57 protein-coding genes (1 of these 57 only partly in view) are annotated in these 57,477 nt (G+C 55.4%); 20 read left to right on the top strand and 37 right to left on the bottom strand.

Translation table 11 applies throughout. From position 1 onward, the window contains the following. The 6 genes from bamD to DPF_RS02875 all read right to left on the bottom strand — a co-directional run. Positions 1–167 carry the 5' end (the start) of an outer membrane protein assembly factor BamD gene (bamD, locus tag DPF_RS02900; RefSeq protein ID WP_069857372.1) on the bottom strand. The gene continues 565 nt to the left of window position 1, outside the view, so the window shows 167 of its 732 coding nt (coding positions 1–167); the start codon lies at positions 165–167; the stop codon falls past the left edge of the window. Beyond that, positions 160–1,083: an NAD(P)/FAD-dependent oxidoreductase gene (locus DPF_RS02895; RefSeq protein ID WP_069857371.1), complete on the bottom strand. Its 924-nt coding sequence runs from the start codon at positions 1,081–1,083 to the stop codon at positions 160–162. The genes bamD and DPF_RS02895 overlap by 8 nt, the downstream gene beginning before the upstream one ends. Positions 1,084–1,085: 2 nt before the next feature. Further along, positions 1,086–1,406: a thioredoxin gene (trxA, locus tag DPF_RS02890; protein WP_069857370.1), complete on the bottom strand. Its 321-nt coding sequence runs from the start codon at positions 1,404–1,406 to the stop codon at positions 1,086–1,088. A 102-nt stretch (positions 1,407–1,508) separates the two neighbouring features. Further along, on the bottom strand, positions 1,509–2,567 hold the full coding sequence (tsaD, locus tag DPF_RS02885) for a tRNA (adenosine(37)-N6)-threonylcarbamoyltransferase complex transferase subunit TsaD (protein WP_069857369.1): 1,059 nt from the start codon (positions 2,565–2,567) through the stop codon (positions 1,509–1,511). A 2-nt stretch (positions 2,568–2,569) separates the two neighbouring features. Then, positions 2,570–3,592 carry a class 1 fructose-bisphosphatase gene (gene fbp / locus DPF_RS02880; protein WP_069857547.1) on the bottom strand — a complete coding sequence of 341 codons (1,023 nt, stop codon included), beginning with the start codon at positions 3,590–3,592 and terminating at the stop codon, positions 2,570–2,572. Between the two features lie 134 nt (positions 3,593–3,726). Beyond that, entirely contained in the window at positions 3,727–4,473 is a 747-nt protein-coding gene (locus DPF_RS02875) for a hypothetical protein (protein WP_069857368.1), read from the bottom strand. 292 nt (positions 4,474–4,765) lie between these two features. Here DPF_RS02875 and DPF_RS02870 point away from each other — a divergent pair, with 292 nt between their 5' ends. Together DPF_RS02870 and DPF_RS02865 are read left to right on the top strand one after the other, a co-directional pair. Further along, a complete protein-coding gene (locus DPF_RS02870; RefSeq protein ID WP_069857367.1) occupies positions 4,766–5,218 on the top strand; it encodes a hypothetical protein in 453 nt (150 codons plus the stop codon). A gap of 58 nt (positions 5,219–5,276) precedes the next feature. Beyond that, entirely contained in the window at positions 5,277–5,483 is a 207-nt protein-coding gene (locus DPF_RS02865; protein ID WP_069857366.1) for a hypothetical protein, read from the top strand. A gap of 98 nt (positions 5,484–5,581) precedes the next feature. Here the strand turns inward: DPF_RS02865 and DPF_RS02860 are convergent, their stop codons facing one another. From DPF_RS02860 to DPF_RS02810, 11 genes are all read right to left on the bottom strand, one after another. Next, positions 5,582–6,640, bottom strand: coding sequence for a hypothetical protein (locus DPF_RS02860; protein WP_069857365.1), 1,059 nt, complete (start codon positions 6,638–6,640; stop codon positions 5,582–5,584). A 53-nt stretch (positions 6,641–6,693) separates the two neighbouring features. Beyond that, on the bottom strand, positions 6,694–7,008 hold the full coding sequence (locus tag DPF_RS02855) for an FtsB family cell division protein (RefSeq protein ID WP_069857364.1): 315 nt from the start codon (positions 7,006–7,008) through the stop codon (positions 6,694–6,696). 9 nt (positions 7,009–7,017) lie between these two features. Beyond that, positions 7,018–7,293 (bottom strand): hypothetical protein, encoded by a 276-nt coding sequence (locus DPF_RS02850; protein ID WP_069857363.1) that lies wholly within the window; start codon positions 7,291–7,293, stop codon positions 7,018–7,020. Then, the gene (locus tag DPF_RS02845; RefSeq protein WP_069857362.1) at positions 7,293–7,886 is read right to left on the bottom strand and encodes a hypothetical protein; all 594 of its coding nucleotides are present in this window, start codon (positions 7,884–7,886) and stop codon (positions 7,293–7,295) included. Before DPF_RS02845 ends, DPF_RS02850 begins: the two co-directional genes overlap by 1 nt. 75 nt (positions 7,887–7,961) lie before the next feature. Beyond that, positions 7,962–9,128 (bottom strand): type IV pilus twitching motility protein PilT, encoded by a 1,167-nt coding sequence (locus DPF_RS02840; RefSeq protein WP_069857361.1) that lies wholly within the window; start codon positions 9,126–9,128, stop codon positions 7,962–7,964. A gap of 12 nt (positions 9,129–9,140) precedes the next feature. Beyond that, positions 9,141–10,223 (bottom strand): type IV pilus twitching motility protein PilT, encoded by a 1,083-nt coding sequence (locus DPF_RS02835; RefSeq protein ID WP_069857360.1) that lies wholly within the window; start codon positions 10,221–10,223, stop codon positions 9,141–9,143. A gap of 50 nt (positions 10,224–10,273) precedes the next feature. Continuing rightward, positions 10,274–10,813 (bottom strand): CDP-diacylglycerol--glycerol-3-phosphate 3-phosphatidyltransferase, encoded by a 540-nt coding sequence (gene pgsA / locus DPF_RS02830; RefSeq protein ID WP_069857359.1) that lies wholly within the window; start codon positions 10,811–10,813, stop codon positions 10,274–10,276. A gap of 145 nt (positions 10,814–10,958) precedes the next feature. Continuing rightward, positions 10,959–11,534 (bottom strand): lytic transglycosylase domain-containing protein, encoded by a 576-nt coding sequence (locus DPF_RS02825; protein WP_069857358.1) that lies wholly within the window; start codon positions 11,532–11,534, stop codon positions 10,959–10,961. 26 nt (positions 11,535–11,560) lie between these two features. Further along, on the bottom strand, positions 11,561–12,448 hold the full coding sequence (locus DPF_RS02820) for an Mrp/NBP35 family ATP-binding protein (protein ID WP_069857357.1): 888 nt from the start codon (positions 12,446–12,448) through the stop codon (positions 11,561–11,563). A 74-nt stretch (positions 12,449–12,522) separates the two neighbouring features. Then, entirely contained in the window at positions 12,523–13,101 is a 579-nt protein-coding gene (locus DPF_RS02815) for a YqaA family protein (protein ID WP_069857546.1), read from the bottom strand. 18 nt (positions 13,102–13,119) lie between these two features. Next, complete coding sequence (locus tag DPF_RS02810; RefSeq protein WP_069857356.1) at positions 13,120–13,779, bottom strand: protein-L-isoaspartate(D-aspartate) O-methyltransferase; 660 nt, start codon at positions 13,777–13,779, stop codon at positions 13,120–13,122. A 233-nt stretch (positions 13,780–14,012) separates the two neighbouring features. On the opposite strand from DPF_RS02810, the gene DPF_RS02805 reads away from it, so the two are divergent. Next, on the top strand, positions 14,013–14,459 hold the full coding sequence (locus DPF_RS02805) for a CBS domain-containing protein (protein WP_069857355.1): 447 nt from the start codon (positions 14,013–14,015) through the stop codon (positions 14,457–14,459). A gap of 40 nt (positions 14,460–14,499) precedes the next feature. Here the strand turns inward: DPF_RS02805 and mgtE are convergent, their stop codons facing one another. After that, entirely contained in the window at positions 14,500–15,816 is a 1,317-nt protein-coding gene (gene mgtE, locus DPF_RS02800; RefSeq protein WP_069857354.1) for a magnesium transporter, read from the bottom strand. Between the two features lie 144 nt (positions 15,817–15,960). Continuing rightward, the gene (locus DPF_RS02795; protein WP_069857353.1) at positions 15,961–18,861 is read right to left on the bottom strand and encodes an insulinase family protein; all 2,901 of its coding nucleotides are present in this window, start codon (positions 18,859–18,861) and stop codon (positions 15,961–15,963) included. 271 nt (positions 18,862–19,132) lie between these two features. Between DPF_RS02795 and galE the strand changes: the two genes are divergently transcribed. The 7 genes from galE to DPF_RS02760 all read left to right on the top strand — a co-directional run bounded on the left by galE (position 19,133) and on the right by DPF_RS02760 (position 26,729). Continuing rightward, entirely contained in the window at positions 19,133–20,110 is a 978-nt protein-coding gene (galE, locus tag DPF_RS02790) for a UDP-glucose 4-epimerase GalE (RefSeq protein WP_069857545.1), read from the top strand. Between the two features lie 228 nt (positions 20,111–20,338). Then, positions 20,339–23,155 (top strand): isoleucine--tRNA ligase, encoded by a 2,817-nt coding sequence (gene ileS / locus DPF_RS02785; RefSeq protein ID WP_069857352.1) that lies wholly within the window; start codon positions 20,339–20,341, stop codon positions 23,153–23,155. 104 nt (positions 23,156–23,259) lie between these two features. Further along, a complete protein-coding gene (gene lspA, locus DPF_RS02780; protein ID WP_069857351.1) occupies positions 23,260–23,754 on the top strand; it encodes a signal peptidase II in 495 nt (164 codons plus the stop codon). Beyond that, a complete protein-coding gene (lgt, locus tag DPF_RS02775; RefSeq protein ID WP_069857350.1) occupies positions 23,735–24,493 on the top strand; it encodes a prolipoprotein diacylglyceryl transferase in 759 nt (252 codons plus the stop codon). The genes lspA and lgt overlap by 20 nt, the downstream gene beginning before the upstream one ends. 88 nt (positions 24,494–24,581) lie before the next feature. After that, positions 24,582–24,833: a PLDc N-terminal domain-containing protein gene (locus DPF_RS02770; RefSeq protein ID WP_069857349.1), complete on the top strand. Its 252-nt coding sequence runs from the start codon at positions 24,582–24,584 to the stop codon at positions 24,831–24,833. 98 nt (positions 24,834–24,931) lie between these two features. Beyond that, positions 24,932–25,858, top strand: coding sequence for a tol-pal system protein YbgF (ybgF, locus tag DPF_RS02765; protein WP_069857348.1), 927 nt, complete (start codon positions 24,932–24,934; stop codon positions 25,856–25,858). A 127-nt stretch (positions 25,859–25,985) separates the two neighbouring features. Then, on the top strand, positions 25,986–26,729 hold the full coding sequence (locus DPF_RS02760; protein ID WP_069857347.1) for an RNA methyltransferase: 744 nt from the start codon (positions 25,986–25,988) through the stop codon (positions 26,727–26,729). Positions 26,730–26,875: 146 nt separating this feature from the next. Here DPF_RS02760 and DPF_RS02755 read toward each other — a convergent pair whose 3' ends face one another. Then, positions 26,876–27,916 carry a DUF294 nucleotidyltransferase-like domain-containing protein gene (locus DPF_RS02755; RefSeq protein WP_069857346.1) on the bottom strand — a complete coding sequence of 347 codons (1,041 nt, stop codon included), beginning with the start codon at positions 27,914–27,916 and terminating at the stop codon, positions 26,876–26,878. Positions 27,917–28,168: 252 nt separating this feature from the next. Between DPF_RS02755 and DPF_RS02750 the strand changes: the two genes are divergently transcribed. The 4 genes from DPF_RS02750 to DPF_RS02735 all read left to right on the top strand — a co-directional run bounded on the left by DPF_RS02750 (position 28,169) and on the right by DPF_RS02735 (position 32,867). Further along, positions 28,169–28,465 (top strand): DUF485 domain-containing protein, encoded by a 297-nt coding sequence (locus tag DPF_RS02750; RefSeq protein WP_069857544.1) that lies wholly within the window; start codon positions 28,169–28,171, stop codon positions 28,463–28,465. A 4-nt stretch (positions 28,466–28,469) separates the two neighbouring features. After that, complete coding sequence (locus tag DPF_RS02745; RefSeq protein ID WP_069857345.1) at positions 28,470–30,041, top strand: sodium/solute symporter; 1,572 nt, start codon at positions 28,470–28,472, stop codon at positions 30,039–30,041. Positions 30,042–30,222: 181 nt separating this feature from the next. Continuing rightward, the gene (locus DPF_RS02740; protein WP_069857344.1) at positions 30,223–31,005 is read left to right on the top strand and encodes a sugar phosphate isomerase/epimerase family protein; all 783 of its coding nucleotides are present in this window, start codon (positions 30,223–30,225) and stop codon (positions 31,003–31,005) included. A 260-nt stretch (positions 31,006–31,265) separates the two neighbouring features. Then, a complete protein-coding gene (locus DPF_RS02735; RefSeq protein ID WP_088178303.1) occupies positions 31,266–32,867 on the top strand; it encodes a peptide chain release factor 3 in 1,602 nt (533 codons plus the stop codon). A gap of 249 nt (positions 32,868–33,116) precedes the next feature. On the opposite strand, the gene DPF_RS13975 is transcribed toward DPF_RS02735, so the two are convergent. Further along, positions 33,117–33,344 carry a hypothetical protein gene (locus DPF_RS13975; protein WP_176724145.1) on the bottom strand — a complete coding sequence of 76 codons (228 nt, stop codon included), beginning with the start codon at positions 33,342–33,344 and terminating at the stop codon, positions 33,117–33,119. Between the two features lie 112 nt (positions 33,345–33,456). Between DPF_RS13975 and DPF_RS02725 the strand changes: the two genes are divergently transcribed. From DPF_RS02725 to DPF_RS02700, 6 genes are all read left to right on the top strand, one after another. Continuing rightward, positions 33,457–34,815 carry an SH3 domain-containing C40 family peptidase gene (locus tag DPF_RS02725; RefSeq protein ID WP_069857341.1) on the top strand — a complete coding sequence of 453 codons (1,359 nt, stop codon included), beginning with the start codon at positions 33,457–33,459 and terminating at the stop codon, positions 34,813–34,815. 54 nt (positions 34,816–34,869) lie between these two features. Then, positions 34,870–35,100 carry a hypothetical protein gene (locus DPF_RS02720; RefSeq protein ID WP_069857340.1) on the top strand — a complete coding sequence of 77 codons (231 nt, stop codon included), beginning with the start codon at positions 34,870–34,872 and terminating at the stop codon, positions 35,098–35,100. After that, complete coding sequence (locus DPF_RS02715; RefSeq protein ID WP_069857339.1) at positions 35,097–35,528, top strand: DUF3783 domain-containing protein; 432 nt, start codon at positions 35,097–35,099, stop codon at positions 35,526–35,528. The genes DPF_RS02720 and DPF_RS02715 overlap by 4 nt, the downstream gene beginning before the upstream one ends. Positions 35,529–35,632: 104 nt before the next feature. Next, on the top strand, positions 35,633–36,442 hold the full coding sequence (locus DPF_RS02710) for an amino acid ABC transporter permease (protein WP_069857543.1): 810 nt from the start codon (positions 35,633–35,635) through the stop codon (positions 36,440–36,442). 100 nt (positions 36,443–36,542) lie between these two features. Next, positions 36,543–37,373, top strand: a complete 831-nt coding sequence (locus DPF_RS02705; protein WP_069857338.1) for a transporter substrate-binding domain-containing protein — start codon at positions 36,543–36,545, stop codon at positions 37,371–37,373. A 75-nt stretch (positions 37,374–37,448) separates the two neighbouring features. Continuing rightward, positions 37,449–38,342: an amino acid ABC transporter permease gene (locus tag DPF_RS02700; protein WP_069857337.1), complete on the top strand. Its 894-nt coding sequence runs from the start codon at positions 37,449–37,451 to the stop codon at positions 38,340–38,342. 28 nt (positions 38,343–38,370) lie between these two features. Here the strand turns inward: DPF_RS02700 and DPF_RS02695 are convergent, their stop codons facing one another. The 16 genes from DPF_RS02695 to mraZ all read right to left on the bottom strand — a co-directional run bounded on the left by DPF_RS02695 (position 38,371) and on the right by mraZ (position 57,129). Next, a complete protein-coding gene (locus tag DPF_RS02695) occupies positions 38,371–39,966 on the bottom strand; it encodes a radical SAM protein (RefSeq protein ID WP_369689577.1) in 1,596 nt (531 codons plus the stop codon). A 172-nt stretch (positions 39,967–40,138) separates the two neighbouring features. After that, the gene (gene ftsZ / locus DPF_RS02690) at positions 40,139–41,407 is read right to left on the bottom strand and encodes a cell division protein FtsZ (protein WP_069857542.1); all 1,269 of its coding nucleotides are present in this window, start codon (positions 41,405–41,407) and stop codon (positions 40,139–40,141) included. Positions 41,408–41,485: 78 nt separating this feature from the next. Next, positions 41,486–42,712 (bottom strand): cell division protein FtsA, encoded by a 1,227-nt coding sequence (gene ftsA, locus DPF_RS02685; protein WP_069857335.1) that lies wholly within the window; start codon positions 42,710–42,712, stop codon positions 41,486–41,488. A 108-nt stretch (positions 42,713–42,820) separates the two neighbouring features. Then, positions 42,821–43,543, bottom strand: a complete 723-nt coding sequence (locus DPF_RS02680; protein WP_176724144.1) for a cell division protein FtsQ/DivIB — start codon at positions 43,541–43,543, stop codon at positions 42,821–42,823. Between the two features lie 89 nt (positions 43,544–43,632). Next, complete coding sequence (gene murB / locus DPF_RS02675) at positions 43,633–44,517, bottom strand: UDP-N-acetylmuramate dehydrogenase (protein ID WP_069857333.1); 885 nt, start codon at positions 44,515–44,517, stop codon at positions 43,633–43,635. After that, entirely contained in the window at positions 44,514–45,878 is a 1,365-nt protein-coding gene (gene murC / locus DPF_RS02670; RefSeq protein ID WP_069857332.1) for a UDP-N-acetylmuramate--L-alanine ligase, read from the bottom strand. Before murC ends, murB begins: the two co-directional genes overlap by 4 nt. A gap of 48 nt (positions 45,879–45,926) precedes the next feature. Then, entirely contained in the window at positions 45,927–47,027 is a 1,101-nt protein-coding gene (gene murG / locus DPF_RS02665; protein WP_069857331.1) for an undecaprenyldiphospho-muramoylpentapeptide beta-N-acetylglucosaminyltransferase, read from the bottom strand. Positions 47,028–47,083: 56 nt separating this feature from the next. After that, positions 47,084–48,205 (bottom strand): putative lipid II flippase FtsW, encoded by a 1,122-nt coding sequence (ftsW, locus tag DPF_RS02660; RefSeq protein ID WP_088178302.1) that lies wholly within the window; start codon positions 48,203–48,205, stop codon positions 47,084–47,086. Then, positions 48,165–49,490, bottom strand: a complete 1,326-nt coding sequence (murD, locus tag DPF_RS02655; RefSeq protein ID WP_069857330.1) for a UDP-N-acetylmuramoyl-L-alanine--D-glutamate ligase — start codon at positions 49,488–49,490, stop codon at positions 48,165–48,167. The genes ftsW and murD overlap by 41 nt, the downstream gene beginning before the upstream one ends. Positions 49,491–49,505: 15 nt before the next feature. Beyond that, entirely contained in the window at positions 49,506–50,582 is a 1,077-nt protein-coding gene (gene mraY, locus DPF_RS02650) for a phospho-N-acetylmuramoyl-pentapeptide-transferase (RefSeq protein ID WP_069857329.1), read from the bottom strand. Continuing rightward, entirely contained in the window at positions 50,579–51,955 is a 1,377-nt protein-coding gene (locus DPF_RS02645) for a UDP-N-acetylmuramoyl-tripeptide--D-alanyl-D-alanine ligase (RefSeq protein ID WP_069857328.1), read from the bottom strand. Before DPF_RS02645 ends, mraY begins: the two co-directional genes overlap by 4 nt. A 42-nt stretch (positions 51,956–51,997) precedes the next feature. After that, positions 51,998–53,458: a UDP-N-acetylmuramoyl-L-alanyl-D-glutamate--2,6-diaminopimelate ligase gene (locus tag DPF_RS02640; protein WP_069857327.1), complete on the bottom strand. Its 1,461-nt coding sequence runs from the start codon at positions 53,456–53,458 to the stop codon at positions 51,998–52,000. Continuing rightward, positions 53,449–55,410, bottom strand: coding sequence for a penicillin-binding transpeptidase domain-containing protein (locus DPF_RS02635; RefSeq protein WP_176724143.1), 1,962 nt, complete (start codon positions 55,408–55,410; stop codon positions 53,449–53,451). Before DPF_RS02635 ends, DPF_RS02640 begins: the two co-directional genes overlap by 10 nt. 14 nt (positions 55,411–55,424) lie before the next feature. Continuing rightward, a complete protein-coding gene (locus DPF_RS02630; protein WP_069857325.1) occupies positions 55,425–55,709 on the bottom strand; it encodes an FtsB/FtsL family cell division protein in 285 nt (94 codons plus the stop codon). 14 nt (positions 55,710–55,723) lie between these two features. After that, complete coding sequence (gene rsmH / locus DPF_RS02625) at positions 55,724–56,674, bottom strand: 16S rRNA (cytosine(1402)-N(4))-methyltransferase RsmH (protein ID WP_069857324.1); 951 nt, start codon at positions 56,672–56,674, stop codon at positions 55,724–55,726. Continuing rightward, positions 56,674–57,129: a division/cell wall cluster transcriptional repressor MraZ gene (gene mraZ, locus DPF_RS02620; RefSeq protein ID WP_069857323.1), complete on the bottom strand. Its 456-nt coding sequence runs from the start codon at positions 57,127–57,129 to the stop codon at positions 56,674–56,676. The genes rsmH and mraZ overlap by 1 nt, the downstream gene beginning before the upstream one ends. Between the last annotated feature and the right edge of the window lie 348 nt (positions 57,130–57,477).

Raw genomic sequence — 57,477 nt, 5'->3', positions numbered from 1 at the left:
ATTGCCCTGCCATACTCCTTTGCCTGCATGGCCTCATTTCCAAGTTCAGCCAATTCCTGGGCCGTGTCCTCGGGCGGTGACAGGAAAAAATAATCAATCACCCCACAGCCGGAGCACAGCATAAGAAGCAGGCTCAGACCAAGCAACTGCGAACATCTTTTAACCATTGAGTTTTTCCAGATAAAGGCTTGCGCTGTGGGCGGCCGTGGCACCGTCACCCACTGCGGTGGCGACCTGACGACAGGTCTTGGCGCAGATATCCCCGGCCGCGAAAATACCAGGAACACTGGTAGCCATGGACATGTCCGTGACCAGAAATCCGCCTTCGTCGCGTTTGAGCATGGAGGGTAAAAATCCGGTAGCAGGCTCCAGACCGATAAAGATGAACGCGCCGCTCACGGGAAGCGTTCTGGACTTTTTTGTGTGCACATCTTCGATCACCAAACCTGTCAACCCGTCATCCCCTTCAAAGGACCTGGGCACGGAATTCATCACCAGTTCAATCTTGGGATGGGCCAGAACCTTGTCCTGATAGATGCGGTCCCCCCGAAAACATTCCCTGCGATGGACCAAATAGATTTTGTTGACGATCTTGGCCAGGTACAGGGATTCCTCCAGGGCGGTATTGCCCCCGCCGATGCAGGCGACATCCTGACCACGAAAAAAATTGCCGTCACACAGTGCACAATAGGAAATACCCTTGCCGGCCAGCCGTTCTTCGCCCTCAATCCCCAATTTGCGCCATTTGGCACCGGAACAGACAACAATGGTCCGGGCCGCGATCCAGGATTCTCCCACCTTGATCTGATGGTTACCGGGTTCGGGTTTGACCTCGAAGACCTCATCATGCAGCCGGTCCATCTCGTAGCCTTCCAAATGGGCGGCAAACAGATCAGCCAATTCATAGCCCTTGATCCCCTGGGGAAATCCCGGGTAATTGTCGATCACTTCGGTGTTGAGCACCTGACCGCCCGGAGCCAGCTTCTCGATCCAGGCCAGCGAGACCCCGGCTCGGGCAAGATAAAGGGCGGCCGTGACTCCCGCCGGACCGCCCCCGATAACAACAGCGTCATAATGTTTCATGACTAGAAGGCCTTTTCGTCGATCATCTGCTTGAGGCTTGTCTTGGAAACGGCACCGGTGACCTGCTCGACCACTTCACCGCCCTTGAAAAGGATCAGGGTGGGAATGGCCCGGATACCGTACTTGCTCGGAGTGGAAGGATTTTCATCAACATTCATCTTCACGATAGACAGCTTGCCTTCATACTCTTGGGCAAGTTCTTCCACCACAGGACCGATAGCCCGACAGGGCCCGCACCAGGGAGCCCAGAAGTCAACCAAAACCGGCAGATCGTTCTGCAATACTTCCGCTTCAAACGTACTATCCGCTACCTGATTTGCCATATCGTTCTCCTTTGGTATGAGGCCGTCCGCACATGACGGATAACGGCATTTCTGTTTTGTTTATGCATGAATTATTGTGAATAGTGGTCCGCCAACTTCCTGTCAACACCCATAGTCCCAAGGGATAGGCTTGCCACGGGGAACAGCTTCCAGGTCCAGGCCGTGAAACAATCCGGCATTGGCCAGTATTTCCCCGTAAAAGGCGATCATTGCTCCATTGTCCGTGCATAACGAAGGCGATGGAAGCAGCAGCGTTTTGTTCCGCCTTGCGGCAACATCCTCCATGACCTTTCGTACCACGGAATTGGCAGCGGCCCCGCCAGCCACATACAATCCCCTGACGTCAGGATATCGGTCCAAGGCACGCTCGGTCTTCACGCGCAGGGTTTCAGCAACTGTCCAGTTAAAGGACGAACACAAACAGGCCATGGCCGTGGAGGGCTCAAACCCGGGCTGGAGCACCGCATCCATGGACGGCATGACCAACTCGGCATGTTTGTGCACATACTGCAACACAGCAGTCTTCAACCCGCTGAAACTGAAATCCAGATTGTCGTTGTGCAGATAGGGCCGGGGAAAAAGGTTGTGATCAGGCGGCGTCCCCTTGCCCAGACGGTCAATATGCTTGCCCCCGGGATAGGGAAAGTTGAGGAGCTTGGCCACCTTGTCAAAGGCCTCGCCAGCGGCGTCGTCAAGGGTTCTGCCAATCAGCTCCACCTCTACGGGAGACCGCATATGATAAAGGTGGGTATGCCCGCCCGATACCAGCAGGCCAATGGCGGGAAAAACCAGCTTATGCTCCAGGCCCGCGACCAGAAGATGGGCTGGCAGATGGTTCACCCCCACAAGGGGTATTCCCCGGCCATAGGCAAACCCCTTGGCAAATCCCAGCCCCACGAGCAGACTGCCGAGAAGACCGGGCCCCCTGGAAACGGCCACGCATTCAATGGCCGAGACAGCAAGCCCGGCTTCCTGCAAGAGCTCGTCCAGGAGGGGATACAGCCACCGGAGGTGTTCCCTGGAAGCCAGCTCGGGCACCACCCCGCCAAATACCGCATGCATATCCACCTGGGAAGCGATGCGCTCGCCAAGGAGTACGCCGTCGCGAACCAGGGCCATGGCGGTTTCGTCACACGAACTTTCAATTCCGAGACAAAGCATGGCTAGCGAGCGGCCTCGGCATGCCTGGCATAGATTTCCTGCACCTTGAGGACCTCATTTTTGGAGCCGACAATCAAGGGAACCCGTTCATGGATCTCCTGGGGTTCGATATCAAGGATGCGTCGATGGCCGTCAATGGCCATGCCCCCGGCCTGTTCCGCGATCATGGCCATGGGCGCGGCCTCCACCAGGTAGCGGAGCTTGCCGTGCTTTTTCTTGGGATCCCTGTTGTCCCGGGGGTACAAAAATATCCCTCCGTACAGCAAATTCCGATGAAAGTCGGAAACCAGGGACCCAATATAACGCATGGAATAGACTTTCCCGTTATGATTGTTGGGCGACTTGAAATACTGGACAGCCTCCTGGGTGGCCTCGTCCCAAAAATCCCAATAGCCCTCATTGACCGAATAGATTCTTCCCTCCTCGGGAATCCGGATATTGGGGTGTGAGAGCAGGAATTCCCCCACACTAGGATCAAGGGTAAACCCGTTGACCCCGTTGCCTGCCGTATACACGAGCATGGTGGAGGACCCATAGATGACATAACCGGCAGCAACCTGCTCGGCTCCCCGCTGCAAGACCTCGCCCAGGGTCACGCTACGTCCGGTCCCGCCTTTTCTTCTGTATATGCCGAAAATGGTTCCAATACTCACGTTGGCATCAATATTCGCGGATCCATCCAGGGGATCAAAGGCCAGAAAATAGTCGCCAACCGGGAAGGTTTCAGGGATTTCGATAAGATCGGCATTTTCCTCCGAAGCCATGGCGCAAAGGACGCCAGCCCGTTCCAAACGGTGAATAAGCACACGATTGGCGTAATCGTCCATTTTGCGCACCTCTTCACCCTGAATGTTCACCTCGCCGGTCTTGCCCAGAATGTTCAGCAGACCAGCCTTGGTCACATCCCTGGAGATGAGCTTGGCCGAAAGAATGATTTCATTCAGCAAACGGGTGAACCGACCCGTTGCCATATCCGATTCCCGCTGGTGCACAAGAAGATGCTCCGTGACAGTGACCTGACGCATAGACCCTCCCTGTTTTTCCATTCCACTTCCTCGACGTTTTGTTCTCGGCAACGCATCCATCCGGTGTTCTTGTCCACAAGAAACCAGACAGGTCCTTGCTCTCGGGAACGTTGTTCTCAGCAGTCACAGACCTCTTACGAGTCTCTGATCTCTGACATGTAGACCAGCCAACTCCCTGCAAAGGAACGGCCGAGCCAGAAAAAATGCTTTCCTTGCACCTCAATCTCACCACTGACCTGATCGGCAAGGCGATCCTGCCACGGTTGGCCGGTCACCCCGGGCATGAAGTCGCCATACCGTCCAGGCCACAAGACGTTCCCCTGACCGTCCAGGATAATCAGATCATCGGCCGACGGAGCAAACCGCACGACCTTGTCCCAGGCAAACAAGGCCACCAGGCAGCCCTTCCATTTGTTATTCTTGAAAAACGGCATGCTCAATGCGATCATCCTGCCGGACGGGCCAGACACGACATGCGCCTTGGGCAGCCGGTGCTCGATATCTCCATGGCACAGGGGCTCATAGTCGATGCTTTCGTCCATGCCAGCACCAGCAGTCCGGCTGGTCAAAACCTCTCCATGCACATTGACAGCCACAATCTGATCGATCCAGGGATATTTGACCAGAAAGGCATCAAACCATGCATCCTCGGGATATTTATCCTGAGTTGAAAAATCGCGTTCCAGCAGGTTGAGTTTTGTATCAACAGGTACAAAGGACGCAGCAAACCCTTGGGGAGCACTCTGCTCATGGGCTTGCACGGTCAAGTCAACTTTGGGAGTGGGATTGATGTATTCCCTGTACCACCGTTTAGAGGTTTTGAGCATGGAACAGCCCAAACAACAGGCAAGACAACAGGTGACAAGCAGAACCTTGCGCATAGATCAAAAACCTCCAGTGCGTTTTCAAATAATTTGATTATTTGCAAATGGTTTTGTAAGCAGTTTACAAAATGTATGAATAAGGGCGTTTTAAAGTTCACGCCAACCCTTTGGGAAACCATTTCCCCTGGATTTCCACCAACCATGGCCCCAAGGGCGAGCGTGGCACAATGCGTGACATGTCCGTTTAACTCTGTTCACCTTGTTTCCCCGACCCGCAAACGTTCAACCGGGGAATGGTGTATCTACTCGGATCCAGCGCACCACCCTCAACTGCACAGGTAGCCGTAACATGTTTATCCTTTATTCCTGTCTGATCGTTCTGGCCTTTGGTATTGTTGACGCAATCATCTTCAAATACATCCAGACATGGGAATCCCGGAGTCTTGCCAAGATTCGCAACAAGGATGACCAACTGACCAAGACCTATCAGGCCATGGTCAAAGAGACCCAGCAGATCAAGGCAAAAGCCGAAGCGCTCAGGCTTGAACGTCAGGCGAACGAACAGGTGCCATCCAGCAAGGCACCGAGAGCCATTGCACAGCCCCGCCAAAATATCGCCCTTCAGCTTGTACAACAGGGCCTTGTCTCCGGCAAACAGCTCAACAAGGCCAAGCAATATCAAAAAAGCACGGCAACGGGCAAACCACTGGAAGAAATTCTGGTGCTCCTTGGCTCATTGGAACAGGAAACCTTGGACGAATTTCTACGCTCCCAACAGGCTGGAATGGTGAACACAGCCTGATCCCGCAAACTTTTTCGGCCGAACCACCCGGCCTTTACCACTCACCCGAGGAGCGATCATGGAAATGATCATCATCGTGACCATTGTCGCGGCTATGCTGTCCATCTGGGGACTTGGCTACGTATTCATCAGCGCCAGAAACAACATTGGCCGACATCAGGCATGGCACATCAAAAAAAAGCAGGAAATGGACCGTAAGTTGCAGAAGCTCAAAGACATGCAGAACCTGTATGAAACGGAAATTCGCAAGTTTGATCACTCATGAATGATCAAACAAGAACCCATCCTCGGTACCAGGCTCTACCTCACGGTACCGGGACGGGCGATCTGCATGCACAAGGACAGGGCAATGTTTCCTATGGGCTATGACTTGGAGCGTTCATCCAGGCGGTCAGCCAAGGCTGAAAGAGTCTTGACCACTTCGTCCGTTTCCTGCCCTGCCAAGGGATCAGAAGGCACGCTGTCGAGGATGCCTGTCTCTTCGTGCCCCTGCGCCAGCCTTTGCCGAGCCTCGTTCATGGCTTGTTCAAGCTCATGACGATCCTGACCCGGAGGGCATGATTTCCACAACTCTTGGTAAATCTCAAGAGCCTGGCTGTATTCTTCCTGCTTCATGAGTAGGTCGGCCATGGTTTTCGTGCGTACATCCGGATCAATGGAAATGGCCTCGACCTCATCGGCATCCTGATCATTTGCGGGTTCGTCTTTTGCAAAACAAGCCGCAGGATCGCCAGAAGGCTCAGAGTCGACAAGGGAAGTAGCCTCTTCCAAGTCACAAGGTTCCCAATGAGCCGTATCCCCTTCAGAAATGCCTTTTTGACCAGGCACATCAATCTCGCCTTCCACCACCTCTGTATCACGAGCTTCAGCAGGATCATCGGTCAAACCCGGAGAAGCAGGAACTTCCTGTAAACCGTTTTCCTGCGTTGCCCCCTGCAGGCTTTTTCCGGCATCCCGGAAGTCGCGGTCTGAACAGGGATCCTTTTCCCGATCAGGGCCCCCGGCAGCAGCAAGCCCTTGAAGCAACTGGCTGCACCCTCTGTCCAAAATATCCACCCATCGCAAGGGGTTGCCCTGCAATGCACTGCGTACAAACCGCAGAGCAAGAAGCAGATCCCGGTCATTGTCCACCTCAAGAGAGTTCTCCCAGGATGTCCAGAATCCTTGGTATCGCCCCAAAAGGCGAATAATTTTTTGGCCTTGCTGGTTGGCCTCATCACCAAGACCCAGGTGGTGCAGCACGTCAAGCAAAAGCAACCGGGCTTCCATGAATTCAGGATGGGCGTTGAGTCCCTGCTCGAGGACACTTCGGGCATGTTCGTACCTGCCCCCGTCCATCAGCATCTTGGCAAAAGGGAAAAAAAGCTTTGATCCGGGCTCAAGAGCCATCATTTCTTCATAAAAACGGATTTTATCCTGCATGATTCTTCCTCCCGACATACGCTGGTGCCATCGAATCAAACCACCAACCTATCTCAATCATGTGGGGTTCGGGGGTGCTTCGTCTTTGACAAGGGCTCGAACAGATAGAGAATTTCATTCGGTGCAACAAAATTGAACTCAGCCCGGGCCATGCGTTCCACATAGGCCGGGCTTTTCTTGATCAACCGAATTTCTTCACTTAAGGCCATATTCCTGGTGGAAACCGTTTCGATTTGGGCCGCCAAACGATCATGTGTCTGTTTGAGACGCACATACTCCATCCATCCCTTGCTCCCACAAGTCAGTTGCACCGCCAAAGCAATGTCGAGCAGAGCAAAACAACAGAAAAGAACACGCATCCAAGTCATGACACCTCTTTATTGCACGCGAAAAACAGATCCGATCTTTTTGCGCAGGGATAACGGCATCTCGAGCTCACGAAGAAAATCAGCTGTAGCCCGTTCGATGCGCAGCACATCAGCCTCCTTCAAATCCCAGGTATGGGTATGGTTGATAAGGCCCTTGATTTCGTTCAATTCCTCGAGAAGATTGTCTGCCAGCCCGGCCCTATCAAGATCAGACTCCAGGTCCAGGATGGTCTGCAGGCAATTGTACACCCGTGCACGCAATCCACTCACGTTGGAAACGCTCATCAGTCCGACGACTCCATCTCTCTTGCCAATCTCCACGGCAAGAGAAGCAGTTCGTGTTCCTTGAGACACGATGCCAACAAATCCTCTTTACGATCTCCATCCCTGAGGGCCAAACAGGCGTTGACGCCACGGACAAACGCCTGGTCGGACCGGAGACTGTCCACCCCTTCTCCCAGCATGATCACGTTGCGCTGTCTGCGTTCAAGCCCACGCCAGGCATGAATGACCTCCCAAAGGGGTTCACTGTCATCGCCTTCCTGCACAAGGATAACATCGTGGTGCTGCAATTTCAGCTTGAGCCGGGCAATGGCGGACGTTTCAGGGAGCACGCAATAATACCCCTTGCCGGCAAAAAAATTCCTGGCCCCACGCCGCCAGTCTTCATCCGCCACAAAAATCAGGGCGGCCTTGGTCCCGGGATGAATGGCATCGGGTTCGACAGAAGACAGCTCCCCCTGGCCGTTATCCGTCAGGAACGGGTCGACCTGAACCCGATCCCGGCAATACGGGCACACAAAGGAAAAGGGCCCGTCAGGCACCTTTTCCTTCGGGATGGTGATCACCTTGCTGCACGAAGAACATTGTACATCCATGAGCGGATCGCTCCTCTTCCCTTGCATGATGGGGCTACGGGACACACGGTAAAACGGGTGGGAATCCGATTCTGCCTACCAGTTTTGTCCGTATTCGGTATCAAGTTCAAGCCCCTTGATGGTCGTGACCGTTTCTCCCCGTTCCGCCTTGATTCTGTCGAGCATCTGCCCCAGTCGGGATTTATCAGACCCTGAAAGCAGGGCAACCTCCTCGTCAATGAGTCCCTGTTCGTACAGCTTGGCGAGGTATTGATCAAAGGTGACCATCCCAAAGGTCCCACCCTGTTCCAGAATGGAATAAAAGGTCTTGTCCTCTGTTTCCCCGTTGGTGATCACATCCTTGATCCGCAGCGTGTTTCTCAAAATCTCGAACGCGGCCACACGTCCTCCGCCCTTTTTGGGCAGTAACCGCTGGGAAACAACGTATTTCAGACTCGCGCACAATCGGGATCGAACCAGCCGCTCTTCGGAAAGATCGAACATGCCGATGATCCTGTTGAGGGTTTGTCCCGCATCACTGGTATGCAATGTACCCAGGACCAGATGACCCGTTTCGGCCGCCTCAAGGGCGATCTGCACGGTCTCCCTGTCACGAATTTCACCAACCAGAATGACCTTGGGGGCCTGGCGCAGGGCAGCGCGCAGCCCCGAAGCAAAGCTGTCGAAATCAACACCCAGTTCCCGCTGATTGACCGTGCCCTTTTTGTGGGGGTGCACATATTCCACAGGATCTTCAAGGGTAATGATATGTTTGGGAAAATTTTCGTTGATCGTATTGATAAGCGCTGCCAGGGACGTTGACTTGCCGGTACCGGTGCCACCAGTGACCAGAATCAACCCGTATTGTTCCCGGGCCATGTGCTCAAAAATCGCGGGCAGGCCCAACTCTTCCACGGTCGGCACCCTCATGGACAGCTTGCGCATGACAACGGCCAGAGAACCGCGCTGGCCAAGCACATTGACGCGAAACCGAAATCGCCCGGGCAGCTCGTAGGACAGATCGCAGGCCCCTGTTTTCACCTGTTCCCGAAACAGGCGCATGTTCGAACCCATCAGGCACATGGCCACGGATTCAACCTGAAAGGGCTTGAGGGGCCCCAGATCCGGAGTGGTAACGGCATCGATCAGCTCACCGTGCACCTCGGTCTGAATGGCCTTGCCCACCGTGAAAATGATGTCCGAGGTATCTGGTGCGTGGGCCATGATCTGACCCACCAGGTGATCGAGCTGGGAGCGTTGCATGGGGTATTCCCTCTACATTTCCGTGACATCCAGGGGTGGTTCAGCCAAAAGATCCCTGAATTTCGACTTGTTGACGGCCTGGTTATAGGCATCCAGGGGATCAATGATCTGGGCCTCGACCAATTTCATGATGGCGTCGTCCAAAGCCTGCATCCCGAATTTTCTCCCGGTTTCAATGACGGAATTGATCTGAAAATTCTTGTTCTCGCGAATGAGATTGCGCACGGCTGGTGTGGCGATCAGGATTTCCAGGGCCGCCACCCGTCCGGGCATATCAATCCGCTTGAACAGGGTCTGGGCGACAACAGCCCTCAGGGAATCGGCCAGACCGGAACGGATCTGGCCCTGCAGTTCGCCGGGAAAGACCTCGATGATACGGTCAATGGTCTTGGAAGCCGAAATGGTGTGCAGGGTTCCAAAGACAAGATGGCCAGTTTCGGCCGCTTCAAGGGCGAGCTGGATGGTTTCCAGATCGCGCATTTCGCCCACGAGGATGACATCGGGATCTTCGCGCAGGGCACCGCGCAAGGCAGCCTGAAAACTCTTGGTGTCCCGGCCTACTTCCCGCTGATTGATAAGGCAGTTGATGGGTTCATGCACGAACTCGATGGGATCTTCAATGGTCAGGATGTGATCCCTGCGGCTTTTGTTCACGTAATCGATGATCGCTGCCAGAGTGGTTGACTTTCCGCTTCCCGTCGGTCCCGTGACCAGAACGAGCCCCTTGGGAAGCATGGCCAGGCTGCGCAGGATCTCCGGCAGGTTGAGGTCTTCAATGGTCAAAATTTTCTGGGGGATCTCCCTGAACACAGCGCCCACGCCCCGGCGCTGCAAAAAGAAATTGGCCCTGTATCGTGCGATGTGAGGCACTTCATAGGAAAAATCGATGTCCCCTGTTTCCTCGAACTGCTTGATCTTGGCCTCGGGACAAATTTCATAGAGCATGGCCTTGAGTTCCTCATGCTCCATAACCTTGTATTTGATCCGCTGCATGTCACCACGCAATCGGATGATCGGTTGCGATCCCGAGGAAAGATGGAGATCCGAAGCACCGAGATTGTGCATCATCTCGAAAAAGGCATCTATCTGGGCCATGCAATGCTCCTTGTCTGGAAAAAATCAGCGGTCAGTCCATGGGTAGTATATTATTCCATCCAGACCTTGTAGAAATTGCGCAGGTAGTTCGCCCCCGAAAGGATGGTCAGAACAAGGGCAATATACAGGATGAACGTACCCAGGGGAACCGGATCAAAACCGAACCATGGATAGTGGAGGATGAGGGGCCCCAGGGCAAACATCTGGACCAGTGTCTTGGATTTGCCCAGCATGTCCGCGGCAATGACCTTGCCCTGATCAGCGGCAATGGCCCGAAGCCCGGTGACGATAATCTCCCGGCTGATGATGACAATGGCGATCCAGGCCGGCAACCAGTGCAGCTCCGTGAGCATGACCAATACCGCGGCAATGAGGATCTTGTCGGCAATGGGATCCATGAACTTGCCCACGTTGGTCACCAGATTATATTTGCGGGCCACCATCCCGTCCACGTAATCGGTCAGGCAAGCTGCCACAAACAGCAACAGGGCCATCAGGCAACTGATCTTGCCGGGAAAATAGAGGATGAGAACGATCAGGGGGACCGCACAGATCCGGGCCAGTGTCAGGATATTGGCAGCATTGAACATGGTTGACTTCCTGAAACAGCTTAAGGTTGGCGCATCAAGGAGGACAAGGGGACCATCAACGTGCAGGTACCCGCAGGAAAGTGTTTTTGTGACATCCGGGCATGGTTCAGGTCACCAGCATCAACGCGTAACCGCCTCGAATATCCTACTTTCGCTGTTTGCCGGGCTTGAGCTGGGCGTACTTCTCCAAAACATCCCGCACGTATTTCCTGGTCTCGGGAAAGGGGGGCACCCCTTTGTACTTGTCCACCTGGCCAGGTCCTGCATTGTACGCGGCCAGGGCAAGACGGGTATCTCCGAAACGGTCGAGCAGACGCTTGAAATACCGTATACCGGCCTCCACATTGGCCGCCGGATCAAACGGAGCCGTGAGCCCGAGCTCCTGTTGGGTCTTGGGCATGATCTGCATGACGCCCTGAGCACCGGCACGGGACACGGCCATGCAATCATAGCGGGATTCCACATGGGCCAGGGCCTGGATCAGATTTTCATCCACCCCGTACTGGGCCGCGTATTTCCTGATCAGCCTTTTGATGCGTTCCTTGGCCTCACCCGTGGCATTTCCCCAGAAGACAAAGGGCTTGTAATGACGGGTCAGGGGGAGATCCGTGAAATGAAGAACGCCGTCGGGTCCTTCGTAATAGTAAATGACGCCGGCCCTTGGCCCCTCCCCATGTGTCAGGATCACCAGGGTGGCCAGAACGACGAGGATCAGTTTCATGGCATCTCCCAAACCCCGCGCCCAGATCACTTGTGGACGGACGACACCGATTCAAAACACTCAGCAGCACGGGAACTGATGGTATCGGCAAGGGCGAGAAAGGCCTTCTTGGCAGGCACATCCTCATCAAGGAAGACCACGGGCTTGCCCAGATCACCGGCCACCACGGTTGCCGGATCAAGAGGAATGGCTCCCAGGAAATCGAGGCCGTACCTGTCAGCCAGCTCCTTGCCGCCGCCTTTTTTGAACAGGTCGATCTGTTTTTGGCAGTACGGACAAATCAGGCCGCTCATGTTCTCCACCACTCCAAGGATGTTGGCCTGGGCATATTGCAGGAAATTGATCGCCTTGCGTACATCGGCCAAGGATATCTCCTGGGGAGTGGTCACGACCACACTCAAGGCCTCGGGAACGGTCTTCAAAACAGTCATGGGCTCGTCACCTGTTCCCGGAGGCGAATCAATAACCAGAAAATCAAGCTCTCCCCACTCCACGTCGGCAATGAACTGCCGGATGGCGTTGGTTTTCATGGGTCCCCGCCAGAGCACGGCCTGGTCCGGGTCCTTGAGCAGCGATTCCATGGATATGACCGAAAGATTCTCATTATACTGCTTGGGCTTGAGGATGCTCCCCCGGTCAATGTCCAAAAGCCCCTTGATCCCCAAGAGGTGGGGCACACTCGGGCCATGGATGTCCACGTCCAGAAGCCCGACACGAAATCCACGGGAAGACAGGGCTGCGGCCAGGTTGGTCGCCAGGGAACTCTTGCCGACCCCACCCTTGCCGCTCATGATGAACAGTTTGTGACGAATCTTGGAAAGGGTCGAGGAGATCATCTGATCCTGGATCATCTTGGAAGCGTTGGCGCTCCCGCCTCCCTTGCCCGCACTGGGACATGTACCTTGCTCGGCCATTATATGCTTCTCCTGCATGCATGTTTGTATGTTCGATACAAGACCATCCGCGACCTCATCAGCCGCTGATGGTCTCAGACATATTTCAAAACCACAAATCCCAAAATAACGAGGATCAAGGTCACTGTCACCACCAGATTGAACCGCTTTTCCAGAAAGGTCCGGGCGGCTTCCCCAAAAGAACGGATAAGAACGGCAATGACAAAAAAACGTATTCCCCGGCTGATGGCCGAGGCAAGGATAAAAACGGGCCAATTGATGTGAAAGGCTCCGGCGGTGAGGGTACAGAGTTTGTAAGGAATGGGGGTAAGCCCGGCAATGCTCACGGCCCAGGCGCTGTAGGTGTCATACCATACCTGAATCCGGGTGTATTGTTCCTCGAGCCCGTAAAAGCGGATAATGGGATTGCCCACGGCTTCCATGAAATAATACCCGATGCCGTATCCGATCACCCCTCCGGCCAGAGAAAAAAGCAGACAGATCCAGGCCAGCCGAAACACCTTGTCCCGGGCGGCAAGGCCCATGGGAAGCAGCAGAAGATCCGGAGGAACCGGGAAAAAGATGGCCTCGGTAAAGGAAACAGCCATAAGCACACGTTCGGCACCCTTTCGGGCAGCTACCTCCCAAAGCCGGTCGAGCATCTTGTGCATCATCTTCATCTGCAACCCGATTTACCAGCCATGGGTTCCCACCAGATCCACAAAAGCGGCTGAGCCACAATCCTTGCTGGTCACCCGCCCGTCTGCCTTGCAAACCCGTACCATGCGCTGTTTGCGTTTTTCCTCCCCCACCGGCAGAACCATGCACCCGGGATCAGCCAATTGCCTTACCAGGGGCAGGGGGATCTCCGGACCGCCTGCCGTAACGATAATCCGATCAAAAGGAGCCAGTTCGGGCCAGCCGGTTGTTCCGTCGTCCAGCTTGCAATGAATGTTATAGCAATGCATGAACAAAAGACGCTTGCGCGCGGCCACAAAAAGGGGCTTGATCCTCTCCACCGTGTACACCATGGCACCCAGGCGCTCCAGAATCGCAGCCTGATAGCCCGACCCGGTGCCGATTTCCAAGATCTTCATGCCGGGCTCTACGTGCAGCAGACTGGTCATCCTGGCTACGGTATACGGATGGGATATGGTCTGGCCGTGGCCGATGGGCACGGCATGGTCCTCGTAAGACTGAGCCTGCAAGGCCTCTTCCACAAAAAGATGTCTCGGGACCTCCCACATGGCCCGCAGAACATGCTCATCCGTGATGCCCCGGGCCACAAGCTGGTCCCTGATCATCCGTTCCCGGTTTCTCCTGTAGTCGGTCCCAGCGACCATCTTGCGCATGGCGTGTGTTTTCACCGTGATACACAATCCTTTTCAAGCATACTTCGTGCCCGTGGCTGGGCAGAACGTCCTGACAATCGTACGACAACGCACTGCAAACCAGATTTCCCCCTGCAAGTCAATCAGACACGCGGCCACGTAATGGCGCAAGGCCCTTGCCCCAAGGGGAATTTTAGACCATAGTCAAGGCTCGGAATAATCACCCTTGTCAGCCATCAGCCTCAGGAGGATTCATGCTCAAGGTCAAGGACGTCATGTCCACGGAAATCATCACCCTCAAGCCGGAAGATACCCTCAAGACGGCCCGGGGCATCATGCACCTGGCACGCATTCGACACGTGCCCATCGTGGATCACGAAAAACGATTCTGCGGACTGATCACCCACCGGGATATACTTTTGGCAACCGTTTCCAAGCTGGCAGGAATCGACCGGGAAACCCAGCAGGAAATCGACGCAGGCATTCCCATCAAGGAAGTAATGCGCAAGGACGCCCAATGGATCTCCGAGGAAACGGACATCACCCGGGCAGCCGAGATCCTGCTCAAGAACAAGTACGGCTGCCTGCCGGTTGTCAGAAAGGAACATCTCGTGGGCATTATCACTGAAGCGGATTTCATCATGCTGGCCATTCAGCTCCTGAACACCCGGGAACCTGACCAGCAGACCGCCAGCGCATGAGGATCTCCCACCTAGCGGTGGCCGCCACAACCCTGCCCGATCAGAGCAAAAAAACGCCGGCCATGCCCAAAAAGACAAAAAACCCCATGCTGTCGGTAAGGGTGGTCAGAAAAATGCTTGAGGCCTGAGCCGGATCACGTCCCAGTTCCTTGAGAATAAGGGGGATGGAGGCCCCGGCAATGGCCCCGAGCAGCATGTCGAAAAGCAGGGCCAGCGCCATGACCGCAGCAAGACCCGGGCGCTGAAAAACCAGAATGATACCGAAAAAAGTGGCCAAACCGATGATCAATCCGTTGACCAGCCCTATCTTGGCCTCCCGGGCAACGGCGATCCACACCTTTTTGCGGTCGAACCGCTCCATGGCCAGCTGGCGGATCATGACCGCCAGGGACTGCTGTCCGGTATTGCCGGCCTGATTGGCTACAATGGGCATGAGTACCGCCAGGATGGCCATCTGTTCGATGGAACCCTCAAAAAGGTGAACCACCCATGCGGAAACAGCCGAATTGAGCAGATTCACGAACAGCCAGGGCATGCGCATCTTCAGGGAATAGCCCCAGGGGGAATCAATGGTTTCATCCCCACCGGCACCAACCATCTGCTGCATGTCCTCACTGGCCTCTTCCTGGATGATGTCAATGACATCGTCGACCGTAACAGTGCCCAAAATGCGCTGACCATGATCCACAACCGGCAGGGCCAGAAAATTGTACCGGGCAATGAGCTTGGCCACTTCCTCCTTGTCCGTATCAAACGGTACGGCAATGAGGTTTTGTTCCACCAGCAATTCCTTGAGTTTCTTGCCCCCCGGACTGATCATGATATCCCGCAGGGAAAGAACCCCCTTGAGATGGCGGTACTGGTCAACCATGTAGGCGTAATAGGGGATTTCCGAATCCTCCACCTGACTTCGGATCACGGTAATGGCCTGGTCTGCGGTGAGATTCTCGTCAAGAACCAGAATCTCCGTGTTCATGACCCCGCCGGCAGAATCGGGGTCATACATGAGCAGAGATTTGATCTCGGCAGCGTCTTCCTGATCAAGCTCCCGGAAAATGGCCTTGCGGATGTCAGGCTCAAGTTCGGCCACGGTGTCAGCGGCATCGTCCGGCGACATGAGGGTCAGGATATCCGCTGCCAACTTGGGGGGAAGCTGGGTCATCAGGGGAATGCGGTCATGGGAATCCATTTCGGCGATGGATTCGGCCGCATCTTCCAGGGGAAGCCCGCGGACCATGACCACCTGTTCCTCAAGGGGCAGGTTTTCCAAATGATCGGCTGCATCGGCTGGATGCAGCTGGTCAAAAAAATCATCCTGCATGGTTTCCGGCTCGTTCTCGGAATGATAATCGGTCATATCAGTCCAGTCCTTGCATGACGAAGGTTGCGTGGCCGCGCCATGTACGGCACGACAATACCCACCAGGCACGACAGAAGACCATGAATGCGACACATGCGTGCACGATCAAGAATCCACGCATGTGCCCCTGGTTCTCCCGCATCAGAGTACCTCGAACACCTCCTCCAGCCCGGCCTTTTCCCGGGCACCTTCGATGCCTTCAGCCGAACCGAGGACGGAAACAAATCCCCTTTGAACACATTTGGCAAGCACTTCACCAAAGGCCCGAAAATGGCTCTTGTCCGTAGCCAGGATCTGATCCCGAATGGTCTGGCGTTCCTCATCCGTCACCTTGGTCAGAAAACGAATCATGGACGAAAACCCCTGGGCATCGGGCAGCTGATACTGATCCATCCCGCCAATGGCTCCGATGACTCCCTTGTCGATCTCGGCCTGATCCAGATCCGCCGTGGCCAGAAAATCAGCGCATTTGTCAAAGGCCTCCAGGGTGGAAAGGATATTCGGATCCCTGTAGGAACCAAAGGTCATCAACCCGGACTGACGATCAAATCCGCAAAATCCGCCATAGGCACCGCCAAGCACGCGCACCTGTTCCCAGAGCCATGAGGTACGCAGGTACTTGGTGATCACGTTCACCGAACCATGATATTCGTATCCTCCGGCGTACAAATCCGTCCCCTTTGCCACGTAGTTGACCATGGCCGGCATGATCAGTCCCTCGTTGGCCTGGGAGCAGACCGGCAGCCAGGTATTTCTGCTCAGCCCCCGCTCGGGCATTTTCTGCAGAAACGTTTCCACGTGCCCTTTGACATCCTTCCAGATGGAAGCCGAGGTCGTCACGTTCACAACCATGGAGGCAGCATCCACCAGGGCGAATTGGATTTCCCGCAGACTGCCAAGCACCGTTTCCCAGTCGGTATCAATCTTGTCCAGGAGGAACCGGAGGAAGAAGAGATAGCTGATCCCCCCCATCTGTTCCCGTGCCCAGTCCGCCTCGTTGAACCGGGAACAGACACGCAGGGTTGCAAACGCGTGTCCTGAGGGAACCAGAGACCGTTCCAGCCCGGCCTTTTCTTCGGTGACGATCTGCCGAAACCGTTCCTTGTCGTCCAGCTTGACCCGCAACAGGGCATCCCGGGCAATATCCATGAGGTCCTTGACATTGCCTGCCATGGCCTTGCCGCGCAGTATCAACTTGCAGAACCCGTCTCGCTCACCCAGAACCGATGCCGTGAAAGGAGCCGCCCCGATACCCCCGGTCTTGCGCCTGATCCGTTTGCCAAACTGCACGTAATCTTCGGTATCTGTACCCATTTCAAACAGAGCCCGGCCGAACAGGGGAATGTAGGGAAGATATTTCTGCACCATGTGGTGCAGGTCCAGGACCAGGTCCGTATAGACAATCCCGCTGGTTTCCAGATCATGGAACAGGACCCGGGTCGAATACATGGACTCCTCGACAAGGGGAATGGTCTTGATGCCGGGCTCAAGCTCGCTTTTGGTTAAAACGGGAATGGTCGCCAGGTCTTCGGGCGCATCAGGCCGGGCCTGAAGCTCCTTGAGCTTTGCCGTGCCGGCAATGACGTCTTGCAGATCCTCGGGCGTCATATCCTTTTTCACATCGGCCAGCCGCTTGCTTTCCCTGGCCTCGAGAATCGCGCCGAGTTCCCTGTCCGGTTCGAGAACCACCTGCACAAGATGGGGGTTGTCCAGAAAATAAGAGGTAATGAGATTCTCGAAAAGTTTCTCTCCCTTGGCGAGGGATTCCTTGATGGAAGTCAGAACCGACTCGAAACCGACCAGTTCCAGGGGATCGCCATCGTACAGCCAGGTGGACAAGCTGCGGAGCATGACCAGCAGCCCTCTGGGGTATGACCCTGTATTGTTTTCGCGCAGGGCAAATTCAATGGTGTTGATCCCTGCCTCGATCAGGTCTTCCCCTATTCCCTGGTCACGAATATCCCTGAGGGTGTTCATGACGAGCTCCCTGACCCGGGAGGCATCCCTGGGGTCGATCCCCTTGAGACCGGTGGAAAAGACCATCTGCCGAAGCTCGTCCTCCAGCCCGAACCCGGCCAGGTCTTCTCCCAGTCCTGAGTCGATCAGGGCCTTGCGCAGGGGAGACCCGGGCATGCCCACCAGAATATATTCCAGGATACGCAGGGAAAGATTTTCCCGGGCATGGGTGGTCTCGCACAACAGCCAGTTCAGGGTGGTCATGCCCTTGTCCTGGCCTTCACCTGCGGCAAAGGCATGACGACGGATATCCCCCAGTTTTTTGATCGGCTGCAGGGGTATGGACGAGGTTACCTTTTTGGCGGAGAAATCGTCCAGATACGTCCCGAGAATCTCAAGACGTTTATCGGGATCGTCATTGCCGTAAAAATAGATCCACGCATTGGACGGATGGTAGTAGGTGGCATGAAAATCCCTGAAAGCCTCATAGGTCAGCTCGGGAATGTGCTCGGGATGGCCTCCGGATTCCAGGGCGTACAGGGTGTCGGGAAATACCGCATGTTGCGAGTACTCGCCAAGCAGGCTGTCCGGCGAGGAATAGACCCCCTTCATCTCGTTGAAGACCACACCCTTGTACCCCAGAGGATCGTCGGGATGCTCAAGCTCGTAATGCCACCCTTCCTGCTGGAAAATTTCAGGAGTTATCCGCGGATACAAGACCGCATCCAGATACACGTCTATGAGATTATAGAAATCCTGGACGTTTTGGCTGGCCACGGGATAGCATGTTTTGTCCGGAAAGGTCATGGCATTCAAAAAGGTCTGCAAAGATCCCTTGAGAAGTTCCACAAAGGGCTCCTTGACCGGATACTTGCGCGATCCGCACAGAACCGAGTGTTCCAGAATATGGGCAACCCCGGTGGAGTCCTTGGGAGGTGTCCTGAAGGTTATGCCGAAAACCTTGTTTTCATCGTCGTTGACAATGGAAAGCACCCGGGCACCGGTTTTTTCATGCTCGTATATGCTGGCAACAGCAGCTATTTCCTTGACAGTACGTTTTTCCTTGAGAACAAATCCATGGACCACGGTTGTATCCTCCTTATGGTCGGAACAATCCCGCTGGGAGCTGAAAAGAGTCTCAGCCTCATGGTTCCTGCGGCTTAAACGCGCAAGAAAAGGGGGGTATGTTCATCATTGCAAAATAGGCTCGCAAACCGGTTCTACCTTTCAAAATTCCCGGGAAATGGCAAGACCGAAGACCGTTTGGGCGCTCTTCTTGCTTGGCAGATCTTTGTAAAAACGATACCAGACCATGCAGCGTCTGACCCCTCCCAATCCTCACAATCAGGAGACATCCATGCCCAAGATCCTTGTCACCGGTGGTGCCGGCTATATCGGTTCCCACACCACCCTGGCCCTGTGTTCCAGGGGATACGAAGTTGTGGTTTACGACAATCTTTCCACGGGCCGCGCCGAAGCGGTGCTTCCCCCGGCGCGCCTTGAAGTGGGCGACCTGGCCGAAACCCACAAGCTCTCTGCCCTCATGGCCCGGGAACAGTTTGACGGGATTCTCCATTTTGCCGGATCCATCGTGGTTCCCGAATCCATGACCAATCCCGTCAAGTACTACACCAACAATACCAATAACACCACTAACCTCATCGGTCTGGCGGTCAAGCACAAGATCCCCTCGTTCATCTTCTCTTCCACGGCAGCGGTTTACGGGATGCCCGAAATCGTTCCGGTGACGGAAACATCACCTCTGGACCCCATCAATCCCTATGGCCGGAGCAAACTCATGAGCGAATGGGTCATCCAGGACACCCATGCGGCGCATCCTGATTTTTCCTATGTCATCCTGCGCTATTTCAATGTGGCCGGCGCTGATCCGGGAGGACGCATCGGTCAGAGTACCCCCAAGGCGACCCATCTGATCAAGGTGGCCTCGCAAACCGCCCTGGGTCGCCGCGACCATCTGAAAATCTTTGGCACCGACTATCCCACCAAAGACGGCACCTGCATCAGGGATTACATCCATGTGACCGACTTGGCCAATGCCCATGTGCTGGCCCTGAACCATCTCCAAGCGGGCAGGCCGTCGGGCATCTTCAATTGCGGCTACGGGCAGGGCTACACGGTCAGGGAAATCGTGAACGCGGTGAAAAAGGTCAGCAAGGTGGATTTCGCCACCCAGGACGTGGACCGCAGACCCGGCGACCCGGCAACCCTCATCGCCGATCCGGCCAAGTTGATGCAGACCATGCAGTGGCAGCCCGAGCACGACGATATTGAGGAAATCGCCTTGTCCGCCTATCTGTGGGAAAGCAAGCTGTAAAAAAGAGACGGGAGCAAAGAAGACAGCAAGACATGCTTCTTCCGGTCTCCCGTCTCCCGGTCTTTTGTCTCCCTGTCTGCCGTGTCCTCCCTTCTTGACTTCCCCTGCCCCTTGATTCAATGTGACGGCTTATTTTCACATGCCATACGGACCATCCATGACCAACTCTTGTGCCGGGTCCGGCAACACCATATTCTATCTACGCAACATCCGGAGGACGAGTCATCCATGAGCGATTACAAGGCAACCCTCAATCTTCCCAAAACATCCTTTCCCATGCGGGCCAACCTGAGCAAAAACGAACCCAAGATGCTCGCCTACTGGGAAGACATCAAGGCCTACGAGCAGATGATCCAGGCGGGCAAGGACAAGAAACCCTATGTCCTGCATGATGGTCCTCCGTATGCCAACGGGCATTTGCACATGGGGCACGCCCTGAACAAGATCCTCAAGGACATCATCGTCAAAAACCGGAACATGGCCGGATTCCAGGCCCAATATGTTCCGGGCTGGGACTGTCACGGCCTGCCCATTGAGCACAAGGTGGAACAGGAACTGGGAGCAGCCAAAAAAGACAAATCCGTGCTCGAAATCCGCAAACTCTGCCGGGAATACGCCCTCAAATGGCTGGACATCCAGCGCAACGAATTCAAGCGGTTCGGCGGCCTCGGTCTGTGGGAAAAGCCCTATCTGACCATGACTCCGGATTATGAGACCGCCACGGCCCGGGAACTGGCCAGATTCATGGACCAGGGAGCAGTTGTACGCAACAAGAAGCCCATCTACTGGTGTTCATCCTGTCAGACGGCCCTGGCAGAGGCCGAAGTGGAATACGCCGACCACACCTCCCCATCCATCTTTGTCCGTTTTCCCATTACTGATCCGGCCATCACCAAGATCTTTCCCGACTGCGATCCGAATGCCACTTTCATTGACATCTGGACCACCACCCCCTGGACCATCCCGGACAACATGGCCGTGGCCGTGCATCCGGATTTCATGTATGTGCTGGCCCGAACAGGATCCACCTTCCACATTCTGGCCAAGGACCTGGTCCAGGAGAACCAGAAACGGTTCGGCTGGGATGACCTGGAAATTCTCGCCGAAACCCAAGGCAGGAACCTGGAAAACATCGCGGCCACCCACCCCTTTCTCGATCGGAAATCCCCCATTGTGCTGGCTGATTACGTGACACTGGAAACAGGTACCGGCTGCGTGCATACGGCTCCGGGCCATGGGCGCGAAGACTATGAGACCGGACTGCGTTACGGCCTGGAGGTTCTCTCCCCCCTGGACGATGAAGGACGCTTTCTGCCTTCGGTCAAGTATTTTGCAGGCAAGACCGTGTTCGAGGCCAACCCTCTGGTTATTGAAAAACTCCAGGAACAGGGCCATCTCCTGGCCACGGAAACAATCACCCACTCCTATCCCCATTGCTGGCGATGCAAGAAACCGGTCATCTTTCGGGCCACCACCCAGTGGTTCATCTCCATGGAGGCCAATGACCTCCGCAACAAGGCCCTGGCGGCCATTGACAAGGATGTCACGTGGATCCCGGGATGGGGCAAGGAACGGATCTACAACATGGTCAAGAACCGTCCCGACTGGTGTATTTCCAGGCAGCGCATGTGGGGCGTACCCATCATTGCTCTGCTGTGCCGCGACTGCGGTCAGGCATGGTTTGACAGCAAGTGGGTTCACACCATCGTGGACAGGTTCGCCACCCACCCCACGGGTGCGGACTACTGGTTTGAGGCCTCCCTGGACGAGGTGGTGCCCAAGGATCTGGTCTGCCCCCATTGCGGAAGCAATCATTGGGAAAAGGAAGACGATATCCTGGACGTCTGGTTTGACTCCGGCACCAGTTTTGCCGCTGTCGTGGAAGGACGCGAGGAATGCCGCTTTCCGGCCGATCTCTATCTTGAAGGAACCGACCAGCACAGGGGATGGTTCCACAGCTCTCTGCTCGCTTCCATAGGCAACAGGGGCCAGGCTCCGTACAAATCCGTACTTACCCACGGCTTCGTGGTCGACGGCAAGGGACACAAGATGTCCAAATCCGTGGGCAATGTCATTGCGCCAGAAGAGATTATCAACAAATACGGCGCCGAAATCCTGCGTCTCTGGGTAGCTGCATCCAACTATCAGGAAGACCTGCGCATCTCGGACGAAATCCTGCGCCGGCTGGTTGACGCTTACCGTCGAGTCAGAAACACCTGTCGGTATATTCTGGGTAATCTCAAGGACTTTGACCCCCAGACCGACATGGTTGCCGCCCAGGACATGCTCCCTCTGGACAGATACGCCCTGGACCTGGTGGCCGAGGCCCATCAGACCATGCAAAAGGGGTATGAGGAGTTCGAGTTCCACAAGGTCTATCACACCCTGCACAATTTGTGTGCCACCGACCTGAGCGCCTTTTACCTGGATATCCTCAAGGATCGGCTGTATGTTTCAACAACCAAGGGCATTGAGCGGCGCTCGGCCCAAACCGCCCTGTACCGGATCCTGCTGGTGCTGCTGGAAAACATGGCTCCCATCCTCAGTTTCACGGCGGAGGAAGTCTTCAGGAACCTGCCCGAGGCCATGCGTGGCAACGTTACGACCGTATTCGGGTACACCTTTCCTGCCGTTGCCAAGGGCTTCATGGACGAGGAAGAAACCCAGTTGTGGAACATGCTCGTGGAGATACGCAACGAAGTTACCAAGGCCATCGAACCTTTCAGAAAATCCAAGGAACTCGGCCATTCCCTGGACAGTCATGTCACCCTGTTCGTCAAGGATGACATGCGCGAGGACCTGGAAAAGGCCTCGGAATATTTGCGGGCCTTTTTCATTGTTTCCAAAGTGAGCCTGGCCGATCTTGCAACCGCCCCGGAAGGCATCTTTGCCAGTCAGGAGGTCCCTGACCTGAAGATCGGGGTGACCCGCGCACCAGGTACCAAATGTGCCCGCTGCTGGGTGTACAACGAAGAGCTGGGCACCAATCCGGATCATCCCGAGGCATGTCCGCGCTGCACCCGTGTCCTGGAAGCTATGGCATAACCTACGAACAAACCGTGCAACAGGGAGTGCCCGGTACACGACGGCACCACAGGACATGTACCAGGCACTCCCAGAGCCGCACCATACCGGCAACGACCAATCTCATGAACACCAAATACAAATTCGTTTCCATCCTTGCCGCGGTGATCATCGCCCTGGACCAGATCTCCAAGATCTGGGTCCAGGGAAATATTTCCATGTACGAATCCATTCCGGTCATTCCGGGCTTTTTTGATCTGGTCCATGTCCTGAACAAGGGCGCTGCCTTTGGATTTCTGAACCGGGCCGACATTCACTGGCAGACCTATTTCTTCATTGGTGTCTCGGCCCTGGCCGTTGTACTCATCTTTCATCTGGTCAACACCGTGGACCGCCGGGATCCGCCCCTGTTTACCGGACTGGGGTGCATTCTTGGCGGGGCTCTGGGCAACATGATCGACCGAATACGCATCGGTCAGGTTATTGATTTTTTGGATTTCCACATTGCCAGTCACCATTGGCCGGCCTTCAACATCGCGGACATGGCCATCAGTGTAGGGGCGCTGTTGCTCCTGGTATCCTTTTATCAGCGGAAAAAGAATGCATCCCGTTTTAATTGAAATAGGTCCCCTGACCATCCACAGCTATGGTTTTTTTGTGGCAGCCGCGTTTCTGGCCGCCATGGCCTGGACCTGCCGGGAAGCCAAATCCCGTGGTCTGGATCATTCTCTGGTTTCAGACCTTGGCTTTTACGTTGTTCTCGGCGCCATTCTCGGCGCCCGGATTTTATACATCCTTATCAATCCGGTTTATTTTTTCCACCACCCCCTGGAAATGCTCATGTTCTGGAAAGGGGGGCTGGTATTTCTGGGCGGGGCCATTCTGGCCTCAGTGACCGGGTATTGGTACCTGAAAAAAAAAGACCAACCCTTGTGGCCCTGGATGGACGCCATTGCCGTCAGTGTTCCCCTGGGCCAGGCCATTGGCCGCATCGGCTGCACCATGGCCGGATGCTGTTACGGCGGTGTTTGCGAACTTCCCTGGGCCATCACCTTTACCGACCCCAACAGTCTGGCCCCGGTCAATATTCCCCTGCATCCGACCCAGGTTTACCACTGCCTGGCCGGATTGGTCACCTTTGGCATGCTCCTGGGGGCCAAACGGTTCATCACCACCAAGGGTATTCTTACCGGTCTGATGCTCATGTTATATGCCGTGTTCCGGTTTTCCATCGAATTCTTCCGGGGCGACTACCGGGGTGATTTCGGGATCCTTTCCGTCACCCAGGTCATTGCTCTGGGCGTGTTCTGTCTGGGGCTTGGCATTGTACTGTTCAGAAACAGGAAAACTGCGAAATAATTGAGGCACCATCCGAAAGGAATTGCCTCATGCGTGATCTGCAAGGCCGATCTTCTCACCAACCCTGCAACAACATAAACAAAATACAATGTCCTCCCTTACTCCTTTCCAACTTGCCCTGGTAGTTGCCATTCTGGTCCTGCCCATCATTCCCAATCTCTGGGCCATCTGGCATATCTTCCGCAACGACTTTGCCACGCCGGCCGAAAAAAAGGGATGGATCTGGCTCAACGTCTTTCTTCCTGTTCTTGGAGGCATCATCTACTTTTTTGTGGGCCGACGCAGGACCCTTGACGCCTTGCCCACATCCCCTCAAAACGACATCAGCCAGTCTTCATGAATCAGAACCAACCGGGCAGAATGAGGTTTACAGCACAATCCAACAAGCCCTATAGTCGATCCGAACCACGTTCCTTCCAACCAAGGCGGGCATCTGTCATGACTTCTTCACGATCAACCGGTTTATTCCTTGTGGGTATGGCCATCATCCTGCTGCTGGTGCCTGCATGCGCCTCCAAACAGGATGTTTCCTCCCTCCAGGGGCAGGTCTCGTACCACCAGCAACAACAGGCTCGGGAAAACCAGGAGTTGAAGAAAAAAATCGTCACCCTGGAATCCGAGCTGGTCAAAGCACGCCAGGATATCAAACAGGAAATTTCCCAGTCAAGCCAGCCTGTTCGTTCCAAACAGGCTGATCTCTGGGCGGAGATTGAACAATTGCGCGTCCAGCTGGCAACAGTCCGGGGAGAGGTCGACGGCTTGACCCGAAAAATGCAGATTCTTGCCTCCAACCAGGACAATGCCACATCAGCCCTTACGCACATGAACGCGACAACATCCAGGATGAACCGCGTCGTGACGGCCATGGCCGGACAATTGGGCATGGACCTGGCCGAGTTCCATCAGGAAAGCGCTCAACCCCGGCCCTCTCAGGCCGTCCAAGGAGTCAGGCCAAAGCAAACTAGCCAACCCGAGGCCGCTCCCGGGTACGAATCGGCCCAGGCCCTGTACAAAAAGGCCCTCAACTCCTTTTACGCCAAGGACTATGCCCAGGCCCTGTCCCTGTGGGAAGAATTCGCAACCACCTTCACCAAGGACAGCCTTGTACCCAACGCCCTGTTCTGGCAGGGGGAATGTCATTATCAGATGCGCGACTATGCCCGGGCCATCCTTGCCTATCAAAAGGTCATTGAAACGTACCCCAAGAGCAACAAATACCGTCCTGCCCTGCTCAAACAGGGCATCTCCTTTTTCAAGATGAACAAGAAAAAACCGGGCAAGCTCGTTCTGCAGGACCTTATCAAAAAATATCCTCAATCGGCCGAGGCTCGAAGGGCCAAAGCCTACCTGCAGACCAACGGCTGACTCCGTTGGAACATGAAGGAAATGTCATGCGTCATTTCTGCGCAAGCGGAGATGACGCGTTTTGTTTGCAAAACCCTCAGCTACCAATGGTGCTGGCCCATTGCGGCACAAACAGCAACGACGCATCATGAATACATTGAACACCGCCGTCATCCTGGTCCGTCCCAAGTATCCCGAAAATGTGGGATCGGTCGCCAGGGCGTGCATGAACATGGGATGCCACCAGCTCATTCTGGTCAATCCCCGGAACTGGGATGTGAACAAGGCCAAACGGCTGGCCACCCCGCACAGTGAACAACTCCTCGACGAGGTCACCATTGTCCAGAACCTGGCCGAGGCTCTTGCGCCCTTCTCCGTGGTCTACGGGACCACGGCCCGCACCGGTGGATGGCGCAAGGCCATCATGGTGCCGGAACAGGCCAGCACCACCATTGCCAGGCAGCTTGGTGACAACGAACACGTCGCCCTGGTCTTCGGGCCCGAAGACACCGGCCTGGACAACCGGGAAATCGAAATCTGCGGACAGCTCATCTGCATTCCCACCCATCGGGACATGACCTCCCTGAATCTGGCCCAGGCGGTCCTGATCATTCTCTACGAAATCTTCAAACACTCATCCATACAGCCCCAGACGACCAACCAGCTTCCGCCAAGCCGGTCCATCACCCACAAGGAACAGGAAGTCCTGATCGAACGGATCAAGGCTTCTCTGCTGGCCATTGATTTCCTGCACGACGACAATCCCGATTACTTCATGCTCCCCATGCGCCGATTCCTGCAGCGGTTCCAGATCAAACGCCACGAGTTCAACCTGCTCATGGGCATCTGTCGACAAGTCCAGTGGATCGTCAAGAAAGCGGGAAAACAATAAGCAGTCCAAGGACGCAGATCAGGACAACGTCAAGGCGTCCCGTCTTCAAAGAAGCGTCCTTTTGCTGAACCCGTCGTTCCTGTCACAACCGACCTTCCTGCCCGCGGCCCCGACAGGCATTCTGCGTACGGAATTTTTGCGCCTTCTCACAATCCCGCCCCGTCCAGAACCATCCGGGCACATGTTTCCACCGCATACAATCCATCCTTGAGCAGAAGGATCTCCTCCCTGTCCAGCTGATAGGGATAGATGACATTGTGCGCGCTTTTCCCGGCACATTGTTCCCGAAGCCCGATGCGCAGCCGTTGTCCCTGACTCCAGGACCAGAAACGGGTCAACCGTTTGCCAAGTCGCGCGCTGATATGCCCCCTGTCCTCAAGGGCATGAATCCGGTCCAGGGTATGGTGCATGGTCAGCCCGTATTTCAGGGCCAGGATACGTACAGCCGTTGCCAAACGGACCATGCCGGAATGCTTGATATCAAGCCCTCCCTGAAACGGGCCCTTGGGGATGAGCACAAAATGCCCCCATATGGTCAGGGGAATCCGGTATCCAGCCAGTTCTTCGGCCAAAAAACGCAGAACAAGCGGTCGGGTTCGAACATACTCCCACAATTCATGTTTCAGGGAAAGGGCTGGTTCCTTGGGGCCGGCAAGGGGCCTAAAATCCAGAAAAAGTCCATATTGCCACGGCCCCTTTTCCACAGGGTTGGCCAGCCATGCGCGAAGACGCGCTATCCATGCATCCCTGGTTCCGCGCCACAAGGGCGAAGTAACCATAATCCCGCCGGGACACAGGGACATACCCGCCCCGTCCAGGGTCATGACCAGATCCTGGGCAACATTATCCAGTTCGTGGGTATCCGGCGCAACCGGATAGATGAGTCCGTTATCCTGGTCCGAGGAGAGAACCTGCTCCTGGCGCCCCCCGGAACCGAACTCCAGCCAGGTGCACGCCTCAAGCCAGGCATGTTCCCTGGCATGGAGGGCAAGGACCACCTTTGCAAGATCCTCATTGAACAACGACACCTCACGGGAAATGTCGGCGGCGTTCCGGTTGGCGTTCAAACCATCCCGCACCAGTTTGATCCGGCCCATGCGGATTTCCCTGAAGGATCCTTGTGCAGCCAGACGCAGCAGGGTTGTCTGTCTGACGGCTGCATCACCATACCATGGACATGCGTTCATGTTCCTTCCCTGGTGCACATGGGCCTCCCAAAGCGTGCCTCAGCCCGTTTACCCCGGTTGAACCAGCAGACTTTTTTCTGATTTTCTCTATCACACATCCCGGCGACCTGACCAGACCATGCCAACAAACGGTTTGCCTCCGGGTTCGACCGGTTCCCCCCAAACCATGGAAGGCTCGGGAAACACCTTTGTGCGGCCTGCAACCGTTCACCTGAAAAGGGTGGTCTGTTCCACTGGATGGTGTACAAGAAAATGGACACCACCATCCATTCCCAGGAGGAAGCCATGGACGTGAACACCTTGCGCAAGAAACAACTGACCTTTGCCCTGGCCTTTGGCATTCCCTACTTTGTCTCCATCATCGGCCTCTATCTCCTTGTCTACCTCGCCAAGGACTGGATTGCAGGCCAAACCCTGGGAGGAATGCCCCTGCACTATGTTCTTGTGGGGCTGGTCATCTACCCGGTAACCTGGATCATTTTCATCATCTACACCAAAGCGGCCAATGCCATGGAAGACACGATGCAAACCAGACACCCCCGGGAGTAACCCTATGGAGACCATATACCACGTTCCCATCACCGCCCTGGTTCTCATCGGGGCCATGCTCACCTTTACCGTGATCACCACCTGGCTTTTCAGAGTCCAGAAAACAGCGGCCGACTATTACCTGGCCGGCCGCAAGGTCAATTCCTTCATCAACGCCTCGGCCATTTCCAGCGATTATCTGAGCGCCGCCTCTTTCCTCGGAGTAGCCGGGATCGCCTTTCTCAAGGGATTTGACGGGATCATCTATGCCTTTGGATTCTTTGTTGGCTACATTGCCCTGCTCCTGTTTCTGGCCTCTCCCCTGCGCAAGTTCGGCAAGTACACGGTGCCGGATTTCGTATCTGAACGCTTCCACTCGCGATCTGCCCGTATCTGGGGCATCATCGGCGTCTTGTTCGTATCCATGTTCTACATGGCCCCGCAAATGCTCGGAGCGGGCAAGGTCATGGGACTGCTTCTGAATCTGGAATACAGGACCGCCATTGTGGTCATCTCCCTTATCATCACGGCATACGTCACGGTGGGCGGCATGAAGGGAACAACCATCAACCAGCTTGTCCAGTTCTGGATCATGTTCGGGTCCATGTTTTTGCTGGCCTTCATTCCCTTTGTGCTCAAGGGATTCACCTATACCGAGGTTACGACATTTCTTGCCGGTTTCAACGGTCCGGAACCCGTATCCGGCACGATGTTCAATGGAAGCGCCTACATGGTTCCCGGATACTGGCTGACAAACATCAAGGACACCATGTCCCTGCTTTTGGCCTTGATGTTCGGAACAGCCGGTCTGCCGCACATTCTGGTACGATTCTATACCGCACCCGACGGCAAGGCCGCCCGAAAAACCGTCATTTATGTACTCCTGCTGATCGGATGTTTTTACATTCTCTCGCCCTACGTGGGCCATGTCATCCGCTATGTTTTTTTACGTGCCGGTGATCTTCACATGAACCAGCACCTGACTTCCTGGCTGGCTGAAAACGGCAAAAATCTGGCCGTGCCGGTGGCGGGTTCGTATTTTGGCGGGCAAATCCTTCTCGGTCTGGTGGTGGCCGGGGCCTTTGCCGCCATTTTGTCCACAGTGGCCGGCCTGATCATCACCTGCGCAGGAGCCATTGGTCATGACCTGGTGGTCAGCCTCATCAACCCCAACCTGCCCGAACGGACCAGAGTCCTGACCGCACGCATCGCCTCACTGGGCATCGGACTTTTGGGCATTCCCCTGGGATTTGCCGCAGAATCCATGCAGATCGCTGTTCTGGTGGGCCTGGCCTTTGCCATTGCCGCATCCACCTTCTTTCCGGTCCTGGTCATGGGCATCTGGTGGCCCAAAATGACCAAAAACGGAGCCATTGCCGGGCTGGCCACGGGCATTGTGGGTTCCTTTGTCATGATCCTTGGCAAATCCTGGATGCCTGAAATGCTCCGTTTCCAGAATCCCGGCGGGTTTGTCATGCTTCTTTCCTTTGCCGCCATTTACACGTGTTCGCGCATGGAATTTTCGCGCAAGGGAAAATCGGCCATTCCCCATGACGTGGATGAAGTCATGACGGTTCTCCACGGCCCGGAACAATAAAAAAGAAAAGTACGCAGGACGCAGTTGGCAGTGCGCAGGAAAAAGCAAAAGTATGGTATTGACAGAAATACTTTGCAAGTATTTCTAGAAACGACCAGCACGTCTTCTTCCCCGTACAGATATCATCCCTGTCTGCGCACTGTGCACTGTGCACTGCGTACTCATACTCTTACAGTCCCCCATGCCCTCCAAAGAACGACCAACCATTCTTCTTTCCACGGGCTGCCTCTTTGACCGACCCCTGGAGGAAATCGCTGCAATCTGCACGGATGCGGGTTTTGATGGATTGGAACTCATCCTGTCCCATCCGGACATGCTCGACCCCCAACGTCTCATCAGCCAGACCGCCCCCTGCAAAATCATCTCCCTGCATGCCCCGTTCAGGAAATGGGCCCTGTGGGGGGGGCATCTGCACGCCTGGAAAAAGTCCATTGCCCTGGGCAACCAATTGAAAGACGTGCGCCACATTACCCTGCATCCACCCCATTTCCGGCAGGGAGAACTCGCTTTATTCTGGTGGTTCAGGTCCTCTTTTGATCTTCCCATGGATATGGAAGCCTCCCCGCGACTCACCCTGGGCATTGAGAATCTCCCCTGGGGGCAACAATCCCCCTTTGCCAAAGACCCCCTCACCCAACTGGCCCTGCTGTGCGCCCAAAAAGGAACCAACATGACCCTGGATACCTGTCATCTCGGGGTAAGCAGTTACGATATCCTCAAGGGGTGGAAACGCATCCCCCGATTATTGGTCAGCAACATCCATTTTTCCGATGCCTCAGGATGGCAGGAACACCTCTGGCCCGGGAAGGGCAATCTCCCCCTGTGGGAATTCCTGGCCCTGGTGGCCCAGGACGGCTACACAGGTCACCTCACCCTGGAAGTCACCCCGGCCGCTTTTATCAGGCAGGACCCCGTATCCAGATTACGGGAACAACGCCAGGAAATGGCGTCCTTTTTCCGGTGAGAACAAAAATCATCTTGACCTGCAACGAGCTGACATCAGCCCGTGAGCAAGGCCGACCGGAGAAAAAGGACGCCGCTGCACCCGGTATCCACACACCAGACACGGCCCACATTCTTTCTTCTTGACCTTTTTCTGATTATCTCACATTTTGAGCAATTCAGGCGTTCCCTTATACCCCGCCGACAAGCACCCCAATCACATCCATTTCGCCTTTCCCGCCACCTGGCAGGGCAAGGCATTTTCATTTTCGAGGTATGTCCATGGCAGCAGATATTTCCCTCAAGCAATTAACCAGAGAAGTGGACAAACGCCGAACCTTCGGGATCATCAGCCACCCGGACGCCGGAAAGACCACCCTGACCGAAAAACTCCTGCTCTACGGCGGAGCCATCCAGATGGCAGGGACCATCAAGTCCCGCAAGGCCAATCGGTATGCCACCTCCGACTGGATGGCCATGGAACAGGAACGCGGCATCTCCGTGACCACCTCGGTGATGAAGTTCAATTACAACGGCTTTGAGATCAACCTCCTGGATACCCCCGGCCATCAGGACTTTTCCGAAGACACCTACAGGGTGCTCACGGCGGTGGACTCCGCCCTCATGGTCATTGACAGCGCCAAGGGTGTTGAGGTCCAGACCCGCAAGCTCATGGACGTCTGCCGGATGCGGGATACCCCCATCATGACCTTTGTGAACAAACTCGACCGGGACGGATTGGACCCCCTGGACATTCTGGAGGACATTGAAAAGACCCTGCATATTGAATGCGCCCCCCTGTCCTGGCCCATTGGCATGGGTAAACAGTTTCAAGGGACCTACAATATCCACAAAAAGCAACTCCATCTGTTTTCGGCAACCCATGGGGGCAGAATCCAGGAAGGTATTGTCATCACCGACATCAACGATCCCAAACTGGACGAACTTCTGGGCCAGCATGCCGACGAACTGCGCATGAATCTCGAACTCATCGAAGGAGCCGGTTACCCCTTTGACCGGGAACGCTACCTCAAGGGATTGCAGACCCCGGTATTCTTCGGCAGCGCCATCAACAACTTCGGGGTTCAGGAACTGCTTGATACCTTTGTGGAACTTGCTCCGCCTCCCCAACCCAGACAGACAACCACCAGGGAGGTCTCTCCCTATGAACCGGAATTTTCCGGCGTGGCCTTCAAGATCCAGGCAAACATGGACCCGGCCCACAGGGACCGGCTCGCTTTCGTGCGCATCTGTTCGGGCAAGTTCACCAGGGGCATGAAGGTCCGTCACCATCGATTGGGCAAGGAAATCCAGATCGCCAATGCGACCATTTTCATGGCCCAGGACCGAACCGGAGTGGAAGAGGCATGGCCCGGCGACATCATCGGGGTGCACAACCACGGAACCATCCGTATCGGCGACACCTTTACCGAGAAAGAGCCTCTCAAGTTCACGGGCATCCCCAATTTCGCACCCGAGCACTTCAGACGGGTCATCCTGAAAAATCCCCTCAAATCCAAGCAGTTGAACAAGGGACTGACCCAGCTCTCCGAGGAGGGCGCTGTGCAGCTTTTCAGACCCATGATGAACAATGACTATATTCTTGGTGCCGTGGGTGTCCTCCAGTTTGATGTCATCATGTCCCGCCTGAAAGACGAATACGGGGTGGATGCCGTTTACGAGCCCGTTCAAACGGAAACAGCCCGATGGGTGACCTGCGACCAGCAGAAAATTCTGGATCAGTTCACTCGGGAATTCCAGTCCAACATGGCCCTGGACGCCGAAGGCGCCCTGACTTACCTGGCCCCGAGCAAGTGGCGCCTGGATTACACCATGGAACAATGGCCCGACATTGTCTTTCACACCACGCGGGAAAAAGTCTAACGCATCCCCGTTGACGCCACCAGGGGCGACCGCGCATTTCCATCAGGGCCATCGAACCCATGTTCGATGGCCTTCTTTTGTGCTCACGGGAGGCCCCACCTCGGCCGTCCTGGCGATAGCCACACAGCCGACCAGCTGCTCACCATGGCGCCCAGGTTCTGCTCCAGGGCAGCCCAAACAAAACAAGCGGGAAAACAGGGGCATTCCCCTGTTTTCCCGCTTGTTGACAGGACAACAGATGCAGCCGGATTACAGCCGCTGAGCCACTTCGGCCCGATCCGCAAAAACCTTTTTGGCGTCCTCGTAGAACAAACCGGTTGCACCATGTTCCGAGGTGCCCACGGTATGCCAGGTATCGCCGTGTTTTTCAAAGACGCAAATGACAGGGCCGAAATCAATGGCCGCCCGTTTTTCATCCGCAAACAGAACTTCCTTGAACGTCAACGCCTTGATCATTTCCTGCAAACTAGCATCCATACCCTTAACCTTCCCTTTTGTGCTTTGTTGGATTACAAGAAAAGACATTTGTAAAAACATTTCAAGGCAGAGTCAATCGCCTTGTCCACCCCTGTCCAACGGGAGTTTTGTCATGCGTCTTTTCCTTGCAAGGGGTCGCTTACATACCGCCATGACCATGGTCTGGTTCCTTGTTGTCCTATGTGTTGCATGCTCGCGCCCGCCCCTGGGGGGCTCCATTGAGGATGTACAGACCATTCCCCAGGACGTGTCGCGCATTATAGGGGCGAATTCCGGCTCCATGGACGACCACAGCCATATCCCCAACCAGAGCCGTCTTGCCAAGCAGTATCTGACCCATTTTTTCGCCCCCTGGCATCTCAAGGCGGCCACACTCTACCCTGCCGAAAACCTGTTGAGATCAATCAACACTCTGGGTACCAGCAAAGTCATTGGAGAAAACCTGCAACCCTGGCCCACACAGCGGATTACCCGGCTTGTGGCCACATGTGACCAGGAAACCTTTCCCAACCAGGATGCCCGGGCCATCACCATCATGGACACTCATGCACGTGCCCTGCCAACCCGCCATCCCGGCTTCCATTCCTTTGACCGGCCCGGGGAAGGATACCCCTTTGACTATATGCAGTATTCGGTCCTGTGGGCCGGAACCCCCGTCCATGTCTGCCATCTGACCCGGGACAAGGAATGGGCCCTGGTCGAGGCAGGATTTGTGTACGGATGGGTTCCGGTCAACAACCTGGCCATGGTGGACGAGGCCTTTATGGCCCGATTCCAATCCGACCATTTTGCCGTGCCCCTGCGGGACGACCGTCCCATCATCGATACGGAAGGCGTGTTCCGATGCATGACCCATATCGGAGCCATCTACCCCGTTGCCATGGAAAGCCCGACCCGTCCCATGCTCCTCATGCCGGCGGCCGACGCATCCCGCAAGGCCGTTCTGGTCAAGGCCGACATGAAGGGACTGGAGATGGCCCCCTTTCCCCTGCCCATGACCCTGGACAATCAGGTTTTTCTGGCCCAGGGGTTCATGGGCCAGCCCTATGGATGGGGTGGCATGTACGCCAATCGCGATTGTTCAGCCATGACCCGGGACTACATGACCCCGTTTGGCTTCTGGCTACCCAGAAACTCTTCCCAGCAGGCCAGACAGGGACGGCGCATCAACCTTGCCGGACTTTCGGCCAAGGACAAGGAAAACATCATCAGGACGCAGGGGATTGCCTTGCGAACCCTCATCTGGATGCCCGGGCACATTGTCCTTTATCTGGGCCAATATCAGGGACAACCGGTCATCATGCACAACATGTGGGGGCTCAAGACCAAAACCCTGATGGCCGGGGAAGGACGATACATCATCGGCAAGACCGTGATCACCACCCTGTATCCCGGGGCGGAGCTGAACCATCTTGACCGGCCCTCCGGACTGCTGATCAACAAGATCACCGGAATGAGCATCTTCCCTTGATCCCGGTGATCATCCTGTTCACGATCGCAACCCTTTTAGGTGGAGGCTCACCCCATGAGGCCCGAAGATATCTCCCCGGCATCCCGGGTTCTGGACATTGTAGCCGCGTACAAAACAACCGAACCCGTATTTCGCAGCTACGACAAACAGGCTGGGGAATGCGTTTTGTGCAACGCCTTGTTCGAATCCCTTGAAGGCCTGGCCGCCAAATACCACCTGGATGTCAACCAGCTTCTTGCCCGGATCCGCCAGGCAGCAACAACCACCCAGGAGCAGCAATCATGAGTCAAAGTACATTCAAACCAGTGGGCCAGTCGGACAACCGATTGTTCGGACCCAGAAAAGTCCTGGTCCATGGTCTTGATCCACGTGACCGGCAACGTCTCATAACCCATTTGGACACAACCAGGGAGTTCGAAGACCTCCCCCTGATTTTCCCGGGCCGGGAAGATTTCTCGTGCACCCTGGAAGAACTCTTTGCCCGGGAGGATCAAAGCGCTCCCCATGATCACGTTCTTGCCTCTCCTTTTGTGATCATGGGAGGTCTTCTGGAACACGAACTTCACGCCTTCATGAAGATCTATAAATCCATTGAGCTTCCTCGTCCCATATGGGCCACCCTGACCCCGGTTTCTGCTACATGGTCCCTAACCGACCTGCTGACGGAACTTACCCGGGAGCACCAGGCCATGGGCAAGCCGGCGTCTTCGTAGCCGGCAGGACCTCGCGGGTTTGACAATGACAGCGGGATTCACCTAAAGATGATTCCTTGCAAGCAGATCCCAACCGTCATGCCCGAGCAGGCATCTTTCAAATCATGTCCATTCTTTTTGCATCCCTGCCGTCTTTTTCCGGCCAGGCTTTTCAGGTCTGGATCACGGACCTGGCCAAATTCTTCGGAGTGCTGGGCCTGCTGACCTGGCTCATTGTTCACGGGTCTGCTGATCTGGGGTACAACTGGCAATGGTATCAGGTGCCCAGGTACCTTTTTACCTGGAACGAGGAAGGATTCACCCTGGGTCCGCTCCTGACAGGCCTGATCGTAACCCTGAAAATCACGGGATGGAGCCTGGTTTTCGCCTTTGCCATTGCCCTGACCACGGCCATGATGCGTCTTTCCGGCTCGTTCATGGCCCGAAGCGTCTCCCGGGTGTATCTCGAATTCATTCGCAACACCCCTCTGCTCATCCAGATATTCTTTCTCTATTTTGTCATCTCGCCCATTATCGGCCTGGACCGCTTTGCCATTGCGGTTCTGGCCCTCAGCCTTTTTGAAGGCGCGTACGCCTCGGAAATTTTTCGGGCCGGTATCCGATCCATCCCCAAGGGACAGTGGGAGGCCGGGTACAGTCTGGGCATGACATCCTTTGACCTTTACAGATTGGTCATTCTGCCTCAGACCCTGCGCAGGATCGCTCCCCCCCTGACAAGCCAGGGTATCTCCCTGATCAAGGACTCGGCCTTAGTGAGCACCATCGCGGTCTACGATCTGACCATGCAGGGCCAGGCCATCATTGCGGATTCCTTTCTGACCTTTGAAATCTGGTTCACGGTAGCAGCTATCTATCTGGTGCTGACTGGATTTCTCTCCCTTCTGGTAACCCTGATGCAGCAAAAAACATGGTGAGCTCTGGTTTGCCGTTTTCTTGTTCCCTTTTTTCATGTACCATGTTCATTCCCATCACAACCTGCTGCCCTGTCAAGCAACCCCTTCAAGGAGGCCTTTCATGCGCTTTCGATGCTTTGTGCTTTTCTGTTGTGGCTTCATACTTCTGGCAACTTCCACCCAGGCCATGGCCAATCCGGTGACCGAACAGCTCCGCGACGCTAGCACCCTGGAAAAAGTCATCAAAAACGGCAAGCTGCGAATCGGTTTTTCCACATTTGTTCCCTGGGCCATGAAGGACAAAACAGGCGCCTTTATCGGATATGAAATCGACGTGGCCACACGCCTTGCCCATGACATGGGCGTCAGACCCGAATTCATCCCCACCAAATGGTCCGGCATCATCCCGTCTCTTTTAACCGGCAAATTCGACATCATCATCGGAGGGATGGGCATCACGCCCAAGCGCAATCTCAAGGTCAATTTCACCATTCCCTACGAATACTCGGGCATGTCCATGATTGCCAACAAGAAGCTGGCTGCAGGTTTCAACAGCCTGGAGGATTTCAACAAACCTTCGGTGACCCTGTCGGCGCGCACCGGGGCCACACCGGTTCAGGCAGCCAAGCGGTTCATGCCCCGGGCAACGCTTCGCTTTTTTGACGACGAGGCCCAGGCACTGCAGGAAGTGCTCATCGGCAAGGCCCACGCCATGATCGCCTCGGCACCGTTTCCGGCCCATCAGGCCATACGACACGAGAACAAGCTCTTTTTGCCACTGGGAGAAACAACCTTCACCAAGGAGCCCATCGGATTTGCCATCAAAAAGGGTGATCCCGATTTTCTCAATTTTCTGAACAACTGGATCATCATCACCTCGGCCGAGGGATGGCTACAGGCCCGGCACGATTACTGGTTCAAAACACTGGACTGGGAACAACGGATCAAGTAGCTCCCGACACGCTTTTTCTGACATACTTCCTTCATAAAAAAAGCCTGCGGGCTATCCCGCAGGCATCCTTTTCTCATGTACCGACCACCATCGCCACGCAGACCAAGTCTTCTCGACCTAATCATCCTGCTCATACTCATTTCCGGAGCCGGCTGGCTGTATTATCAGGCAACCACCAACATGGACTACACCTGGGATTGGTCGGTTATTCCCCAATACCTTTTCAGATACGACGCCCACCAGGAACGATGGGTACCCAATCTTCTCATCCTTGGGCTCATGACCACCATACGGTTGAGCGTCTGGTCCACCATTTTGGCGACAATCATCGGGATATTCATGGGGTGTCTGCGCATCAGCAAACACCGGGTCAGGCGATGGCTTGGCGGAGCCTATGTTTCCCTGAGCCGGAATCTGCCGCCCCTGGTCCTGGTGTTCATCTTCTATTTTTTCGTCGGCGAACAGATCATGCCTTTTTTGGGAATCGAGCAGTGCGTGGACAATTGCGCTCCTGCGACCAAATCCATACTGGAATGGCTGTTCGGCCCCACATCTCAGCTGGCCTCGTTTCTCACGGCCGTCATCACCCTGGGGATTTACGAAGGTGCCTACATCACGGAAATCGTCCGCAGCGGCATTGATTCCGTGGATCAGGGACAATGGGAGGCCGGCAACGCCCTGGGATTCGACTGGTGGAGCTCCATGCGCTTTATCATCCTGCCCCAGGCCGTGCGCATCGTCCTTCCTCCCCTGGCCGGTCAATTCATCTCCACCATCAAGGATTCGGCCATCGTTTCGGTCATCTCCATCCAGGAGCTGACCTTTCAGGGCATGGAGCTCATGGCCGCCACCTACCTCACCTTCGAGGTCTGGATCACCATCACCCTCATGTACTTTGGTCTGACCTTCGGGTGCTCCCTCCTGGCCAGAAAGCTGGAACTGGCTCTACGACGACGCGAGCAGGGATGAGCCATCAATCCTTGGCAATGCCTTGGGGCTACCCCCCGCCAAGGATCTTCACATCCAACCCGCACCGACCGCAGCGTTCACACCCCGAGGCAGGACAGGGCGCTGTCTGCATTCCTTGGTGAAACCGTTGCCATTCCTTCCATAAATATGCTTTATCCACCCCGATATCCAGCCGGTCCCAGGGAAAAATCTCATCTGGATCCCGTGTCCGATCCACATGCCAGGCAACATCCTTGCCCCAGGCCCTGAGCCCCTCTTTCCAACCTCCCCGTTCCTCCACCAGACACAACAGCTCAAACAGCCCTTCATCGCCGCGAGCAAGCAGCCCCTGTATCCTGGCCTGGCGGGGATTCTCTCCGGAAAAACGCATGCCCCGCTTGGACTTGATGATCGCCTTGAGCCGTTTCATCTTGGCCTTGAGGCCTGCTTCCGAATCCATGGCAGCCCATTGCAAGGGGGTCCAGGGCTTGGGCACCAAACAACTGGCACTCACCTGAATCAGATCAATACCCTTGGATTTTTTCCCTTGTCCTGTTTTGCGTGCTTGCTGAATCCGGTCGAGAAACCCGTCCAGTTCGTCAAAATCATCCTCGGTTTCTCCGGGCCAGCCAACAATGAGATACAGTTTAAGGGTATTGAATTGCAGCTCACTGGCCAGGGCAACTGCCTCAAGCAGGGCGTCCTCGTTGAGGTTTTTGTTCATGGACTGGCGCAGCCTTTGGCTGGCCCCTTCCAGGGCAAAGGTTAGGCTTCGGGTTCCGGTCTTGCGCAAAAAGGTCAAAAAATCCCGGGTGGCACCGTCGGCCCGCAGGGAGCCCAGGGAAAACTTGATGTTTCGTTCATGAAGCCATTGCAGAAAGGGAAAAAGATCTGGCCAGTCGGTCAAGGCCGTACCCACCAGCCCGACCTTGCAAGGACTTGTCTGCCGGACAATGGATTTGAGATCCCCAAGACGGGACTGGCGAGGAGGACGGTAGATGTTGCCGGCAGCGCAGAAACGGCACCCATAGGGACATCCGCGGTTGATTTCCAGAAGGAGCATGTCCCTGAATTCCGAGTGGGAACTGACAAAACAGGAGGCTGCCGGCACGGGCAGGAGACGATCCGAATCCCGGACAAAGACCCGACGGACGACACGATCCGTATGCAAATGTGACAGGATACCGGGCCGACGGGCAAGGCTGGCAAGGGCCTTGTGTCGGGAACTTCTGTCGATCCAGTGGTCCTTGATGGCATGGGCCAGCGACGCAAAGCCGTATTCGGCCTCGCCCACAAACACGAAATCCAGGGCGGGGAAAAGAGGAAAAGGGTTGAGAAAGGCGATGGGACCACCGGCCATGACAAGGGGCCAATCTTGGCGCTGGGCGGCATCAAGGGGAATGTTTGCCCGTTTGAGCAGGGACAGAACAGTGACAAAATCGCCTTCGAAATTGAGGCTGAAACAGATCAGGGGAAAGGCGGAAAGCTCCCTGCCCGAGTCCGCTGAAACGGGAGGAGAGGTCTTGTCGTCGGCATAAAATCGTTCGACGGCAAAATCAGCGGACCCGGCAAGGATGCGATACACCACCTGCCATCCCAGGGTGGACAGGGCGAATTTTTCCTTTTCCGGAAAAACCAATGCCACGGGTAACCTGCCGCCCCATTCCCTGAGTTGAGGAGACGCCGATCCCCAAAACAGGAGATCGTTTGGCGCTCCTTGAGGGTGAAGTTCGGTGGTCGTCATTGCTATATCATGTGGCACGGAAATTCCCAGGAGCGATTCGACACAGGCCCTCTGGCACCGCACCAGACACGAATCAATCCGCCTGCATGCGGATAAAAGCGGGAATCTCTGACTCTTCCTCGTCAAAGATAAAATCTTCCCCGCCTGGAGTCGGTGCGGACTGCGGACCATGGTTGGGTCGGGTTCGCTGCCGGGTCGTCTCCAGGGATGCAGGTCCGTGCAGGTCGTTCTTCTTTTTCATGCGCAGATAGGCGGGGATGTTCAAATCATCCTGATCAACATTGCTGGTCTTGGTGCGCAGGATGCTGCGCTCGTCCTGACGCGTCTGGCGGGGGGGTATCTTGGTCACGTTGGTCCCGCCGCTTTCAGCGCCGGTCTGCTTGCTTTCCTCTTCGATGCCGGTGGCAATGACCGTGATGCGCATCTCATCCCCGATATTCTGATCGAATACCGTGCCAAAATAGATATTGGCATCGTCGGAAGCCACCTCGTGAATGAGACTGGCTGCTTCACTGGCCTCATCAATGGTCAGATCCGGTCCGCAGGTGATATTCATGAGAACGCCCCGGGCCCCGTCAATGGACACGTCTTCGAGCAAAGGACTGGTGATGGCCTTCATGGCCGCTTCCCGGGCACGGCCTTCGCCGGCAGCAATGCCCGTACCCATCATGGCCAGTCCCATCTCCGACATGACGGCCTTGACGTCGGCAAAGTCCAGATTGATCAGGCCCGGCACCATGATCAGATCGGAAATACCCTTGACGGCATAAAAAAGAACCTCATCGGCCTTGGCCAGCATGTCCAGAAACGTGGCCTTTTTGGAAGCCAGGGTCAAAAGGCGATCGTTGGGAATGGTGATAATGCTGTCCACCACCTCACGGAGTTCCTTGATTCCCCTTTCAGCCTGCATCCTGCGCCGCTTTCCCTCGAACTGGAAGGGTTTGGTGACCACGGCCACGGTCAAGGCACCAATCTCCTTGGCTGCCTGGGCAATAACCGGAGCCGCGCCGGTCCCGGTACCACCGCCCATGCCCGCCGTGACAAAAACCATATCGCATTCACCCAGGGTTTCCTTGATCTGGCCGATGCTTTCCTGAGCGGCATCACGCCCCACCTCGGGATTGGCGCCTGCTCCGAGCCCCTTGGTCAATTTTTCCCCAAGCTGCAATTTGAACTCGGCCTTGGAATGCTTCAACGCCTGGATATCCGTATTGGCGGTGATAAAGGTCACCCCCTTCATGGCCGAGGAAATCATGTTGTTGACTGCATTACCACCACCGCCACCAACGCCGACAACCCTGATTTTTGCGTTGTCTTCGGTTTCAAGTTCCAAAAATTCCATGCCTTTTCCTCCCTTGTTCAGGATATATCCGTCTATTTCCTGAGGACCGCCCCGGGACCGGTCCATCTTTACCCAGAGTTATGAAATATCCACAAACCACTTTTTCATGGACGTCAGGATACGATTGAACATGTTTTTGTCACGAATTCGAATGCCACGTTTCATGTCGGCCTTTTCGGCCCCATACAAAAGCAGCCCCACGGCCGTGGCATACATGGAGCTCTTGACCACATCGGTCAATCCACCGACTCCCTTGGGAAATCCGACCCGAGTGGGCACGTTGAATATCTGCTCGGCAAGATCCTGGGCCCCCTGAATAAGGGCGCCCCCGCCTGTCAGCACAACACCGGCACCAATAAGTTTCTTGTAGCCGGATCGGACCAGTTCCTGATCGACCAATGCGAAAATTTCTTCCATGCGAGGCTCGCAAATCTCGGCAAGGACATGACGGGAAAGCTTTCGGGGATCCCGCCCGCCCACACTGGGAACGTCAATCACCTCATCTCCGGCCACCAGATCCCCCAGGGCGCATCCGTATTTGACCTTGATCCTTTCGGCAGCCTGCATGGGAGTACGCAGCCCAAAGGCAATATCGTTAGTCAGGTTGGCCCCTCCCAGGGCGAGTACGGACGTATGCTTGATGGCGTCATTACTGAAAATGGCCAGATCCGTTGTCCCGCCGCCCAAATCCACCAGGGCAACGCCGATTTCCCGCTCCTCATCCGTCAAAATGGATTTGGCCGAAGCCAGAGACTCCAGAACGATATCCTCCACATCAAGGCCTGAACGATGGCATGAACGGACAATGTTCTGGGCGCTGGTCACCGCTCCGGTGACAATGTGCACCTTGACCTCAAGACGGACCCCGGCCATGCCAAGGGGGGCCGTAATGCCCCGCTGATCGTCGACAATGTACTCCTGGGGCAGAATGTGAATGACCTCCCGATCCAGAGGAATGGCCACGGCCTTGGCGGCATCCAGAACCCGTTCCACATCTCTGGCCGTGACTTCTCCGCCCTTGACGGCAATAACACCGTGGCTGTTGAATCCCGCGATATGACTCCCGGCAATCCCCGCATACACGGAGCGAATTTCGCAACCTGCCATGAGTTCGGCCTCTTCCAAGGCCTTTTTGATGGATTGAACGGTCTGCTCAATGTTGACGACCACACCCTTGCGAAGTCCGGTGGATGGACTCGTGCCAATGCCAACCACATCCACCCCGTCAGGAGTAACTTCACCCACCACAGCACAGATTTTCGTGGTCCCGATGTCCAGTCCTACGACAAGTTCCGATTTGGCCATTATCATATCCTTTGTTCAAAACATGCTGCCCCTGGCCGCCTGAGCCTTGATACAGGGGAATGAAATGCGTTTGTCTCGTGATGACCGCTTGGAAAACGGGCCATCCCATCAGCTTACGTCTGCCCAAACCTTGCCTGCAAAGGCCTGAAGGCTTCTGACACGTTGGTGTTCCCTGCGTTTTTCCAAATCATTCCAAACCATGGTCAACCGTCGGCAATTGGTTTCCAGCTCACGTACTCCCAGAGTCACCAGCATGTCCGGACGATTGAGAAAAATCTCCAAGTTCCCGTCAGGAGAAACCGCAAGGTTCTCTATGGATGCGAATCCAAAGGGCAGACTGTTGGTATTCAAAAGATCGACCGTTCGGGAAAGCACATCTTCCATGCCGTTTTTTTCCAAAGGGCCAAGAATCGGCAAGGAGATGAAATGTGCCGGCTCGACCTTGTCTATCAACCGGCCCCTTTGATCAGCATAAAACAGTTCATGCTCCCGGATGACCCAAAAACAGGCCTGTCTTTCACCCACATGGATCTCCAGGCGATCGGGCAAAACACGACGAATGGAAACGCGATCAATCCATGGATCCTTTTGCAAACGTTCCTGTATCTGCCCAATGTTCACCTCAAAAATATTCTGTCCCAAATTGATCCCGGCACGCGCCAGAAGGGTGGCGTCGCTTTGATGGGAATTGCCGCTCACCCGAACCTCGTTCAAGGCGAAAAAAGGCTGCACAGTGACATAGCGATAGGCATAAACCAGTGCCACGCTCACCAGTCCGACAAACATGAACGCCAGGCCGGTCTTGAACCAGAACCCCAGGAACCCAGCCACTCTCCGAACAAGGGGTTCCCCCTGGGAAACTCGATAGGCGTTGCTCCTCCGGGAAGACTTTTTCCGCCCTCGCAATGTGGTTGACCAACTCACGGGCATTCAAGGACCTCGACTTCACGTTCCAGCACCATACCGAAACGCTTTGCAACGGTTTCCCGGGCCAGATCCATCAGTTCGAATGCCTGGGTGGCCGTCCCCTTTCCGGTATTTTCCAGGAAGTTGGCATGAACGGGCGAAAACCGCATCCCTCCCAGTGCATACCCCCGCAACCCTGCCTGATCGAGCAATCTTCCGGCCGAATGATTCAGGGGATTCTTGAAAGCACACCCTGCGGTCCAGGCCGTCAGCGGCTGGACGCTCTTCTTGCGTACAAACCACGATTTGACCCGTTTTCGAATCACGTCCCTGGAACAAGTTTCAAAGGCCAGAAGCGCTTCCAGAACGGCAAACACGCCATCATATCCCTGAAGGGCAAACCGCCGGTATCCAGCCCGACATATTTCACGATCAACCCAAACCACGCCATCTTTCGGGGTCCATATCCGAAGGGCCTGCAGCAGATCGAAACATTCGCAACCATGGGAACCCGCGTTCATGGCCACCGCCCCCCCGATACTTCCCGGGATCCCGGCCAGGGGCTCCAACCCCGAACACTCATGCTTGATGCACCAGGCCAGCAGTCCGGCCAATGTCATGCCCCCGTCCACGGCAACCAGCACCTTGTTCGAGGTAGTCCGGACAACCCTGGGCGCTGCCAGACAAGGGCGGCGTATCAGGGCAAGATCGTGTTCTCCATCCCCTGCCAGAATATTGGATCCCCGACCCAAGGCCAAGAGCCTGCCTCCATACCGTTCAGCCTCCCGGGGAATGGCTTCATAGTCCGCATCACATTGGGGGACGAGCAGACATCTGGCCTGTCCCCCCAGACGCAATGTGGTCAGTTCCCGAAACGATGGCTGAACAGTTATCTTCATGGCTTGTGCAGGTAGTTCATCCCCACGGACCAGATATTGCCCGCTCCAATGGTCAACAGCACATCACCGGGTTGCACCACCCCGGGCAGGGCATCGCTCATGGCGCCGAAATCCTCGTAAAAAAGAACCTTGAGATCCGAAACCTGCTTGATGGCCCGGGCCAGATTCAGACCATTGACCCCGGGAATGGGCGTTTCCGAGGCAGGATAGATTTCCGTCAAGAGAAGGACATCGGCGTCCGCAAAGCAGGTGCAAAAATCCCCAAACAACGCCTTGGTCCTGGAAAAGCGGTGCGGCTGAAAAGCAACCACAAGGCGCTTGTCGGGAAAACACTCCCTGGCGGTTCGCAGGGTCGCCTTGATCTCGGTGGGATGGTGGCCGTAATCATCAATAACCAGGACCTGATTGCGCTCTCCCTTGCGTTCGAATCGGCGTCCAACCCCTCCAAACTGGGACAACCCCTTGACAATGGCCTCCTTGGGAACACCGGCCTCAATGGCCACGCCTATTCCGCCCAATGCATTCAAAATATTGTGTCTTCCCGGCTGGGCCAAAACGATCTCGCCCCACGGCGTACCATTGAGCAGTACCTTGAACCGGGAGCCATATTCGCAGGATTCCACTTCAGCACGCAGATCATTGTCCGGGCCGAGCCCGTAGGTTACAACGGGACGCTTGATCCTGGGCAAAATGGCCCTGATGTTGGGGTCATCCCCGCAGACCACGTTCAGCCCGTAAAAGGGAATGGCGTTCATGAAGCGAACAAAGGTTGCCTGGACGTCTTCCAGATCCGCATAAAAATCAAGATGATCCGCATCAATATTGGTGACCACATTCAGGATGGGCTGAAGGCAGAGAAACGAGCCATCTGATTCGTCGGCCTCGGCAATGAGGTATTCGCCCTTCCCGAGCATGGCATTGCTTCCGTAGGCGTTGAGAATGCCGCCGATGATCACTGTGGGATCGAACCCGGCCTCCTTGAACATGGTGGCCAAAAACGAGGTGGTCGTTGTCTTGCCATGGGTCCCGGCCACGGCAATGCCCGTTTTCAGACGCATGAGCTCGGCAAGCATTTCAGCCCGGGGGATGATGGGTATTCCTTGCTCGCGGGCCTTGAGCACTTCTGGATTGTCATCGGCAATGGCCGAAGATCGCACCAGTACATGGGCCTCGCCAAGATTGGCACCATCGTGCCCTTGGGCGATACGCGCGCCCAGTTTTTCCAGACGCTCGATCACAGGCGTGCGCCCCAGATCCGAACCGCTGACGTCGTACCCGAGATTGAGGAGAACCTCGGCTATACCGCTCATTCCGGTACCACCGATCCCGACCATATGAATTTTCTGAATCTTGTTTCGCATATGAATTCTGGTATATGCCGTGCGGCCCAACCTCGACCTGCGGACATGTTAGGGGTGAAAAGAATCTCCTGTACCCTGGACCATGGTTTCCATTTCGCTGACAATGGATTCTGCTGCTTTGGGCTGGCCCAGGCGACGGGCATTGTGACGCATGGCCCGAAGCTTCTCGTGCATGGTCATGAGATCCGTAATGGTCCCGGCCAGATTGACCTCGTCCAGGTAGCTCTGAACCATGACCAGGGCTGCACCGGCCTCTTCCAGATATCGGGCGTTCTTGAGTTGATGATCATGCACGGCATAGGGAAACGGAATCAATATGCTCGGCTTGCCCGCAATGGTCAGCTCGGCAAGGGTGGTTGCCCCTGCCCGACATACGACCAGATCGGCAAAATCATAGGCCTCGGCCATATTCTTGATAAAAGGATCCACTCGGGCTTCGGGATACCGCTCCTGGTACGCAGCCCGGATACGGTCCCAATCCCTGGCACCTGTCTGATGCCAGATATTCACACGCTCCCTGCGCAATGAGGGAAGAATGTCAATGATCGCATCATTAATGGCCGTGGCGCCCTGACTTCCTCCAAGGACAAGAAGATTTTTTCCCTGCACCGACCCCTTGCCCGGATCCTGTCTGCCGAGATTGACAATATCCCTGCGAACGGGATTCCCGGTCAGCACCACCTTGGAGACATCAAACAAGGTGGATTTGTCCTCAAAAGATACAAAAATGCGATCAACCCGCTTCCCCAGCGTTCTGTTACACATGCCGGGGATACTGTTCTGCTCATGCACGGCCGTGGGTACACGCAGCAGGCTCCCGGCCATGACTGCGGGAAATCCGGCATATCCGCCAAATCCGACAATCACCTGGGGTTTGAACGAACGGACAAGCAGCATGCCCCGTACAACGCCCCACCCCATGCGCAACAGCCCGGGAAAAAACCGGAGCCCCTTGCCGAGAATACCCTGGGACGGCAAGGCCACAAACTCAAGGCCGGCCTCCCGGGCCAACTGGGCTTCGGGTCCGTGGGAGCCTCCCACAAAAAGAATCCTGCACTCAGGAAAGCGCGACCGTACGGCTTCGGCAACGGCCAGAGCTGGAAAAATATGGCCTCCAGTGCCTCCTGTCGTCAGAATAATGCGTTCCACGATTCACTCTTGGTTAGAGTATCCTTGCGCCACGTGCCATTCTGGCCTGTCCCGGTTCAGCGAGCTCGTGATCCCCGCCTCGACAGGTTGAGCAGAATGCCCATGCAAAAGAAACTGGTCAGCATATTGCTCCCGCCATAACTCAAGAAGGGGAAGGCAACGCCCTTGGGCGGTGCCACGGCCAGAACAACCGCCATATTCAAAATGGCACCCAGAATGATGATCAATCCCGCGCCAAAAGCCAAAAAACGATCCTGCATATCCTTTTGGTTCAGGGCGATGACCACGCATCGCCACAGAATGATCCCCATGAGCACGATGACCAGTGAAACCCCGACAAATCCCAGTTCTTCCCCAAGCACCGCCAGGATGAAATCATTGTGCGCCTCAGGCAGAAAAAAAAGCTTTTGCCTGCCAGCGCCCAGACCCACGCCCAACCAGCCTCCGGCCCCGAATCCATAGAGGGATTGAACCAGTTGATATCCACTATCCTGGGCATCCTTGAAGGGATCCAGAAAGGCGAACCACCGTCGAAAACGGTAGGGCGAGGTCATCACAAGTACAGTGGCCAGGCCCAGAGCCATGATGGAAGAAATGGCCAGATAACTGAACCTGGTTCCCCCCACCAGACAAAACAGAAAAAGAATCATGACCAAAAACATGGCGCCGCCAAAATCCGGCTGCACCAGGAGCAGAGCACACATGATGCCGGTTGTCATGAACGGTGGCACGAACCCGATGCGAAACGTCTTTATCCGATCCTGCTTACGGGAAAAAAAATAAGCCAGATAAAAAACCAGGGCCACCTTGGCCACCTCAAGGGGCTGGAGACTGAAAAATCCCAAATTGATCCATCTGCTTGCGCCTCCCGCCTTGACCGCCACGACAGGAAGCAGGGTCAAGGCCAAAAGCACCAGGGAACCTGCAAGCAGGGGATAATGAAGCGCATGCAGACATGACGGAGAAAGTCTGCTTGTCGCCAACATGATACAAAGCCCCAGCCCGGCGAACAGGCTCTGCCGGGTGATAAAATGGTATGGCGTGTTCCAAAATTTTTCAGCCATGACCCCGCTGGCACTCAAGACCATGATCAGCCCCAGCCCGGTAAGCACGGCAAGGGGAAACAAAAGCCACCAATCAATCCCCAATCTGGTCGCAGTGTGTGACGAGTTCCCCATAATATGCCTCGACAGCTTTGCAAAACGCCTTTCCTCGGGCCTTGTAGTTCTCAAACAGATCAAAACTGGAGGTAGCCGGTGACAACAGGACAACATCGCCGGATTGGGCCTGTTGGCATGCCGTCTGAACGGCCTCTTCCAGTGTCGGGTTCCAGGTTGTCGGGCACGCAGCACGCCATGCCGGTTCAAAAACCTCCCTGCTCGCCCCGAACAGACAAACCGCCTTGACCCGTTCCCTGAAAAGAGGGGTCAGGGAAGACGGATCCCCTCCCTTGAATATCCCCCCTGCCAGCAGGATAACAGGCTGTTCAAAGCTTTTGAGAGCCGCTTCAAGGGCGGTCAGGGTTGTGGCCTTGGAATCGTCAACAAAACAGACCCCCTGATGTTCGCCGATCCGCTCCAGCCGGTGGGGCTTGGGCCGAAAATCAGCAAGGGTGCGGGCCATGTCTTCCTGAGTGATGCCGAAATACCGACATGCCAGCCAGGCAGCCTCCAGATTCTCCTGATTGTGGGGACCGGAAAGACTTGGGCAGTCGAACCGGTCCGTTCCCACATAATAAATTCGTTTGGCCCTGGTGAACGTTCGGGCTTCAAGCTCGTCCTTGAGACTCAAGTGAAGGACGGCCAGATCCCTTTCCCGCATATTGGCAAAAAGGGCCAACTTGGCCATGAAATATTCTTCCTCACTGGTATGCACATCCAGATGATTGGGCGAAAAATTTACAAAAACACCAACCATGGGATGGAAGGAATCCGTGTGCTGCAACTGGAAGGAACTTACCTCCAATACCAGAATGTCGGCAGGCTTTTCGGCAAGAAGATACTCGGAAAGGGGAACACCAATATTGCCGCCCACGAACACGGTCTTGCCGCAGCGTTCCAGAACATGCCCGATGAGAGCAGTGGTTGTTGTCTTGCCGGTTGTTCCGGTCACTGCGATCATGGGTTCGGACACGAACCACGAGGCCAGTTCCAGCTCGGAGATTACCTTGACCCCCTCGGGAAGCAGGGAGGCAAGGGAAGACAGAGGTACACCCGGGCTGAGGACCACGAGATCCACACCGGCAAAATCCTCGGCCGTATGTTCGCCAATACGCATATCCCAACCAAGTTCCAGGGCCAGATCCCTGTCCTTGGACGTAATCCTGCTCTCGTCTCGCTCCATCAGCCGCGTACAAGCCCCCAGAGCGGCCAGAAGCCGGGCGGCAGCAATGCCCGAACGACCGGCTCCGACCACAGCAGCATGATGGCCTTTCAGCTGTCCCGGATGAATAAGTTCGTGCATTGTTCTGCCTGTTCCTTATCTGAGTTTGAGGGTTGCCAGAGCCATGAAGCACAAAAGAATGGAAAGGATCCAGAACCTGATGATGATCTTGGACTCGGGAATGCCCTTGAGCTCGAAATGATGATGCAGCGGAGCCATGCGAAAAATACGCTTGCCTCCGCTCATTTTGAAATAGCCCACTTGCAGGACCACAGAAAGAGTCTCAATGACAAACAGGCCACCAATAATGACAAGAAGCAGTTCCTGCTTGCACAATACCGCCATGAATCCGAGGGTTCCACCGATGCTCAGGCTGCCCACGTCACCCATGAATACCTGGGCAGGATAGGCATTGAACCAGAGAAATCCCAGGCCCGCACCCACCATGGCCCCGCAAAAAACCGCCACCTCGCCCACTCCGGGGATATAGGCCACCTGGAGATACCGGGCCAATTCCACATGCCCGGCAAGATAGAGAAAAATCCCCAAACATCCAGCGCTGACCACACTGGGACCTATGGCCAGCCCGTCGAGTCCGTCCGTGAGATTGACCCCATTGGATGACCCGACCATGACCAGCAGGGCAAAGGGGATGTACCACCACCCGAAATCGGGCCGTATGGACTTGAAAAAGGGAACCATGAGCTCACTGCTGTACCCGGGCATGGTAATCAGGATGGTCAAGGCGCCACAGGCCACAATGACCTGTCCCACGAACTTGGTTCTGGCCGTGAGGCCCTGATTGTTCTTGCGCACTTCTTTGATGTAGTCGTCCACAAAACCCACCAGGCCGAACCCGGAAAACACGAAGATGGTCAGCCACAGATAGGGATTTTTCAGATTGCCCCATATGAGAACACTTACCAGCAGACAAAGGCCCAGAAAGGCCCCGCCCATGGTCGGCGTACCGGCCTTGCTCTGATGCTTGGGTCCGTCTTCCTGAATGTACTGTCCACACTTGATCTTCTTGAGCCAGCCGATGAACGCGGGGCCGAAAATGATACTCAAGACAAGGGCCGTGAGCATGGCCAGCATGGATCTGAAGGTGATGTACCGAAGGACGTTGAGCACACCCATATCGCCGCTCAGGGGGTAGAGAAGATGATAGATCATCCCTGTTCCCCCAAAAAAACCTCGAGATATTTCTCCATCCTGCAACTCCGCGATCCCTTGAACAAAATGGTTCCCCGGGACGGTAACAGACGGACATGATCGCGCAACTCGTCAGGAGAGGCCACGGGAACAAAACGACCGTCCCACGCGCCAAGGCCCTGACGGACATCGTCAGCGTGTTCTCCGGCGAAAAAAAGCAGCGAGGCGGATGATTGGCCGACCCAGGTGCCCAAATCAACATGTCCCTTGCCCGCATAATCGCCCAGTTCCTTCATCTCTCCCAGCACCAGGACCAGAGGGTCGTCGGGATGAAGCAATCCGGCACGTTCAATGGAACAACGCATGGAAAGGGGGTTGGCGTTGTAGGTATCGTCGATCACGGTCCACAACCCCCGGGTTGTAACCCTGAACCGTTGGGCGACCGGGACATGCGTGGCCAGCCCCTGCAGGATGGTTTCCGAATCCATGCCAAGACATCGGGCCATGGTGGCCACGGCAATACAATTTTCAGCCATTTCCTGCCCATGCATGGGCAGGGACAAAGTTCTGGCCTGGCCGTTCAGGGTCAATCGAAACCGCCCCATACCCTGGTCGTCCATCCCCTCATAGACGGCAGAAAAAGGCGACAAGGCATCCTGTGTCGAAAACAAAACGGAATGCGCAGCGTACTGACCGACCTGCTCCACCAGCTCGGGATAATCCTTGCTGACCACAGCGGTTCCCGCAGCAGACATGTACTCCATAAGGGTTGCCTTGGCCTTGGCCACGCCAACAACGTCTTCAAGCCCTTCCAGATGACAGGGCCCCACATTGGTAATCAGCACATGATCGGGACGCAAAATGGCCCCGAGCTCTTCCATGTCACCGGGTCTGCTGATCCCCAATTCCATGACCCAGAACATTTCATCCCCTGAACAGGCGAGCATGGACAGAGGCAGGCCAAGCTGGTTGTTCCAATTTTTGCTATTCCTGGCGGTCTTGCCGCGCATGGCCAGAAGGGAGGCCAGCATCTCCCGGACCGTTGTCTTGCCGGCCGATCCGGTAATCCCGATGACCGTGGCACCTGTCCGGGTGCGCCAGTAAAGGGCCAGACGTCCCAGGGCCTCAAGGGTATTCCGTACCAGCAGTACGGGAACGCCCGAATCGATCTCGGGAAGCGGGGAATGGGCCACAATGGCACACGCGCCTTTGCGGGCGGCTTCAGCGGCAAAACAGTGCCCGTCCATGTTTTTGCCCACGATACAAACAAAAAGATCTCCGCGCCGCACGAGCCGGCTGTCGGTTTGCACGCCAAGGACATCACGGTTGTTGTTTTCCGTCACATCACCCATGGCGTCCATGGCGGTCGCTATTTCCCAAAGCCCTAGTCGCATGACACTTCCTTGAAAATTCTATGCACATACCGGGAAATAACGTTATTCCTCGGCATGCAATAATTCCATGATGACCTGAACGTCATCAAAAGGATATTTGGTATCGCCAATCTGTTGATAGGTTTCATGCCCCTTGCCGGCGACAAGCAGCACGTCGCCTGGTTCCATGCCGTCAATGGCTCTGGATATGGCAGCCCGCCTGTCCACTTCACGCAGTATGGTTGCAACAGTCCCGTTCATACCTGGCAGGATCTGATCAATGATCGCCTCGGGGGCTTCATGCCGGGGATTGTCCGAGGTGACGATGGCCACATCGGCCGTGGCCGCCACGGCCGCCCCCATGCGAGGCCGCTTGGAATGATCACGATCCCCGCCGCACCCAAAGACCACATGCAGTCGCTTGAACCCCAAGCCTTTCAGGGCCTGACAGACCTTTTCCAACGCGTCGGGCGTATGGGCGTAATCAACAAAGATATCCAGCCCGCGAGCATTGACAACGCGCTGCAGACGTCCCGGTACCCCTGCAAAGGATTGCAGGTCCTGCATGGCAGAAACGGGCAATCCCAAAGAAAGTCCCACGGCCTGGGCAGCCAGCAGGTTCATGGCATTGTGACGCCCCACCAGGGGTGAGGACAAAAACCACTGCTCCCCGTTATACTCCATGACCAGTTCCAGGCCCTTGCGCGTGCAGGCCTTTAGCCGGCCACCAAGCCCGTTGCCCAAAGCACCTGTTTCCAAACCATAGCCCATGCAATGGGATCTGGCTTTCTGAAGCCGCTTTCCGTACGGGTCATTGACATTGATAATCCCAAGGGGCTCATCCCCTTGGGATCCCTGAAACAACCGTGCCTTGGCCAGGAAATAGGATTCCATGTCATGATGGTAATCCAGATGATCCTGGGTCAGATTGGTGAACACGGCCACATCAAAGGTGATACCGGCCACCCGTTCCTGATCCAGTGCATGAGAGGAAACCTCCATGCACACAACATCGACCCCATCTTCACGCATGCGGGCCAAAAAATCGTGGAGGGTCCAACAATCCGGCGTGGTCATGCCCACATCGTGACAATGGCCGGGCCAGCGGACATTGACCGTACCGATGACGCCCACCTTCTTGCCCGCCGATGTCAGAAGGTGTTCGATCAGATAGCTGGTAGTAGTCTTGCCGTTGGTCCCGGTAATCCCGACTATCTTCATGTGCATATTCCCCGTGCCGAAACGGGCAGCCGCCAGTTCGCCCAAGGCCTGGCGCGGGGAAGGATGAACCAGGAACTCCGCAGAAACATCGTGAGCCCAACGATTGACATTGCAGGCAACGATATACGAGGCCCCTCGTTCCAATGCCTGATCAATATACATGGTTCCGTCATGCCGTGTACCCGGAAGGGCAATGAAAACGTCTCCCTGTTCGACCAGTGCCGAATGGGTTTTGACATGCAGTCCCTGCCGGACCCGCTCCTTGAGCTCATCCCAGCGAGCTTGGTCGAAAATTATCGACATGGATCCTTTGACCTCTTCGTTGTCACCCAGAGTTTCCAGGATCCAGCCTTGGACTGGTTCCATGAAGATCCGGGCTTGGGTTGCTGCCGTCGCACCACGGTTCCTTTTCCCATGATTTGAGGGACCACACCATGTCGAGCCATTGTTGCAACTGCATGTCTCAAGTATGCTCCACACAAATCGGGAACCTTGTCGTCAGTTGCCTGCTCCCTGTTCAAGCCCCTTTGAACAGGCGACTTGATCGAGACGTCCCTGACGGTCTCTCCGGCCACCGGCATGGTTCTCTCCTGAAGGGGAGCTTCGCCCCGGTAGGCAAGCAGCTTCATGCCGACCTTTTTGAACACGGGCGCGCTGACAACACCCCCGTAATGCTGGGGATGGGGCTCATCAACCATGACCAAAATGAGATATTTGGGCTCCAAAGCCGGGATGAAACCGACAAAGGATGCCAAAAAATGATCGCCGTACCCGCCCTTTGGTGTAGGCTTCTGGGCCGTACCTGTCTTGCCGCCGACTTCCACGCCGGGAATTCTGGCCAATTTGCCGGTTCCGTCATCCTCCACAACGTCCCGAAGCATACGTAGCACCGCCTCGGCCACATCCCTTCTCACGACCTGCCGGGTGGAAGGGGCTTTGTCGATTCCCCGGACTATGCGCAGGGGACGCATTTTGCCCTTGTTGGCCAGTACCAGATACCCTCTGGCCAGTTGCAAAGGAGTGATGGCCACTCCCTGACCAAAGGATGCCGCCGCCAAATCGAACTTGGTCCAGGTCTGGGGAGGACGAATCAGCCCCTTGGCTTCCCCAGGCACGCGGACATCCGTGGTTCCAAGAAATCCGAAACGGCGCAGTTGGCGGTACAAACGTTCAGGTCCCAAAGCAAGGCCAATTTTGGACATCCCTATGTTACTGGAATAACGCATAATTTCATCGACGCGCAACGTTTCATAGGCATGCGTATCCCGAATCCGATTGCGTCCGATGCGCCATTCGCCCTGCTCGCAAAAAAAACGTGAATCAGGGGTACAAACCGAATGCTGCAACGCTGCCGCCACCACAAAAGGTTTGAACGTTGATCCTGGCTCCACAAGATCAAGGCACATGCGATTTTTCCAAACCCGGGCATTGCTTTTGGCATATTGGTTGGGATCAAAAAACGGATAATGGGCCCAGGCAAGGATATCTCCGGTCGGTACCTCCACAACGAGACATACACCGGTTTTACCATGAAATGTTACAACAGATTCTGCCAGGGCATCTTCGGCAACACTTTGAATAACGCTGTCAATGGTCAGGGAAACGGTCGCACCATCTACGTTGTTTTGTGCCCGACCGCTATACAAGTGAGCCCCGGCAGCATCCCGCTGGACCCGCTGCCTTGCCGATGATCCGCTTAAAACATCGTCAAGGGACCGCTCCAGACCTTCGAGCCCCTTACCGTCAATGCCTACAAATCCAAGCAGCTGTGCGGCCACATGACCTTGCGGGTACAGACGCATCCATTCCTTCTTGAGATAGACCCCCGGAAGATCTGCCTTGCGAAGCTGCGCAATCTGACGATCTCCAATCTGCCTGGCGACCCAGACAAAAGAACTTTTTTCCCGAACAAGCCTGTTGAGCCTTTTTTTCGATCCCCCAACAATCTTGTGCAGCGTCGTGACGGTTTTCCTCTTGTCCCTGATATGCGCCGGATTGATGAACACCGAATACGTTGACACGCTTTTGGCCAGTAACCGCCCCTGACGATCAACAATGGCACCGCGTTCTCCCTGCAGCTGTCGTGAGGCCCAGTACTGCTGCTTGGCTCGTTCAACAAGGGCGTGACCGGAAACAATCTGAACATAATATGCCCGGCACCAAATGGCCAACAACCCCAGGGTAAAAACAACGGCCAGCATGACGATCTTTCTGCCGGACCACACCTCGGATGAAGTCCTCCCTTTGCGTGCCATCTTCCCCATCCAGGTTATTCATATCCAGAATCATCAAGCTTGCGCATTTGTCCTGGCCGAACTTCGTACAACCCTGCCTTTCTGGCGACAGAACGCAATCGTGCGGGTGCCAGAAGATTGTTGCGCTCAATCTCCAGTTTGACGTTGAGTTCTTCCTTTTGGGACAACAGGGCCTGCATCTTCTGAAGATCATAGGCAAGGTCCACCCGTTGGATGTTCACCCACACCAGACCCATGGCCAGAAATACCGCACAGCAAAAAGCAATGATGACAGCTCCGACTTCATGTCCCTTACGCATCCGCTTTCCTTCACTTATGACGATACACGCTGTGCAACACGCATTTTCGCGCTACGGCTGCGAGGATTACACGCCATTTCCTCCTTGGAGGGGGCCAGAGGCTTCTTGGTCAGAACGCACAGCCTTTGCACATGACCGCAAACACAAACAGGCTGGTATCGGGGACAAACGCATCCCTTGCTCTCTTCCCGAAAAACCTGCTTGACGATGCGGTCTTCAAGGGAATGGAAGGAGATGACGACAATACGGCCCCCTGGAGCAAGATAGTCAGGAATGCGCTCAAGAAAAAAATGCAGATCATCCAGCTCGTGATTGACAGCAATCCTGATAGCCTGAAAGGTTTTAGTAGCCGGATGATTTCTGGACAGGGCCCGGCGTTTCGGCGGATAGGCCTTGGCCACAATATCAGCGAGCTGCAGCGTCCGTTCTATGCTCTGGGATTCACGCGCCCGGGCAATGGCATGGGCAATTCTTCCGGCCATGGGCTCTTCCCCGTACTTGCCAATAATCTCCCTGAGCTTTTGAACCGGCAGTCTGGCGATAAGATCCCGGGCGCTGGGACGGCCGGAATGCTTGTCCATGCGCATGTCCAAAGGACCGTCCTTGACAAAGCTGAACCCCCTGTCGGCCTGATCCAGTTGCATGGATGAAACCCCCAAATCCAACAGGACGCCATCAAGGGTTTGCCATCCCAGCTCCTTGAGGGGGTGTTCAAAATCGCGAAATGAACAATGGGCCGTGAACAGGTGATCCGCATGATCATGCAGCCTTGATGTCGCAGCGGCAATGGCTTCGGGATCCTTGTCCGTCCCCAGGATCTGAATGTTGCCTTCAACTGCATCAAACAGGCGCAGGGCGTGGCCGCCCAGGCCCAGAGTGCCGTCCAGGTACCTGCCCCCGGGGCGCGGACGCATCCACTCGACGACCTCCTGGCCCAGAACCGATGTATGTGCAGCTTCTACCATCAAAACCTCAACACGAACCCACTTTCGGCCAGAGAATCCAGAATAGGATCACAATCCTGTTCTACTTCCATGCGTTGGGCTTCAAAGCGTTCAAGATCCCAGATCTCGAATTTGCGCCCAACCCCGGCAAGGACCAGTTCCTTTTTGAGTCCGGCATACTTTCTCAAATGAGGAGGAATGAGTATGCGCCCCTGTTTGTCGAGAGTAACTTCAGATGCGCCTGAAATAAAAAAACGATGAAAATTGCGGACCTTGCGGTCGGCCATGTTCAGGGTGGCAAAACTTTTTTCAATTTCTTCCCATTCTGGCAAAGGATAAACAGCGACGCATCCATCAAAATTGGTCAGCATCAAATGGCCGTCAGGAGAAAGCCGTAAGGCCTCTTCCCGGAATTCGGGAGGAAGCATCAAACGACCCTTCCCATCCTGCGACCTATGTGCATGCCCTCGGAACACTCATTCTCTCCCACTGTTTACCACATTTTCCCACATCCTTCCCAGCCGTCAGAAAAAAAGTCAAGGATAAAAATTTCTCGACTCCGTAAAAAAATGCCTCCCAATGCACCGATCCTGCAAAGTATTGTCTGCAAACACACGCGTCACATAACTTAAGCGCAACGAGTATGTTCACAAATTACCAAACGATTCAGGATCAGAATGCTCAAGGTCTGCGCGAAAGCATCATGTAGATCCATAAACCAGAAAGCAACAAGCCAGGAATGGCCTGGCTAGGAGATGGACGTGGTAAGGGGAGGTGAGTGTGAGGCGGCTTGGCGGAGCAGGGGGAGAGGTTGTAGTTTTTGA

It is taken from the genome of Desulfoplanes formicivorans (genome assembly GCF_001748225.1).
Taxonomy (GTDB): domain Bacteria; phylum Desulfobacterota; class Desulfovibrionia; order Desulfovibrionales; family Desulfomicrobiaceae; genus Desulfoplanes; species Desulfoplanes formicivorans.
The sequence above is the reverse complement of the archived record's forward strand: the minus strand, read 5'-3'. Positions and strand labels throughout refer to the sequence as shown.

Bases quoted from the DNA above. Each gene is read 5' to 3' on its own strand.
- DPF_RS02755 (WP_069857346.1), bottom strand. From the start codon at position 27,916: ATGAACGCATGTCCATGGTATGGTGATGCAGCCGTCAGACAGACAACC.
- rsmH (WP_069857324.1), bottom strand. From the start codon at position 56,674: ATGGTAGAAGCTGCACATACATCGGTTCTGGGCCAGGAGGTCGTCGAG.
- DPF_RS02635 (WP_176724143.1), bottom strand. From the start codon at position 55,410: ATGGCACGCAAAGGGAGGACTTCATCCGAGGTGTGGTCCGGCAGAAAG.
- murC (WP_069857332.1), bottom strand. From the start codon at position 45,878: ATGCGAAACAAGATTCAGAAAATTCATATGGTCGGGATCGGTGGTACC.
- DPF_RS02840 (WP_069857361.1), bottom strand. From the start codon at position 9,128: ATGCAACGCTCCCAGCTCGATCACCTGGTGGGTCAGATCATGGCCCAC.
- DPF_RS02760 (WP_069857347.1), top strand. From the start codon at position 25,986: ATGAATACATTGAACACCGCCGTCATCCTGGTCCGTCCCAAGTATCCC.
- DPF_RS02850 (WP_069857363.1), bottom strand. From the start codon at position 7,293: ATGAGCGTTTCCAACGTGAGTGGATTGCGTGCACGGGTGTACAATTGC.
- DPF_RS02815 (WP_069857546.1), bottom strand. From the start codon at position 13,101: ATGATGCACAAGATGCTCGACCGGCTTTGGGAGGTAGCTGCCCGAAAG.
- trxA (WP_069857370.1), bottom strand. From the start codon at position 1,406: ATGGCAAATCAGGTAGCGGATAGTACGTTTGAAGCGGAAGTATTGCAG.
- DPF_RS02640 (WP_069857327.1), bottom strand. From the start codon at position 53,458: ATGTCGATAATTTTCGACCAAGCTCGCTGGGATGAGCTCAAGGAGCGG.
- DPF_RS02770 (WP_069857349.1), top strand. From the start codon at position 24,582: ATGTCCTCCCTTACTCCTTTCCAACTTGCCCTGGTAGTTGCCATTCTG.
- DPF_RS02805 (WP_069857355.1), top strand. From the start codon at position 14,013: ATGCTCAAGGTCAAGGACGTCATGTCCACGGAAATCATCACCCTCAAG.
- DPF_RS02875 (WP_069857368.1), bottom strand. From the start codon at position 4,473: ATGCGCAAGGTTCTGCTTGTCACCTGTTGTCTTGCCTGTTGTTTGGGC.
- DPF_RS02705 (WP_069857338.1), top strand. From the start codon at position 36,543: ATGCGCTTTCGATGCTTTGTGCTTTTCTGTTGTGGCTTCATACTTCTG.
- lspA (WP_069857351.1), top strand. From the start codon at position 23,260: ATGAACACCAAATACAAATTCGTTTCCATCCTTGCCGCGGTGATCATC.
- murB (WP_069857333.1), bottom strand. From the start codon at position 44,517: ATGAAGATAACTGTTCAGCCATCGTTTCGGGAACTGACCACATTGCGT.
- mraY (WP_069857329.1), bottom strand. From the start codon at position 50,582: ATGATCTATCATCTTCTCTACCCCCTGAGCGGCGATATGGGTGTGCTC.
- DPF_RS02865 (WP_069857366.1), top strand. From the start codon at position 5,277: ATGGAAATGATCATCATCGTGACCATTGTCGCGGCTATGCTGTCCATC.
- murD (WP_069857330.1), bottom strand. From the start codon at position 49,490: ATGCACGAACTTATTCATCCGGGACAGCTGAAAGGCCATCATGCTGCT.
- DPF_RS02810 (WP_069857356.1), bottom strand. From the start codon at position 13,779: ATGCGCAAGATGGTCGCTGGGACCGACTACAGGAGAAACCGGGAACGG.
- DPF_RS13975 (WP_176724145.1), bottom strand. From the start codon at position 33,344: ATGGATGCTAGTTTGCAGGAAATGATCAAGGCGTTGACGTTCAAGGAA.
- ftsZ (WP_069857542.1), bottom strand. From the start codon at position 41,407: ATGGAATTTTTGGAACTTGAAACCGAAGACAACGCAAAAATCAGGGTT.
- DPF_RS02845 (WP_069857362.1), bottom strand. From the start codon at position 7,886: ATGGATGTACAATGTTCTTCGTGCAGCAAGGTGATCACCATCCCGAAG.
- DPF_RS02715 (WP_069857339.1), top strand. From the start codon at position 35,097: ATGAGTCAAAGTACATTCAAACCAGTGGGCCAGTCGGACAACCGATTG.
- ybgF (WP_069857348.1), top strand. From the start codon at position 24,932: ATGACTTCTTCACGATCAACCGGTTTATTCCTTGTGGGTATGGCCATC.
- DPF_RS02860 (WP_069857365.1), bottom strand. From the start codon at position 6,640: ATGCAGGATAAAATCCGTTTTTATGAAGAAATGATGGCTCTTGAGCCC.
- DPF_RS02630 (WP_069857325.1), bottom strand. From the start codon at position 55,709: ATGCGTAAGGGACATGAAGTCGGAGCTGTCATCATTGCTTTTTGCTGT.
- DPF_RS02725 (WP_069857341.1), top strand. From the start codon at position 33,457: ATGCGTCTTTTCCTTGCAAGGGGTCGCTTACATACCGCCATGACCATG.
- DPF_RS02750 (WP_069857544.1), top strand. From the start codon at position 28,169: ATGGACACCACCATCCATTCCCAGGAGGAAGCCATGGACGTGAACACC.
- DPF_RS02835 (WP_069857360.1), bottom strand. From the start codon at position 10,223: ATGGCCCAGATAGATGCCTTTTTCGAGATGATGCACAATCTCGGTGCT.
- lgt (WP_069857350.1), top strand. From the start codon at position 23,735: ATGCATCCCGTTTTAATTGAAATAGGTCCCCTGACCATCCACAGCTAT.
- DPF_RS02740 (WP_069857344.1), top strand. From the start codon at position 30,223: ATGCCCTCCAAAGAACGACCAACCATTCTTCTTTCCACGGGCTGCCTC.
- ftsW (WP_088178302.1), bottom strand. From the start codon at position 48,205: ATGGGGAACTCGTCACACACTGCGACCAGATTGGGGATTGATTGGTGG.
- DPF_RS02895 (WP_069857371.1), bottom strand. From the start codon at position 1,083: ATGAAACATTATGACGCTGTTGTTATCGGGGGCGGTCCGGCGGGAGTC.
- mgtE (WP_069857354.1), bottom strand. From the start codon at position 15,816: ATGACCGATTATCATTCCGAGAACGAGCCGGAAACCATGCAGGATGAT.
- DPF_RS02645 (WP_069857328.1), bottom strand. From the start codon at position 51,955: ATGCGACTAGGGCTTTGGGAAATAGCGACCGCCATGGACGCCATGGGT.
- galE (WP_069857545.1), top strand. From the start codon at position 19,133: ATGCCCAAGATCCTTGTCACCGGTGGTGCCGGCTATATCGGTTCCCAC.
- tsaD (WP_069857369.1), bottom strand. From the start codon at position 2,567: ATGCTTTGTCTCGGAATTGAAAGTTCGTGTGACGAAACCGCCATGGCC.
- DPF_RS02735 (WP_088178303.1), top strand. From the start codon at position 31,266: ATGGCAGCAGATATTTCCCTCAAGCAATTAACCAGAGAAGTGGACAAA.
- DPF_RS02710 (WP_069857543.1), top strand. From the start codon at position 35,633: ATGTCCATTCTTTTTGCATCCCTGCCGTCTTTTTCCGGCCAGGCTTTT.
- DPF_RS02820 (WP_069857357.1), bottom strand. From the start codon at position 12,448: ATGGCCGAGCAAGGTACATGTCCCAGTGCGGGCAAGGGAGGCGGGAGC.
- fbp (WP_069857547.1), bottom strand. From the start codon at position 3,592: ATGCGTCAGGTCACTGTCACGGAGCATCTTCTTGTGCACCAGCGGGAA.
- pgsA (WP_069857359.1), bottom strand. From the start codon at position 10,813: ATGTTCAATGCTGCCAATATCCTGACACTGGCCCGGATCTGTGCGGTC.
- ftsA (WP_069857335.1), bottom strand. From the start codon at position 42,712: ATGGCCAAATCGGAACTTGTCGTAGGACTGGACATCGGGACCACGAAA.
- DPF_RS02870 (WP_069857367.1), top strand. From the start codon at position 4,766: ATGTTTATCCTTTATTCCTGTCTGATCGTTCTGGCCTTTGGTATTGTT.
- DPF_RS02825 (WP_069857358.1), bottom strand. From the start codon at position 11,534: ATGAAACTGATCCTCGTCGTTCTGGCCACCCTGGTGATCCTGACACAT.
- ileS (WP_069857352.1), top strand. From the start codon at position 20,339: ATGAGCGATTACAAGGCAACCCTCAATCTTCCCAAAACATCCTTTCCC.
- DPF_RS02720 (WP_069857340.1), top strand. From the start codon at position 34,870: ATGAGGCCCGAAGATATCTCCCCGGCATCCCGGGTTCTGGACATTGTA.
- DPF_RS02745 (WP_069857345.1), top strand. From the start codon at position 28,470: ATGGAGACCATATACCACGTTCCCATCACCGCCCTGGTTCTCATCGGG.
- DPF_RS02700 (WP_069857337.1), top strand. From the start codon at position 37,449: ATGTACCGACCACCATCGCCACGCAGACCAAGTCTTCTCGACCTAATC.
- DPF_RS02855 (WP_069857364.1), bottom strand. From the start codon at position 7,008: ATGACTTGGATGCGTGTTCTTTTCTGTTGTTTTGCTCTGCTCGACATT.